Genomic DNA, 57,671 nt, shown 5'->3' with positions numbered 1-57,671 from the left:
AATCATTATTCAATATGCCATGGCAGAGAGAAGAGCAGGAGAACTTCCTCATGCATATATGCTAGTTTTTGCTAAGGATAGTCAAAAAATGTTTAAGATATCCAATATAAAAACCTTAATTGATAATATCAAAAAGCTCAGAAAACTCTTAAACCAACCTTTTACAACTAAAGAAGATATTACTACCTACAGAAAAACATCCAATGATATCTATAACGCTTTATTTCCAAAAGAAATAAGTACAGTACTCAAAGGTAAACAAGTAACCATTATCCCAGATCATATGATTGGTATGATCCCTTTTGAAGCCCTGGTAACTAATCTAGATAATAATACTTATCTCATCGAAGATTGCGAAATTGATTACGCTTTTTCACTTACCTTCCAACAGCAAAATGCTAAGATATCCAGAACAGCAGCGCAGGATTTTTTGGGTATTGCACCTGTAAACTTCAAACAAGAACTTACACCTTTAAAAAACAGTAATAAAGAGATTACGGCTGCGAATGCATTCTATAGTGGGGATTTATTAGTAGACCAAGAAGCTACCAAAGAAAACTTTATTAAAAAGATCAAGGATTATAAAATCTTACATCTTGCTACACATGCAGATGCATCGGACTCTATTGCTCCATGGATCGCTTTTAGAAATTCGAAACTCACGGATTTAGAACTTAATTCATTGCAAAGTGAGGCAGAGTTGGTAGTATTAAGTGCATGCAATACATCTTTAGGAAAAATAAGCCGTGGAGAAGGTATTCTGAGTCTTGCCAGAGGTTTTTTTAAATCGGGGGCTAATACGGTCATTCCATCTTTATGGAGTACCAATGATAAGGCGATTGCTACGATCACTGCTGATTTTTATAAAAACCTAAGCGAAGGACAAACCAAATCGGCAGCTTTACGGACTGCAAAACTAAATTATCTACATCACAACACAGATGCAGAAGCATCACCACACTATTGGGCATCGATGATCCTTATTGGAGATACAGGAACATTGTTGCCACAATCTAATGATTTATGGATGCTGTGGATCGGATTAGTTGCAGTACTACTTTTGTGTTTAGTATATTTCTTAGTTAAAAAAACAAGATAATTGTTAGTGCACCGAAAAATTCGATTTGTGTAAAAAATCTGTTAATTTTTCTATAAATAAGAAAGAACGATAGTAACAATTTCTTTTTCTAAAGAACGTCTTTGTAGACATAGCGCCTGAATGTCTATAAATGTTCGGGTTTTTATTATTCTAAAATTAAAATCATGAAGAAAAAAAAGTTAAACGGATTGTCATTAAAAAAAAATGTTATTTCTAGACTAGGTAGTCAAGGTATCAAAGGAGGTTTTTTTACTCATGATGATAATCGCACCGAACCGGTAGATTCTAGGTGTGATTGCGGTTCTGGTATCACTGTTATTGATAGAACAAAAGACTGCATACTAACTGACGATGGTGAATCATTTTTAACTTGTGATTCTTACGGTGTTCATTGTTTATGATGTAAATTAAAACAAGATGAAGAACAGCAATATTGCTGTTCTTCTCTTAGAAATAAAAGAAAAATCAAGTATCTATTAAATAAGGCAATATCACTTTAACTTCAGTACCTTTTCCTTCCGGAATTTGATCAACAGTAAAAGTTGTTTTTTTATTTAATGACTTCGCATAAATCTGCAAGCGTTCTTTAATAATTTTACCAGAAAAAGACTGATGTTTTGGATCAACTTTAGTTTTAAATTCTGAAGATTTTGTAATACCCACACCATTATCTACGATAAGACACTGGATCAAACCTTCCTTTTCATTTTTAGATAATACTATCTTAATAAGACCGTCATCGACACCTCGTAATCCATGCTGAATCGAATTTTCTATAAAAGGTTGAATAAACATAGGGGGAATAAAGGTTTCTTCTATATCTATATCTTCTGAAACTGAAATTGTATAGGTAAACTTTTGAGAAAAATTAGATTCTAATTCCAGATAATCTTCTATAGACTGTAACTCATCTTCGAAAAGAATGAACTCTTCTCTGGAATTTTTGAGAATCAACCGAATTAAACTACTTAATTTAGAGATATACTGTAAGGTATGCTCGGATTTTTTATTCACTAAATTACTTACTGTGTTTAGTGCATTAAATACAAAATGAGGATTTAACTGTGATCGTAACAATCGTTGTTTTAGATTGGTAGTTTCATACTTACTCTTCAGTTTACGTTGTCTAAACAACAATATTCCAACTCCGATAATCGACACTAATATCCCTAATAATGCTAAAGTTATAATATTTCTTTGCTTTATGATAACCTGTTGTTCCTCCGTTACGGCTTCTAATTGTTCAATGGATTCTTCCTTTTCTTTTACTTCATAGGCAATGTTGAGCTCTCTAAGTTTTTCATCTAATACTTGTTGATGGTACTTTCTAAAAAAAAGATCCTTTTGTTTTATCGTTTCAATAGCCTTTTCCTTTTGATTTAGATTCCTATATACCTCCACTAAGTAATCTAAAGCGTCATCGTGTAACCCTAACACTTCATCATCAATTTTAGGTATTTTGTATAAAGAATCCAAAACCTTAGTTAAAGCAGGTAATGCTTTTTTAGGACGACCCTCTTTTATAGATACAAAAGCATTATTAGTTTTTATAAACAAATCCATATACCCATAATTCTCATCTGGGTAATTTTCATGTAATACTTTATTTTTTTTGAAATAGTACAAAGTAGAATCTATTTGATTTTGATCTTTAAAATAGTTCCCAATATTGTTATACATACTTTTAATTCCTGCTTTGTTATCGCTCTCTAAATAGGTCTTCAACGCTTTTCTATAGTAATGTATTGCAGAATCTTTTTTACCCTGATCAAAGTATAAGAGCCCAATACGATTGTATGTTGCTCCAGCTTCTCTTGGAACAGCCATAAACGCGGTATCTTTTGCAATTTGTAATCTAAATTGCAACGCTTTCTTTTTTTCTCCAATTTTGATATAATTGCTTGCTAAATAAGCATATAAATAGGAATTGGTCTCTACTCGCGATGTCGGATACTTTTTTGAAATATCGATTGCCTTTAGTAAGTACTCTGTGGATTTTCTATAATTTCTATCTCTGTTTGTAAGAATATACGAGAGATAAAAATAGATATCTTTTAGATTTATTTCTTCAATGGGAGCTTCAATTCCAAGACTATTAAACCTTTCAACACCTTTTATACCATAATAGTAAGTAGAATCCAATTCACCTTTACCCAAAAAATATCGACTTTTTCTGCGGTAATAGCGTACCCAACCCGTGAGCTCAGAATCAGATTGCAACATCCGTTTAAACTCTATCTGTTTCTCTATTGTATTTGGATTAATTTCAAAACTGTCAATTTCTGATTGGGTATATATTCTTTGTTGAGCTATATTTTTCATAGAAAAAAGCAAAACAAGAATAAGAAAGCACCTTTTTTTAGACATTCTATTTAAATTAAAAAGAATTAGATTTGTGTGTACGTTATTTAATATCGATAGGCAAAAATATGATTAATTCGATTTCGGCAATAATAATTGAAGATGAAAAGGACGCTCAGGAATTTCTTGTTTCAATATTACAAAAAGACTTTCCTAATATTCAGATACAAGGGATATATGATAATGTAATAGATGCCGTTCATAATATACAAGTTAAAAACCCTGAATTGGTCTTTATGGATATTGAACTAATTGATGGTAATGCCTTTGATATTCTAGATAACTTACAGACACATGATTTCGAAATTGTGTTTATTTCTGCACATAGCGAACATATGGAGAGGTCCCTGGAATACCATACCCTAAATTACATTACCAAACCTTTTGAACCTGAAAGACTGCGCACCACCTTACATCGATATATAAAACTGAAAGAACGTTTGTTTTCTAAACAGAAATATACACTATTAAGGGAATTTATGTTGGACTCTAAACTGTTTTTAAATACTGGATCAGAGCATGTCGTTATTCATTTAAAAGACGTTCTAAAATGTGTTGCAGATGGTAACTACTGTTATTTTCATATGGTTCAAAAATCTTCCTATTTATCCTCTGAGTCCCTTAAATATTACGATAGCCTATTAGAAACTAAAGGTTTTTTTCGTGCAAATCGATCAACTCTGGTAAATATCAATCATATTCATTCGATTTATAAAAAAGAAGCTATTATACTTACTAATAAAGAACGAATTAGTGTATCTGTAAGAACCAGACCGCAACTTACCGAACTAATCAAAAACTTCGCTTAAACTCATATCAGCTACGCTTACATTTTTTAAACTTACTACTACACTTTTTTGATTTTAAAAAAACTTATTCGCTACTAATTTAGAGCAAGAATTAATAATTTTTAAAAACAAAACAATGATTAAAAACATCTTAAACTCAAAAGGGGTATCTTCAATCAACAAAACTGAACAAAAATCTATTAAAGGAGGTTCTAGAATTAACAAATGTGGTAGCTGTTATGAGATTTTATGGGAAGATCCAATTACTGGAAATCAATTATGCGGATTTCCTACAGGTGCTTGCTAATCCAGTAAAAAACTTCATTTCTCCTAATTATTAGGAGGAATGAAGTCGGTAAACAGAAAATATTATTCTTTTAAACCTATCGATTAAAACTCTTTTCCTCAAAAAATCATTACCGACTCTCTGATCTTCAAAAAAACTTATTTCCACATCAAAGCATTTGATTTTTTCCAAAAAAGCTATATTTGTGGTTGCGCAAACTCAGATCGTCACACACATGAAATCTTTACTTAGTATTGTAGTTGGTTTATTTTTTATAACCACTATGCAGGCACAGAGCATTTATGAAGCGGGTTATTTTGTAGATAATAACGGAAAACGTACCGAATGCTTAATCAAAAAACTTCCTTGGAGAACCAACCCAACAGAATTCCAATGGAAAAAAAACATTTCTTCTAGTTCTAAAACTGCTACCATCGAAAACATAAAAGAATTTGGGGTTGGAGAAGATTACGTTTACAAAAGGTACATTTTACAATTTGATCTTAACGGAGATACCGTAGGAAAGTCTACCAAATACAAAGATCCAGATCTTACCTATAAAAAGATTTTTTTAAGAACCATCTTAAAAAGTAAAACAACGCTGTATCAATACTCAAAAAACGACGTGCATCGTTTTTTCTATACCAATCCTGAGACAGTATACCCAGAACTGTTATTATACAAGGTTTTCTATACTCCTGATGAAAGCAAAAAACCAGGAAAAAAAGTAATTCCTCAGGAAAATAATACCTACCAAGAACAATTAGCTAAAAAAATAAAATGTGGAGATCAAGATCCTTCTAAATTAACCTATACGCAAGGAGATCTTAAACGATATTTTAAAAAATATAATGAATGCAAAGGCAATAAAATTGAATATATCATCCGTAAAAAAATTAACCAAACAAGAATTGGTGTGGTCGCTGCAGTTGATCTAACAGGATTTACTCATGGTTCTATTGCTGGTCCTGCAGGCGATGTAAATTATGATGATGTATTTGCTCCTCGTTATGGAGTCTTTATAGAAACCTTTATTCCGTTTTCTAAAGTAGATTTAAGTTTCTTTTTAGAATCTACCTATAAAGCATTTACAATGGATGGTAGGGATTTTGCTATTTCTAACAGTGAATTCGAATTAGATTATAAAAGTATTAACGTTGCTGTAGGACCAAGATTCCATATTTATTTGAGTCCTAAATTTGAGCTCTTCCTGGAAGGAGGACTTACTGTAGATTTTAATATCGGCACAGAAGCTACTCAATTTATGGAGAATGAATTAGAAAACACAACCACAGATTATTTTTATGGAGGTGGTATTGGATCTGGTCGTTTAAAGATTGGATTCAGACAATACTCTCCCAAAAACATTTCTAAAAGTACTGCAATACCAGATTCAGAGCTTACTACTTCTAGTCTTTATGTTTCTTTCAATATTTTTTAGGCACAAAAACAATCATAAAATAAAAAAACAAAAAAGGATTATACAATTAGTATAATCCTTTTTTACTTATATAAAATTTAATCTTCTAATTTGCTACTTCACTGATAAATTTAATACGATATAGTCGTAACTCTTCATCATCATAATCACCATCAAATTCTTCAATCGCAGTATCAATTTTATCGCTTTCAGCTTCGATAAAATACTCATGTATTTCTTCCTGCTGATCTTCGTCTAATATTTCATCTATCCAATAACTGATATTTAGTTTTGTACCACTGTAGACAATCGCTTCCATTTCTTTTATAAAATCTGGCATGTCCATTCCTTTAGCAGCAGCAATATCATCTAATGGCAATTTTCTATCTACATTCTGAATAATATATAGTTTGATACCGCTATTTGCTCCTGTACTCTTTACCACAAAATCATCAGGACGCATAATATCGTTTTCTTCCACATATTTAGCGATAAGCGCTATAAATTCTTTTCCGTATTTCTTAGCTTTTCCCTCTCCTACTCCATGTACATTTCCTAATTCTTCAATACTTATAGGGTATTTAAGTGCCATATCCTCTAAAGAAGGATCTTGAAATACCACAAATGGAGGCACTCCTAGTTTCTTTGCAACCTTTTTCCTAAGATCTTTTAGCATTCCAACCAATTGCTCGTCTGTTCCTCCTTTTCCTCCTGATTTCGCTGCGGTAATTATAGAATCATCCTTGGTTTCATCATACACGTGATCTTCTGTCATCATAAAACTAACAGGCGACTCGATAAATTCTCTTCCTTCTTTGGTGATACGTATCACTCCATACGTCTCTATGTCTTTTCGCAAATATCCAGAAACCAACACTTGTCGTATCAATGCCATCCAGTACTTATCTTCTTTTGATTTTCCAGTTCCAAAGAATGGCTGTTCATGGGTTTTATGAGAAATAATAAGAGCATTACTTTTCCCAATGAGTGTATTTACAAGATCTTTAGACTTATATATTTCTCCAGTTTTATTTACAACTTTTAATAATAGTTGTACCTCATCCTTTGCTTCGTGCTTCTTTTTAGGGTTACGAACATTATCGTCCATATCCGCTCCTTCTCCCGTTACCTCATCAAATTCTTCTCCGAAATAATGTAGAATAAATTTACGTCTGGAAATAGAAGTTTCTGCAAAAGCAACCACCTCCTGTAATAGAGCATGACCAATTTCCTGTTCGGCAACAGGTTTTCCACTCATAAATTTTTCTAGCTTTTCGATATCCTTATAGGCATAATAAGCTAAACAATGTCCTTCTCCTCCATCACGTCCAGCACGACCAGTTTCCTGATAATAACTTTCGATACTTTTAGGGATATCATGATGAATCACAAAACGAACATCTGGTTTATCAATCCCCATCCCAAAAGCAATCGTTGCTACCACTACATCCACATCTTCCATAAGGAACATATCTTGATGTTTTGCTCTAGTCTTGGCATCTAAACCTGCGTGATAAGGAACTGCTTTTACTCCATTCACTTCTAAGGTCTGAGCTAACTCTTCTACGCGCTTTCTGCTTAAGCAATATACAATACCACTTTTACCGCTATTTTGCTTTACAAAACGAATGATATCAGCATCGACGTTCTTAGTTTTTGGACGTATTTCGTAAAAAAGATTAGGCCTATTAAAAGAGGCTTTAAAGGTCTGCGCATTACTCATCCCAAGGTTCTTAAGAATGTCTTCTTGTACTTTGGGAGTAGCTGTGGCTGTTAATCCTATAATGGGGATATCCTCTCCTATTCTTTTGATAATATTTCTAAGATTTCTGTATTCTGGTCTGAAATCGTGTCCCCACTCGCTAATACAATGTGCTTCATCTACCGCCAAGAAAGAAATTTTTTGTTCCCTTAAGAAGTCTACATATTCTTCTTTGGTTAATGATTCTGGAGCAACATAAAGTAACTTAGTAACTCCGTTAACGATGTCACTCTTTACTCTTTTTACTTCAGATTTGTTTAAGGACGAATTTAACACATGCGCAATCCCTTCTTCGGAAGAAATACTACGAATGGCGTCTACTTGATTTTTCATTAATGCGATTAACGGAGATACTACAATTGCTGTTCCTTCGCACATTAAGGCAGGAAGTTGGTAGCAAAGGGATTTTCCACCACCTGTAGGCATGATTACAAAAGTATTCTCTTTGTTTAAAATACTTTCTATCACCTTTTCCTGCAATCCTCTAAATTGACTAAACCCAAAGTACTTTTTTAAAGCTCCTTGTAAGTCAGTTTTGTTCAAACTCATTAAATTGTCAAACTTTTATATACCAATTAAATTAAAAATAATTCTATCACATAAACCTTTTTCCCCAATTCAGATTTAGTGGATTGTTCTTTTTTAAAAAGTTACCAAAGATAAGCAAACTAAAATTTAGAAAGCTTTTTTTCAGCATTATTTAATATTCATAAGGTATTCTATACCTTTGCATAATTAAAGATACTAAAATCTTTATTTATAACACGCAAATTTTATAAATTTTGAACACCCTCGATACGATTATTTCCTTCGCGCAACAAACTATTAATGAAGAAGCTAGAGCCATTGCACATCTAGAACAACTTATCGACAAGGAATTTGCTGAAGCCGTGAATACCATTCATAATTCTAATGGACGAGTAATCATTACTGGGATCGGAAAAAGCGCCATAATTGCTTCAAAAATAGTAGCTACCATGAATTCTACGGGAACTCCCGCTGTATTTATGCACGCTGCAGATGCTATTCACGGAGATTTGGGTAATATCCTGAAAGATGATGTGGTTATTTGTATTTCTAAAAGTGGAAATACTCCTGAAATAAAGGTGCTAGTTCCCCTAATTAAAAACTTTAACAATACTTTAATTGGCATTACTTCAAACAAGGAGTCTTTCTTAGGAAAAGAAGCTGATTTTGTACTACACGCATATGTAGAAAAAGAAGCCTGTCCTAATAATCTAGCACCAACTACAAGTACCACCGCGCAATTAGTTATGGGAGATGCCGTAGCGGTATCTTTATTACACCTTAAGGGTTTCTCTAGCAAGGATTTTGCAAAATATCATCCAGGAGGCGCATTGGGCAAGAAATTATACCTAAGAGTACAAGATATCGTTTCTAAAAACGAAAAACCGGAAGTAGGTCCAGACTCTGATATCAATTCAGTAATCGTAGAAATGACCGAAAAGAGATTAGGTGCCACAGCCGTTACCGACAATAATAAGATCATAGGTATTATCACGGATGGAGATTTAAGAAGAATGTTGACCACAAATACTTCTTTTGCAGGATTAACTGCTAAGGATATTATGTCTCCTAATCCTAAGCGTATTGATATCGATGCGATGGCAGTAGACGCTCTTGATCGTTTAGAAGAATACGGAATATCACAATTATTAGCAGAAGAACAAGGCAACTATGCTGGCCTTTTACATATTCATGACCTAATGAGAGAAGGAATACTATAATGGGAAAGAAGATAACAAAAGATCCACAATCCATGTCTTTTCTGGATCATCTTGAAGAATTGAGATGGCATTTAATAAGAGCTACCGTAGCCGTTCTGATAGCAGCAATTGTAGCATTTATTGCTAAAGAATTTATTTTTGATGTGTTAATTTTTGGTCCAAAAAAACCAGATTTCCCTACCTACAAAGGGCTTTGCAATCTTTCTAAACTTTTAGGTTTAGATGAAAGTTTATGTTTCCAAGAGTTACCATTTAGTGTACAAAGTAGAAAAGTAGCCGGGCAGTTCTCGGTACATATCTGGACATCTATTACTGCTGGTTTTATAGCAGCTTTCCCATATGTATTATACGAATTTTGGAAGTTTATTGCTCCTGCATTATATGACAAAGAAAGAAAATACTCTAAGGGGTTCATCATTATCTGCTCTTGTCTATTTTTTCTAGGTGTACTTTTTGGATATTATATTATCACTCCATTATCAATTAACTTTTTAGGAGGGTATCAGGTGAGTGCAGAAGTATTAAATGAGTTTGATATTGATAGCTACATCGCCTTAGTAAGAGCTTCGGTGATTGCTTGTGGATTGATATTCGAACTGCCTGTTATTATGTTTTTTCTTACCAAAGTTGGGCTTGTCACTCCTCAATTTTTAAAGAAATACAGAAAATTCGCATTAGTAATTGTATTGATTTTATCCGCTGTAATCACTCCTCCTGATATTGCGAGTCAGGTGATTGTAGCAATTCCAATATTGATTTTATACGAAGTAAGTATTATTATTTCTAAAATAGTGGTCAAAAGACAAAACAAAAAATTAATTCCGCAAACCAAATGAGTACCATAGTAGACGATTTCAATGAATATAGAGAGAAAATGAACTCTCGAATTCTAGAAGATAACAATAAGATTATTAAAAGAATCTTCAATTTAGACACCAATGCTTACATGGAAGGTGCGTTGGATGTAAAAACAAAAGAGCTTTTAGGTTTAGTAGCATCTACTGTACTTAGATGTGATGACTGCATAAAATATCACTTAGAAACCTGTTATAAAGAAGGTTTAACCAAAGAAGAAGTGGTAGAATCTTTAAGTATTGCGACTTTAGTTGGAGGAACTATCGTTATACCGCATTTACGAAAAGCATATGAATTTTGGGATGCTTTGGAGGAGCAAAACTCATAACATTGCTCTTAGTCAATTTATTCGCTTATTTTAGCAACATCCAATATAGAAAGAAGTCATTCAGAATATGAAGTTAACAGCAGACAACTTAATAAAATCATATAAAGGAAGAAAAGTAGTAAAAGGGATTTCTCTGGAAGTAAATCAAGGAGAAATTGTAGGTTTATTAGGTCCTAATGGAGCTGGTAAAACAACTTCATTCTATATGATTGTAGGATTGGTAAAACCAAATGGAGGAAAAATATCACTTGATAGTACCGATATTACAAAGTTTCCGATGTATAAACGTGCTCAGAATGGGATTGGTTATCTAGCACAAGAAGCTTCTGTTTTTAGAAAATTGAGTATCGAGGATAATATCCTCAGTGTTTTACAGTTAACAAAACTTTCTAAAAAAGAACAGTTGTACAAAATGGAATCTCTGATTGAAGAATTTGGTTTAGGTCATATTCGTAAGAACAGAGGAGATTTATTAAGTGGTGGAGAACGAAGAAGAACAGAAATAGCTAGAGCCTTAGCGACAGATCCTAATTTTATTTTATTAGATGAACCTTTTGCTGGGGTAGATCCAGTTGCCGTAGAAGATATTCAACGAATTGTAGCCCAGTTAAAAAATAAAAATATTGGTATTCTGATTACAGATCATAACGTACAAGAAACTTTAGCAATTACTGACAGAACCTACCTTATGTTCGAAGGAAGTATTCTAAAAGCTGGAATTCCTGAAGAACTGGCTGAAGATGAAATGGTTCGTAAAGTTTATCTTGGTCAAAATTTCGAGCTTAGAAAAAAGAAAATAGATTTCGATTCCTAGTTACTTATAAGACTAATCTATAAGCCTTGGACTACATTTTTTGATTTCAAATTCCATATCTGAAACTAAAATGTGTTGCTTCCCTATTTTTAATTGAACTAATAATCCCTTAGAATTTATAGGATTATGCTGATCAAAAATAAAATAGTAGTTTACGTTATAAGGAATCGGTTTTTCCTTCCTTTAAAATCAAAGACATCAAAACATATAGCAATATGACTACAGGTATCGCGGTGAATTGAAGAAATGCCAACAACAAAATCGTTATTACTAAGAAAGCATATCTAATTTTATTCTCCTGAAAACCCCATGTTTTAAACTTTAAAGCAAACAATGGAATTTCGGCATTGAGTAAGTAACAACTCACCAATGTGAGACCTATTAAAAACCATTGATTCAAAATAACATCAGCAATACATTCCGCAGAGTTGAAACTAAGAATTAAAGGCAAACTAATAATTAACAAAGTGTTAGCAGGAGTTGGTAATCCAATAAATGAAGTCGTCTGTCTCGTATCGATATTAAACTTTGCTAATCGATATGCTGAAGCCAACGTAATAAGCAAGCCTATAATAGGTAAAAACTCTGCATAACCTTCTATAAAATCTTCATCATAAACCTGATATCTTAGCACCTGATCTGAAGAGACATTATATACTTTTGCCATCAATTGAAACATTACAATACCTGGTACTAATCCACTTGTTACCATATCGGCTAGTGAATCTAATTGTAATCCAAGTTCACTTTGTACTTTTAGTAACCTAGCCGCTAATCCATCGAAAAAATCAAATCCTATCCCAAGCACTACAAATAAAGCAGCCAGCTCTAAATCTCCCTGAACAGCAAAAATTGTAGCAATACAGCCACACAAAAGATTAAGAAGGGTAATGATATTAGGAATTTGCTTTTTCAGCTTCATATGGATAAATTTTGTGTAAAAATAGCAAACTATTTCCGTCTATTAACAAGGGCTACACAATATGAAATCGTAAATAAAGTTTATAATGTTGAAAAATAGTAAGATATTTGTCAAAAATTGCTAGAATTGAAAAGAATTATAATCGCATTGTTTAGTTTGTCTGTGTTTTTCTCTTCAGCTCAAACTCGTAAATATTCCAATGAATTTTTGAATATTGGTGTAGATGCTGGAGCGTTAGGTATGGCCAATGCTGTTGTTGCTACTTCTGGTGATGTGAATTCTGGATATTGGAATCCTGCTGGATTGATCAATTTAGAAGACAATCAGGTTTCCTTTATGCATGCGGCATACTTCGCTAATATTGCTAATTACGACTACTTAGCTTTTGGTATGCCTTTAGACGAAAAAAGTGCTATTGCATTTTCTTTAATTCGTTTTGGGGTTGATGATATTCTTGATACTACTAGCTTGGTTGATGCAGATGGTAACATTGATTATACAAGAATTAATTTATTCTCAGCGGCAGATTATGCCTTCACATTTTCATATTCGAGAAAACTACCCATAGAAGGTCTAAGTTATGGTGCTAATGCCAAGGTAATCCGACGTATTATTGGAGATTTTGCCTCTTCTTGGGGATTCGGTTTCGATGCTGCTTTACAATATCAAAAGAACAACTGGCAATTTGGAGTAATGGTTAGAGATATCACTACCACTTTTAATGCCTGGAGTGTTGAAGAATTTGCTATTGGCGATCTTAACGGAGATGGTATTCCTGATGAAGATCAAATCCCACAGATAAGAGATCAAGAATTACCAGAAACTACAGAAATAACGATTCCTAAACTTCAATTCGGAGCTGCCAGAAAATTTGATATAGGAACAAAATTCGGTCTAAACACAGAATTGGATATGAATGTACGTTTTGCTGAAACAAATGATATTATTTCATCTTCCGCAATTAGTGTTACTCCTGCTTTTGGTTTTGAATTAGATTATGCTAAAATCGTTTACCTTCGCGGAGGTGTAGGTAATTTCCAAAATATTGAGCAATTTGATGGATCCGATAACGTAGGTTTTCAACCAAATTTTGGAATTGGTTTTCAATATAAAGGCATACAGGTAGATTATGCACTCACAGACATCGGCGATCAAAGTGCTGCTATTTATTCTAATGTATTTTCTATAAAAGTAGATTGGAGTCTTTTTAGATAGCCTTTATACTATCATAACATTTTTTTAGCTTAGGGTTTCAGTTTTGTAACGAAATAAGTTTAATTTCGTTTCTAAGACATAACATCTTTTATGAAGAACATATTACTTGTCATTTTATCAGGCTTATTGCTTGCTATTGGTTGGCCTACTTATGGTTTCCCGTTATTTCTCTTTTTTGGTTTTGTTCCTTTATTAATTGTTGAATACAAAGTCAGATCAAATAAGTATCATAAATCTCAAGTATTTGGATTTGCTTTTCTATCGCTATTTATTTGGAATATGATTACCACATGGTGGATCTATAATTCTACTCCATTTGGAATGTGGTTTGCAGAAATTGTAAATACGCTTATAATGGCGTTGGTATTTCTTTTGTATCATATCGTGGCAAGAAGAGCCTCTTTCTTTATTGGAACTATCTTTCTCATTTGTATATGGATGAGTTTTGAATACCTTCATTTACAATGGCAGTTTTCCTGGCCTTGGCTTAACTTAGGAAATGGATTTGCTAGTTTTACTTCATGGATACAATGGTATGAGTATACTGGAACTTTTGGAGGTACCCTTTGGATTTGGATTGTAAACATAGGTCTTTACAAAAGCATATTACTTTTTCTAGAACATAAAGACAAGTCAATTTTATACAAAGCGGGTCTTAGAAATGGATTGATCATTATCATTCCAATAATAATTTCTTTTATTATTCTAAAAACCTATGAAGAAGATGGTAAAGAGGTAGAAGTTGTTATTCTACAACCAAACATAAACCCATACACCGAAAAATATAATACTAGCGATGATCGTGTGGGTGCATTGTTAACTTCTCTTTCTCAAAAAGAAATAACGGAAAACACAGATTTTATTATCGCACCAGAAACCGTTTTTGCTGATAATAATCGATTAAAAACATTTAAGAATTCTATTGCAAAAAAGACTGCTAGTGCAATTGTGCAAAATTATCCAAAAGCTAATTTTCTATCCGGAATTTCCTTATTAGATGTTTTTAGAGATCCAGCTCAAGTTCGTCCACAAACAAATGAACATAAAAGTGGTGTGTTTTATGATGACTATAATTCTGCATTTTTAGTAAGGCCTGATGGTACAGATGAGCTATATCATAAAAGTAAATTAGTAGTAGGTGTAGAGAATTTTCCATATCAAAGTGTTTTTAAACCAATTGTTGGTGATGCTATGATTGATTTAGGAGGTACTGTAGCTAAGAAAACTACCCAACCAGATAGAGAAGTCTTTTTTACAAAAGAAGGATTAGGCGCCGCTCCAATTATTTGTTATGAAAGCGTTTACGGAGAATTTGTTACAGGTTATGTAAGAAATAATGCGGATTTCTTAGCAATTATCACTAATGACGCTTGGTGGGGTGTTACACAAGGACATCAACAACATTTGGCTTATGCTAAATTAAGAGCAATAGAAACAAGAAGAAGTATTGCCCGAAGTGCAAACACTGGTATTTCTGCAATTATAAACCAAACTGGAAATATTGTCTCGTCTTTACCATATAACCAGCAAGGAGTATTAAAAGGTACTCTTACTACCAATAAAAAAATTACTTTCTATGTTAGAGCTGGCGACTATCTAGCAAGAGTTGCTATTTTTCTTATGATTTTTATTTTTCTATTCTCGGTAACAAGACGAAGAAAGAAAATTACGGCTCTATAAAGCAGAATCCAATATTTGTACTTAATTTGCAAATTTTCAAATCATAACCAAGCTTTATCAGGTGAATTACGTATCAGTAGAAAATATTGCAAAATCTTTTGGAGAACGAGTGCTATTTAACAACATATCGTTCGGTATTAATGAAGGGCAAAAAATTGGTTTTGTAGCTAAAAATGGAACTGGTAAAACATCCTTACTAAACATTGTAGCAGGAGATGAAGAACCAGATGAAGGTCAGGTAGTATATAGAAAAAACTTAAAAGTAGCGTTTCTACCTCAAGAGCCCAATTTAGATCCTAATCTTACTATAGAACAAACTATTTTTGCTTCAGATAATGACACCTTACGTGTTATTAATGCGTACGAGAAAGCATTACAAAATCCAGATGATACAGAAGCTTACCAAAAAGCTTTTGAACAAATGGATGCTTTAAATGCTTGGGATTTTGAAACACAATACAAGCAGATACTCTTTAAACTAAAACTCGAAAACCTACAGCAAAAAGTTAGTCAACTATCTGGTGGGCAGAAAAAGAGATTAGCTTTAGCGAATATCTTACTTAGCAAACCTGAGTTATTATATCTTGATGAACCTACAAACCATTTAGATCTAGAAATGATCGAATGGTTAGAAGAATACTTTGCCAAAGAGAATTTTACTCTTTTTATGGTTACTCATGATCGTTATTTTCTAGAAAATGTTTGTAATGAAATTGTAGAATTAGAAAACGGAAGATTATATAGCTACAAAGGTAATTATGCCTATTATCTACAGAACAAAGAAGCTAGAATAGCGAATGAAGAAATAGAAACCAATAAAGCTAAACAACTTTACAAAAAAGAATTAGATTGGATGAGACGCCAACCCAAAGCGCGTACTACCAAATCTAAATCCCGTATTGATGATTTTTATGAAATCAAAGAACGTGCTCATAAAAGAAGAAATGATCATGAGGTACAATTAGAAATCAATATGGAACGTCTGGGAAGCAAGATTCTGGAAATCCATAAAGTTTCCAAAAAATTCGACGATCTTGTTCTTCTAGATAAGTATGAATACGTTTTCAAAAAAGGTGAACGTGTTGGAATTATTGGTAAAAATGGAACTGGCAAATCTACCTTTCTTAATATGATTACTGGTGCCATTACTCCCGATCAAGGTAAAATAGTAATTGGCGAAACTGTAAAATTCGGGTACTATACACAAAGAGGTATTACTATAAAAGAAGGGCAAAAAGTAATTGATGTGATTAGAGAGTTTGGTGATTACATTCCTTTGAAAAAAGGACGTCAAATTTCTGCGCAACAATTGTTAGAGCGTTTTTTATTCGATCGTAAAAAGCAATATGATTTTGTAGAAAAACTAAGTGGTGGAGAAAGGAAAAGACTATATCTATGTACTGTTCTTATCCAAAATCCAAACTTCTTAATCCTTGACGAACCAACAAATGATCTTGATATCGTAACCTTAAACGTATTGGAGAATTTCCTTTTGGATTTTCCAGGATGTTTAATAGTGGTTTCTCACGATCGTTACTTTATGGATAAAATTGTGGATCATTTATTCGTATTTAGAGGCAAAGGAGTTATCGAAGATTTCCCCGGAAATTACTCTGACTATAGAGTTTATGAAAACAGTAGAGTTCCAGAAAAAGTTAAAACAGATGATCCAGCATCAAAACCAAAGACTTCTTGGAAAAAGGATAATAAAAGCGCTCTATCTTATAACGAGCAGAAAGAATATAGTCGTATAGAACGTGATCTCAAAAAACTGGAGTTACAAAAAAAGGAAATAGAAGAATTATTTTCTAGTGGTAATTTAGATGAAGATAAAATCAATGAGGAATCTGCTAAACTAAAAGATATTATTGATAGCATAGAAGAAAAAGAAATGCGTTGGCTAGAGTTATCCGAAAAAATGGAATAACACATCTTATTTATTGTAAGCATGCTATTCAAAATTAAATCTTACTTTCTTTTTTTAGTAAAATCTACAAATCAACATGGGGTTCATTCCCCCTTTGTTTACAGCTTGGTAACCAAATGTTTTTATAATCGGACTAAAAGAAAATCTTATGGAAAAATACAATCAATTATAAATAAAAACTCAAATGTTGGTATTAATCTAAATTCTGCCAAACTATTAAATCGTACTATTCCCTATTTAGATTATAAAAAAGTGCTTATCCTCAAGAAAAAAACAGATACCATTGCCCAAATTATATCAGAAAACAATGAGATATTTACGTATACTTCTTTTCAGAATGATATAGTGTTCGATTTGGTATTTTTGGACATTGATTACTTTACATCAAATATGGATGTATTAAATACCATAATAAAAAGCACACATAATGACTCTTTATTACTTATAAATTCCATCCGATATACCAAACAAAATTTCGACCTCTGGAACACCATAAAAAAGCATCCAAAAGTAACTGTAACTATAGATACCTATTCACTAGGATTTGTATTTTTTAGAACCGAACAAGCAAAAGAGCATTTTATCATTAGGAAATAGAAGGAATAGCATTATTTTTATGATAGTTCACTTTTAACATAGTCCTATCTGTGGATAAACATAATTCTTTCATGTACTGGTCATACGTTTTATTTTTTTCCAAAAGAAATTTATTAAAATAGTTATTTGCTACCTCCACTCCCATGGTTGTTTCGATATTTACTAGTTTTTTATACAATGAACCGATATTACTGATTGCACGTTTAGAAGGTATGTTTCTCTCAATTAAATAATTCAAAATCTCATTGTCTTCATTTCTTCTTACTTTGAAGGTTGTAGTCACCCATTTCCATTCTCTTTCCGAGGTTAAACATTGGCTAATCAGGTAAGTATTTGTTTTAGTATATAATTGTAGCCAAAATCTTTTTTGGATGATCTTGGGAATATCAATTTGCAAAATAGGATTTTGAGCATCAGAAAAGGTATCCGTTCTTTCGTTGTCATTCCATAACATAAAATCATGGTTTATATGAGTGACAAAATGATAAAGACTCTTTTTAGAACTTACAAATTCTTTGGACAGTACAATTTGGTTTTCAGTAGTATTCTTACTTGGTGGGTTGTGTAAAGACATATTGGTATATTTAGAGATTAATGCAAACAGACTTTCTATTTACATATTTCCAAATACTATATCCCCTATTTTAAGATGTTGATCTTATCTCTTAAAGATAGTACTAATCTACCATAAAAACAACACCCAAATAACTAAAAATTCCTTCATTTTTGAAGCCTCTTAAATTAAAAAGAACGGGATGGAATCATCATATCCCAGAAAACTCTGATAATTAAATCTATTTTATTGTAACAAATTTATTGATCGTACGTCATATAGGCTAAAATCGTATCTTACGCTATAATTAAAGCATCACATGGAAAACGTTATCGATATTAAAGGTATCATTAGAAATTTTCAACTAGGCCAAGAAACAGTGTATGTACTCAAAGGTATTGATCTAGAAGTTAAAAGAGGAGATTATATAGCGATTATGGGACCTTCTGGATCCGGAAAATCAACACTTATGAACCTTTTGGGGTGTTTGGACACCCCTACCGATGGTACGTATAACCTTAATGGAAATGATGTGAGTAAAATGACTGATGACGAATTAGCAGAAATTAGAAATAAGGAGATAGGTTTTGTATTTCAAACATTTAATTTATTACCGCGAACAACCGCTTTAGATAATGTTGCATTACCCATGATTTATGCAGGTACTTCTAAAAAGGATAGAAATGCCAGAGCAGAAGAAGTATTGACAGACGTAGGCCTAGCTGATCGAATGGATCACAAACCCAATCAATTATCTGGAGGGCAGCGACAAAGAGTTGCTGTAGGTAGAGCACTGGTAAATAAACCTTCTATTATACTGGCAGATGAACCAACAGGAAACCTAGATTCGAAAACCTCCTTGGAAATCATGCAATTATTTGATGATATTCATGCTGCTGGAAATACGGTAATCCTGGTTACTCACGAAGAAGAAGTTGCCGCTCATGCACATAGAGTCATTCGATTACGTGATGGCATGATCGAAAGCGATACCAGAAATAGATAGTTTGTAGTTTAAGATTGATATTGTCATAGATTAATTCGTATTTTGGTGTTTTACTAATTCGAATACTCTATGCAACCGATACATATTCTTTTTCTAATCGCCGGATATTTTGGTGTACTTCTTTTAATCTCATATTTCACAGGAAAGAATTCGGGAAACGACGCTTTTTTTAAAGCCAATCGTCAATCGCCATGGTATATAGTTGCTTTTGGAATGATTGGAGCATCACTAAGCGGTGTTACTTTTATTTCTGTACCAGGTTGGGTAGATGGAGCTCAATTTGGTTACATGCAAGTTGTTTTTGGATACTTAGTAGGCTATTTTGTGATTGCATATATTTTAATGCCTATTTATTATAAGATGAATGTAACTTCCATTTATCAATATCTTGAAGAACGATTCGGTGTTGTGAGCTACAAAACGGGTTCGTTTTTCTTTTTCATATCCAGAGTTCTTGGAGCTTCTTTTAGACTTTATCTGGTAGCTTTAGTACTTCAACAATATATTTTTGACGCTTGGAAAATCCCTTTCGAAATTACTGTACTCATCTCTATTTTATTAATATGGATTTATACTTTTAAAGGGGGAATCAAAACCATTGTTTGGACAGATACTTTACAAACACTGTTTATGTTAATCGCAGTAATAACCGCCATCTATTTCATAAATGATCAGATCGGTTGGTCTTTTACAGAGTTTCTATCCTCTGAAGAATTAAAAAATTATAATAAGATATTCTTTTATGATAGCTTTTTAGAAAAAAGTCATTTCCTTAAATCATTCATTGGAGGAATGTTTATTGCCATATGTATGACAGGTTTGGATCAGGATATGATGCAAAAAAATCTGACCTGTCGAAACTTAAAAGACGCTCAGAAAAATATGGCTTCTTTTAGTTTAGTGTTGATTGTAGTTAATTTTATTTTTCTTTTACTAGGTGCTTTATTATTCATTTACGCTGATCAATTTAATATTGTCACCCCAGTTGTAGATGGAAATGTAAAAACAGATTTATTGTTTCCAGAAATAGCAATTAATAGCGGATTAGGCATCGTATTAGCTGTTGCGTTTATACTTGGATTAGTCGCTGCGGCATACAGCAGTGCAGATAGCGCGCTAACTTCGCTAACAACTTCTTTCTGTATAGACTTTTTAAGCATAGAGAAAAAAGAAAAACAAGATCAAGTAGCGATCCGAAAAAAAACTCATATTGCCATGAGTGTCTTGTTAATCATCGTGATTATAGTTTTTAAACATGTATTAACCGATAATGTAATTAGCAATTTACTTACCGTAGCTACGTTTACTTATGGACCTTTATTAGGTTTATTTGCTTTTGGAATATTTACAAAACATAAAATCAAAGATAGGTACACTTGGATTGTAGCTTTAATATCTGTTTTAATTATTATAGGAGTTTGGAAAATACCTTCAGAACTCATTGGAGGGTATAAAATTGGTTATGAATTATTACCCTTAAATGGACTATTAACCTTTTTAGGCTTAGTACTGATTCGTAGAAAGTAATACTAAAGTACAGGCAACTTCAACATCGATACCTGCTTCCTGAAGCATATCATAAAACTCTCGATTTTCAGTTCCTGGGTTAAAAATCACTCTTTCTGGAGCAAGTCCAATAATATAATCATAATACTGCTTTTGTCTGGTAGGATTTAGGTATAGGGTTACCGTATGTATATTCTCAAATGCCATCAGAGATGTATGAATAGTAATTCCTGCTACCTCGCCAGATCGCAATCCAATTGCTACCACTGCCTGATCATAATTCACCAATCGATGTATTGCCAAATTAGAATATCTATCTGGTTTAAGCGAAGCTCCCAACACTAAGGTCTTTTTTCCCTTCATAAGCATGATTTTAGTCGCAAAATAACGTTAATTCATAGCTATTACAGTCCGCAAACGTTAAAAATAAACCCTAAAATGTTAAAAACAAAAAACAGGTGTAACATAAGACTTGTACTGCACGTCTTATAGATAAAGAAATATGATTTTTCATAAATTTAGTTAGTTAGTTACTTAATAATCAAATTTTATTCATAGTTGATGGTTAGTGTTACTATTTGATTATTATAAGAAGACCGCTCCTTATCCAGGAGCGGTCTTTGGTTATATAATTAATTGTTAAAAGAAATATTTTGTGTAACAGATTTTAGGTTACATCGTCATACAGATATACGTTTAATCAACGTAAAAAAGGGAAAACAAATGCACTGATATTATGCAATACCCAGTACATTGTTTTGCATACATCAATCAAAACACATTTAATATGAAAAAAAACAACCTACCTATTAGGCAAACCACCCGTAATGTATTCTTATTTATTTTATTAATAAGCTGTTCCTTGCTTACCGCTCAACCCAGCAACAGTATAGTTGTTGGTACTATTTCGGGAACAGTAATCGACAAAAACCTTAAACAACCAATTCCTTATGCAACAATAGTAGTAAATGACGGAGCTAATAAATTAGTTAGTGGAGGAATTACGAAAGAAGATGGAACTTTTCTTATTCCTGATATTCCTAATGGAAATTATACACTAAAAGTACAATTCATTGGATATACCAGTTATACACAACCTATAGAAATATCTAGAAAGAACAAAGATGTTAATGTAGGAGTTATCTCCTTAGAAGAGGAAGCACAAGCACTGGATGATGTTACCATAATTGCAGAACGTACAACGATCGAACAAAAAATAGATCGTAAGGTAGTAAACATAGGAAAAGACCTTACAACTACTGGTGGTACTGCTGCAGAAATTATGCAAAATATTCCATCAGTTAATGTAGATCAAGATGGGAATATCGCACTACGTGGAAACCCCAATGTACAGATACTAATTGACGGAAAACCAACAAACATTTCTCCTACTCAATTATTAAAACAAATTCCTTCTACATCGATTAAATCCGTAGAATTAATAACCAATCCATCGGCAAAATATAATCCCGAAGGTATGAGTGGTATCATTAATATAGTACTACGTAAAAATGCTAATATTGGTTTTAACGGGAACATCAACTTGGGTGTAAACTGGGATCAAAATGCGCGATTTAATAGCTCAATCGATCTGAATTACCGAAGTGGAAAAATAAACGTTTATGGAAATTACGGAGCCAATATTACAAAGAATCGACAACAAGGTTTCATTTTTAGAGGTGATCAAAACTATAGAACCGATTTTCGTTTTTTAGATAATAACAAATCTCATCTTTTCAAGGTAGGCTTTGACTACTATATTAATGACAAGAACACCATATCGTTATATACAAATCAAAATTTATTTGATGGAAATATTAATGGTACTACAGATATCGACTTTCTTGATAATCCAGAAAACAACATATTCCAAAACTTGATTAATGATAGTGATAACCTTGGTTCTACTTATAATTTTGATTTTAAACATGATTTTGAGAAAGAAGGGCATAATATCGAATTAGAAGTAGATTATAATGTTTTTGAAGGCGATAGTGATGATGATTTCAATTTTGCTGGCGGCGTTACTCCAGATTATAATGATGTATTAAATAACGAAAGAACAAATACCACTATCAACCTAGATTACGTAAATCCACTATCAGAAAAAGCAAAGCTAGAGTTAGGATATGAAGGACGTATAAGACGTACCGATAATGAGTACAGATCTACTCTATTTGATGATTCTAAATATCGTTATGATAGAGACATTCATGCTTTATATGCGACTTATGGTAAAAATTATGAGAAATGGTCATATCAACTAGGTGCGCGATTAGAAAGTTATCAGGTGGAAGCAATTTTTAACAATGTAAAAGTGTTTGAAGATGATATTTTTACCGTGTACCCTTCAGCCTATCTAACATATACACCTAGTGAAAAAAATTCATATCAACTAAGTTATAGTAGGCGTGTAGACCGACCAGGATTAAATCAGGTAAACCCGATAAGAGAATGGAGTACTCCTAGAATTACCTCTAGAGGAAATCCGGAATTAGACCCTCAGTTTACAAATTCTATCGAGTTTAACTACACTCGTAAATTGACAGGAGGATCTATAACTGCAGGTACATTTTATCGCCTTATCAATGATGAAATTAATCAAACGCTATTAGCAGATCCAACAGTTGAAGAAGGACAAATTCTTACGTTTGAGAATTTTGATAACAACTCTGCGTATGGAATCGAAATTTCTAGTAACTACCGACCGACAAAATGGTGGAATTTTAATGCTAGTTTTGATTTGTATGCGCAAACTCAAAAAGGTATTGTAGAAGATGTTGTAGAAGTAAATGGAGTAGATGAAATTGTACAAGTTTCTAGCGAGGTTGATGCAGTGGTATACAACTTCAGAATAAATAACAATTTTAAGGCAACTAAAAATTTGACCTTTCAGATATTTGGATTCTATCGTGGTGAGCAAGAAGGAATACAGTTTAAAACAAAACCATTTTATTTCGTAAACACTGGTGCACGATATAATTTCTTGGGTGGAAAAGGTACGGCTAGCATTAATTTCAACGATATCTTTAACACCATGCGTTTTAGATTCTCTGGAGACTTTCCTTTTGAACAAAATGGACAATTCCAAGGGGAAACACAAACCGTATTTTTAGGACTATCCTATCGTTTTGGTAGTGGAAAAAATCGAAAAGTGAGAAGAAAACGAAGAGATTCAAATGAAAAATCTGGCGGAGGAATACTCTAGAAATACTAATGATTTTGTTAATTCATTAAAGAATAGTCATGTTTTTTGTTAAATTCACATATCTTCAAAATAAAAGCCTGCTAAGTTAAATAATTGTAAAAATTATAATGTTTTTGTAACACTATGAAATATGTTACGTCTATTATAGTACCATTATGGTTATAATTTATTTGAATTAGCCTTTAAAGAAAAAAATAACCCGGTAAAACAAAAAATCGCGGAACCATGAGTTTCGCGATTTTATTTTATACGGTCGTTTGATCAGGTTACCATTTTATAACAGCACTACCCCATGTAAATCCACTTCCGAAAGCTGCTAAAACGACAACATCACCTTCTTTAATCTTTCCTTCTTCCCAGGCTTCTGTAAGTGCAATTGGGATCGAAGCAGCCGTTGTATTACCATATCGTTGAATATTATTATACACTTGATCATCAGATAATCTAAACTGCTTTTGTACAAACTGAGAAATTCTAAGATTCGCCTGATGCGGAATAAGCATATCTATATCCGATGGAGATAAGTTATTTTGTTGTAAGCCTTCGTTAATAACTTCAGAAAAACGTACTACTGCATTTTTAAAAACAAACTGTCCATTCATATATGGATAATACGTGATATTCTCCTGATCATTCTTTTCTATAATCTCAGGCACCCAATGTTCAGTACTTGGCCCTTCTAACGACAATTCTTTAGCATGCGCTCCTTCGCTATGTAAATGCGTAGATAAGACTCCACTACCATCTTCTTTTTCATTTCTAGATAAAACCATAGCTCCGGCACCATCACCAAAAATAACAGATACTGCTCTACCTCTTGTTGTCATATCCAAACCTCCACTATGATTCTCACTTCCAATAATCAGTACATTTTTGTACATTCCAGTTTTGATAAACTGGTCCGCCACGGATACAGCATATACAAAACCACTACATTGATTTCTAACATCCAAAGCTGGAATTGTATTCATATCCATCATATCCTGAACTCTAACGCCTCCTCCGGGGAAATACATATCAGGACTTAATGTGGCAAAAATGATAAAATCTATATCATCCTTCGTTAGGTTTGCTCTTTCTAAAGCAATTTTTGCTGCTTTTACTCCCATTATAGAAGTACTATTACCATCTCCCTTTTTTATATGACGTCTTTCTTTAATACCTGTACGCTCTTGAATCCAAGCATCATTTGTATCCATTATTTTCGACAGATCGTCATTAGTTACAACATTTTCAGGAACATAACTCCCTAATCCTGTTACTCTTGAAGTATACATATATTATAATATTGAGTGTGTATTGTGCGTAATAATTAATTATTACTATTCAGTTTAAAAAAACTGCAGGGCAAGATATGTATTCTTACGTTTTTGATAAAAGAAAGTACAAGCTTATTGTATGCATGCATAACAAATATTTTCTCTCATCGTATCATCAAAAAGGACTAAAGCTTTTTTGGAAAACGATAGTACTTATGTAAGTTTCAAAATAGTTTTCACAACTTTATGTATGCCATCACTAACCTCGATGACATATAAATCAGTGGGAAAAGAATGAAGAGATAAAGTGTTTCTCTGAGAAAGATTGTATTTTTCTTTTACGAGCTTTCTTTTTCTGTTATAGATCTTATAAAAAACGTTAGCATCATTCCTATGCAAATCGATATAAATAACATTTAATCCTTGATTAAGATACACGGAAAACGTAGTTTCTAAAGTATCTATTCTTTTGGTATTATATATCGACTGCACATTCATATCTCTATTCTTTTTCCCGATCTGATTTATAGTTTGTAATACCTAATTTGTGGTTAAAGCAAATAAGTATTGTCAGGTATAAAATTAGATAAACAGAAAATTTGTTAAGAGCGACTTCTTTGTGGAAATTTTCTTTTTTTCGATGAATGACACATAAACTCTACAAAAGTGTTTATACTAGTAAAATGTTTTCTTTTAAAAAAGCGAAAGGCACGCCAACCACAGCATGCCTTTCTAACAACCTAACCAATAAATAAACAAACCAAAGCCAGTCTTAGCAACTGACTAAAGGTACTTTTCAAAATTTTTCACACGAATTGTTGCTTTTAAATCGTGTAATAAGTTATACAACCCAAAGAATGTTCTGTTGATATATAGGAAATGCTTACTTCCTCTATTTCCATTCATTTTCCTAAGCTCTGTATCTTTAGAATATTTTTCACTTAACTCTGTTATCTTATCCCAAAACTCTTGATCTGCGAAGTCAAAAACTTCTTCATTAAATGGTTTTGTAAATAAACTTAACATCTCATAAAATAGCTCCGAGAAGAATTTCTTCTCTTCTTCAGAATCATCTTCTCGGAGTATTTCGAGTTCAAACATCTTTTGAGCAAAGAATTCTGGATTATTTATATTTTCTCTTTCAGCTAATTCAAAATAAGGAGTATAAAACTCCAACGGTACTTTCTTTACACATCCAAAATCTATTGCAATTAGATTTCCCTCTTTATCTACCAAGAAATTACCAGGATGTGGATCCGCATGTACAGCTTTCAGGATATGCATTTGATACATATAAAAATCCCAAAGAGCTTGTCCTATTCTATTGGCTTTTTCTTGATCCTCGTTATGTTTTGCAAACTCACTAAGATGCTCTCCATCCATCCAATCCATCGTAATAATTCGCTTACTAGATAAATCTTCGTAATACTTTGGGAACTTTAGATTTTCAATTTTAGCGCAGGCATTTGTAATCTCTTTACTTTGCTTTACTTCCAATACGTAATCAGTTTCCTCTAGTAATTTCCCTTCTAACTCCTGAAAATACTTATCAGAATCTTTCCCTTTTAAATTAAACATCCTGATGGCGATGGGTTTTACCATCGCCAAATCAGAACTTATGCTGTCTGCAACTCCAGGATATTGAATTTTCACAGCAAGTTTTTTCCCGTCTTTAGCGGCCTTATGTACCTGTCCGATACTGGCGGCATTAACAGATTGAGTTGCAAACGTATCATATAAATCTTCCGGATATTTTCCGTGATATTTCTTAAATGTCTTTCTTACTAAAGGAGCTGATAATGGCGGAACACTAAACTGTGATAGGGAAAATTTTTCAACATAAGCATTCGGCAATATGTTTTTCTCCATAGAAAGCATCTGCGCTACTTTCAATGCGCTACCTTTTAAATTTTTTAATCCGTCATAAATATCAGCGGCATTATCTTCATTTAGCTTATCTCTAGTAATGTTAGGGTTTATCGCTTTTTTACTATAATATTTCAGATAATTCCCTCCTACTTTTACACCAGTCTTTACCAATTCTGTGGTTCTACCTAGTTTGGAAGTGGGTATTTTATCAATTGTCTTCATATTCCTTTTCTCTATCTACAATCTTACTTTCAACTATTAATTCCACATGGCTTTTTCTTTCCAGAGGAATTTCCCCAAATCTAAAACACTGGTTAGTGGTGTATTATCAAATAAATCAAATATGGTATTCACTGATTTCTCGATAGCAATATCGGTTTTCTCGAAACCAGCAGATTCATCATCCATCCAAAACTTTAATAAGAATAAAAATTGCAACCAAGCTCCTTCTGAATACACAGAAACTGGATTTTTAGCTATTTTAAATAACTTTTCATCATTATCCGTTTCGATCAATTCCTTGGCGAAATGTTTGATATGCATTCTTAGTCCTTTTAACTGAGTTAAATTTTTAAGAGGCATATTATGGTATTGTAGCGCTAATAGCACGTAACTTCTGTTCAATGTCAACATTTCAAAAAACGTAAAAAAGAACGTCAGCATTTTATCCTTACTAGATAAATGAGCGTACTCTTTATTATTGTTCATCGCGTCTATTGTAGTACTAAAGAACGTATTCCAAATGCCTTTGTTTACACTATCCAAACTACCAAAGAACTCATAAAACTCTTCTTCTTTTATTTTTGACTCTTTACAAAATTTATACACCGACTTAGGGTATGTATCATGCTCTAAAACATAATTCATATACTTAGTTATGATGTACTGACTGTCTACGGTTTGTTTTTTACTGGATGATGCCATATCTATTAATTTACAGAGTAAAGATAGTCATTGTTTAACTTTTTTTAAAAAAACCTAAACAAAAAAATTGTTAAAGTTGTTTCATAAAAAATGAAACTTAAAGTTCTAATATTGAAGTAGACGCAATTCAATTATTATCCTTACGTATTATGGATAATTTGATCATAATGTCAGTTTGTCAGCAATATAGGATTGGTACTTTTTTTGTCTATGGAGAGACACAATAGTGATAATAAAAATTAAAACATAAAAGAATGGCAACAGGAAGTATTAATGTATCGGTTGAAAACATTTTTCCTTTGATTAAGAAATTCTTGTATTCAGATCACGAGATTTTTTTACGAGAATTAATATCTAATGCAACAGATGCAACATTAAAGTTAAAGCATCTAACCAATATTGGTGAAGCCAAAATTGAATATGGTGACCCAAGAATTGAAATAAAGATTGATAAAGAGAATAAACAACTACATATTATTGACCAGGGAATTGGTATGACTGCTGAAGAGGTAGAAAAATATATCAATCAGGTTGCTTTTTCTGGAGCGGAGGAGTTCTTAGAAAAATATAAGGATAGCGCCAAAGATTCTGGTATTATAGGTCATTTTGGATTAGGTTTTTACTCGGCTTTTATGGTAGCTGATAAAGTAGAAATCATTACAAAATCTTATAAAGATGAGCCTGCTGCTCACTGGACTTGTGATGGTTCTCCAACCTACTCTTTAGAAGCACATGATAAAACCGAAAGAGGAACTGAAATCATCTTACATATTGGCGAAGAAGAGTCTGAATTTCTTGAGGATAACAGAATAAGCGAACTTTTGGTGAAGTACAATAAGTTTATGCCTATTCCAATCAAATTTGGAACAAAAACTGAAACCTTACCAAAACCAGAGGATGCTAAAGAAGAAGATCCAGCACCTACTCAAGAGGTGGATAATATCATCAACAATCCAAATCCAGCTTGGACTAAACAACCAACAGATTTAAAGGATGAAGACTATAAAAGCTTTTACCGAGAATTGTATCCTATGCAATTCGAGGAGCCATTATTTAACATCCATTTAAATGTAGATTATCCTTTCAATCTAACAGGAATATTGTATTTCCCGAAGCTTGGACAGGATATGAATATGCAAAAAGATAGAATTCAGTTATATCAAAACCAGGTATTTGTAACAGACAATGTAGAAGGTATAGTACCTGAATTCCTTACTATGCTGCGCGGTGTGATTGATTCTCCAGATATTCCTTTAAATGTTTCTAGATCGTATTTACAGGCTGATGGGGCTGTAAAAAAGATTTCTAGTTATATCACCAGAAAAGTAGCAGATAAGTTAAACTCTTTATTTAAGAATGATAGAGAAGACTTTGAAAAGAAATGGAATGATATCAAAGTAGTGATCGAATACGGAATGTTATCAGAAGAAAAATTCTTCGAAAAAGCGGATAAATTTGCTTTATACCCAACCGTAGATGACACGTACCTAACCTTTGAAGAATTACAAGAGAAAATAAAAGATAATCAGACAGACAAAGACAACAAGCTAGTAGTCCTGTATGCTTCTGATAAAGATGCGCAACACGCTTATATTGCTGCTGCTAAAGACAAAGGATACGAAGTTCTATTACTAGACTCACCTATTGTTTCGCATCTAATTCAAAAACTAGAAACTAGTAAAGAAAATATTTCTTTTGTTCGTGTAGATGGTGATCACATCGATAATCTTATCAAAAAAGATGAAGAAACCATTTCTAAACTTTCTGATGAGGAAAAAGAAATCTTAAAAACAGATTTGGAAAAGGTTGTTCCTACTTCTACATATACAGTACAGCTAGAAGCAATGGATAGTAACGCTTCTCCATTTATGATTACCCAGCCAGAATTTATGCGTCGTATGAAAGAAATGCAGCAAACTGGTGGCGGAGGAATGAATATGTTTGGTAATATGCCAGAGATGTATAATCTGATCGTAAATACCAATCATGAATTGATCACTCAGATAAAAGATACCAAAACAGATAAAAAGAAGGAACGTCTTATCAAACAATCCTTAGACCTTGCTAGATTATCTCAAAATTTACTGAAAGGTGAAGAACTGACAGAATTTATCAAGCGTAGTTTTGAAATGATTAAATAAGTAAAAGCGTTTATCTTCTTTTAGCATGTAATTGAAACCGCTTCAGCAATTGAAGCGGTTTTTTTATTATCCAAATCTGGATATTTCATATTTTAGTATTTTTACAATATCATTTTCTTTATAAAGATTACAGAAACAAATGAATAACAGGTTTTTTCTTTTTTTAACAATACTTTCTATTGGTTTTCAAGGGATTGCGCAAGACATCATCTCTGGTTATATCCCTCTGGAAAATAATAAAGATGTAGAACAAAAAATTCACCTAAGTAAAGTAGATTTAAATGATACTGACAAAAGTTATTCATACACTAGAATAGCTTCTACTAACATTTCTGAACAAGGGTATTTTTCTTTTGATCAAAAATGGTTTTCCTCTAAAGACCATTTATACAAAATACAACTAGAACCTGTAGTAGCATCTACTACCAATAAACAAAACAAAGACTCTAAATTATTCATTTTATCTAAAAACGATTCTATACATTTTGAAAAAGGATCTTCTCCTTTTGAAACATATACCACGAATAACAAGGCTGACAAAGAATGGCAACAACTGAAGAAATTCGAATCTAAATTTGACACTTTACATGATGGCTTTGATACTGACCAGTATCTTCTAAGAACAAAGGGATATATTAAAGATTCACTTCAAATCTTGTTAGTAAAACTAATTAGCATCAAAAAGCTGGATGATAAGAAACTTCTAGATAAGGACATTATGGAAAACACTTCCTATTACACAAGTCTTTTAAAAGAACTAAAATCTAGTGAGATTGATCCTGCTTTATTTTTATACTTAGAGAATAAGCTTTCTTTAGTTTACAAAGAAGAAGCTGAACAAAAATATTCTGTTAGTATGCTACTAAACGGTATTGCTATATTAATAATTGGGAGCCTTATTTTCTTAGTGTTACGTAAAAGAAGAAAAGCACAAAATACCATTATTACCTCATCATTAAGCAAACAGGAAAACACTATTAAAGAGCTTATTCTTTCCGGAAAAACCAACAAGGAAATTGCAAATGAACTTTTTATTAGTGTAAATACGGTGAAAACTCATATTTCTAATATTTACAGCAAATTAAATATTACGAGCAGAAAAGAACTATTAATAAAAAACAAATAAGTCGAACCAATATTACTTTCTTCTGGAAACCATTCTATTTAAATTGATTCCTTACAATTGGGAATACGTTTATGATGTATATAAAAACATATAAAAAGAAAAACTCCTTCGATTAGAAGGAGTTTTTTACTATGAGTTATATTCCATTTCTTAGACCTCTAAATTATGGCAATAAACTAGCCACTGTATTTTTTTGAGTTATTTGAGTATTTTTATTTGTATCGATTACATTAGTTAATCTAGTAGTTTTTCTAATATCTGTAGTAAAACCATTTTTTTCTAATAAGCTCTTATAAAATTCAGTTTTAGTAGTATTCTTATTAGTAGCAACTTCTTTCTTTACTTCTTTAATTGCAATATCAAAGTTATTCGCTTTTACCAATGCTTTGAAAAAATCAGTTTTAGTACTTTTTACATTTTCGATAGATGTGTTAACTTCATTAGTAGCAACATCTTGTGCTGTGATAGTAAGAGTAGAAAATAAAACTGCGATGGTAAAGAAGATAGCTTTCATAGTATTGGGGGCTTAAGTTACTTTGATTAACTGATGTAAATTTAAGTCGAAAAAACCTCTCCATAAAATCTTTTAAAAACTTTTAGACAAAGTGGTTTTTTAAATCGATGAAATACACAAATTTTACGGTTTTACCGTACAAAATACACGTAATTTTTGTCATTTTGTAGGATTTTTAACGGTATAAAATTGATTAAACCACCTATAAAACAGCATTTAAACTATAATAATCGGTGTAAAACACATTTTAAGAAATAATTAATACGTAGTTACTAAATAAAAAGTTTATTCCTTAGATAAATGCAGAGGATTGTAATCTTTAAATAACCTACATCAAAAAGTTTGTTATTGAGATTGGCATTCTTTTGCTACTCTTGTTTCACATCTTATAAACCCTTTGTTTACAGGGATTTCTCATAAAATCATACCGGTACTAGTTCCTTTTTACGACCATCATTCTTTCGATTCATCCAATTTTTAGATTTCATTTGACTTTAAAAAAGAGAAACAATCAAATCAGATGCAGATCAATCGGTTTAAAAAATGGAACTTATTATTAGGTTGGTTAGTTTTTACAATTTCTTTAGGAGTATATATCAAAACTGTAGAACCTACCAATAGTTTTTGGGATGTGGGAGAGTATATAGCTACTTCTTCAAAATTACAAATTGGACATCCGCCTGGTGCTCCCCTATTTCAGATGATCGGTGCCTTTGCTTCTGTCTTTGCCACCAACCCAAAACAGATTGCCTATACTCTTAATCTTACATCCGCATTAGCCAGTGCATTTACCATATTGTTCATGTTTTGGTCAATAACAATGCTTCTAAGAGATTTAGCTTCCACCATAAATAGCAATACAAGAAACACACCCTTTACTATTTTAGGTAGTGCTATAGTGGGATCCTTAGGTTTTGCTTTTACAGATAGCTTTTGGTTCAATGCGGTAGAGGCCGAAGTGTATGCAATGGCCACACTAATACTATCCATTATGTTTTACTTAGGCTTATTATGGAAACGTGATATGCATACTCCAAAAGGAAATAAATGGATCATTCTAATTGCATTTGTTATAGGATTATCATTTGGAATACATTTTATGGGACTACTTTCTATTCCTGCGATAGGTATGCTATATTATTTTAAAAATTATAAAAGCATTACTATAAAGAATTTTATTATTGCTAATCTCATTGTAGTAGCGGTATTGCTTTTCATTTTCAAATTGTTTATTCCTTACACACTGACCTACATCAGTTTTGTAGAAATATTTTTTGTAAATACTATTGGACTTCCTTTTCATTCTGGAACCATATTATCTGTTATAAGCATCCTGGTACTTTTTTATTCAGGATTGAGATATACTCGAAAGAAAGCATATTCTTTATTAAATACTTCATTATTATGCTTGGCATTCATTTTAATTGGTTTTTCTAGCTGGTTAATGATTCCGGTGCGAGCTAATAGTGGCACTGTAATTAATGAAAATAATCCGAATAATGCTCGAGAACTACTAGCCTATTATAATCTAGAACAATACCCAAAAACATATCTTTTTTATGGTCCTCAATTTTCAGAGATCTATGGAAATCTCGACGAGAATGAACCCTATTTAGACGATAAGCCCAAATATGAAAAAGATATTGCTTCTGGAAAATACATTATCGTAAATGACTGGAAAAATGACAGACAAAACTTAGATAATACGCATAAGACTCTATTACCAAGAATGTGGAGTACAGAGCACATTAGTAATTATATGATCTTTAGTGGGCCATTAGAGTTCTCAATAAAAACAGAATTTCAAGATGAACAAGAACTGATAGAAACTGTTATCGATTTCAGAAAAAAATACGCTTCAGGAGAGTTAGATAATGACGACTATCATAAATTTTTAGAATCATTTGGTCAGTTTTTAGACATACAACCTCCTTCTTTTTGGGACAATGTATCTTATCTATTTCAATATCAGATCAATTATATGTATTGGAGATATTTTATGTGGAATTTTGTTGGTCGACAAGATGACGTACAAGGACGATTATCCGATTTACACGGTAATTGGCTAAGTGGTATTGATTTTATAGACAAGTTTCATCTTGGTTCTCAGGACAATTTACCTTCTGATGCTGCGAATAACAAAGCCAGAAACACCTACTATTTTCTACCTTTAATTTTAGGGTTGTTAGGAATTGTTTTTCAATTTCGAACTGATAAAAAAATGTTTTGGGTATTATTTATATTCTTTTTGTTTACTGGTTTATCCCTAAAAATTTATTTAAATGAAAGACCTTTTGAACCGAGAGAACGAGATTATGCCTTAGTAGGTTCTTTTTATGTATTTGCGATATGGATTGCATTTGGAGTTTTTGCTCTTTTTGATCTACTCAAAAACTATGTACACTCCAAGCATGCTTCCTATGTAGCAATTATCATTTCATTGTTAGGCGCTCCAGCAATTTTAATCGCTCAGAACTGGGATGACCATGATCGTTCCGATAGGTATACCGCCAAGGGTTCTGCACAAACGTATTTATCATCTTGCCAGAAAGACGCGATTCTATTCTCTATTGGAGACAATGATAGCTTCCCTTTATGGTATTTACAAGAAATAGAAGGATACCGTACCGATATTCGTATTTTAATTACAAACCTTTTGGCTACCGATTGGTACGTTGATCAGATGAAAAAAGCCGCTTATGAAGGGAAACCTGTTCCTTCGGGATTAGAGCATTCATTTTATGCCTATGGAAACAACGATGTAATTTATTTCAAAGAGGTTACTAAAGATACGATGCATATTAAAAACTGGATGCGATGGATAACCTCTAACGACCCGAGAACGAAAGGTGAACTTATGAATGGGAAAACGGTATCTACCTTTCCCACTAAAAACATTAGGATTCCTGTTGATAAAGAAAAAGTTCTTAAAAATGGTATCGTTTCTAAGGAAGATGCAGATAAGATTGTTCCTTATATCGATATTCATTTAAAAGGTGGTTATATTCCAAAACATAGATTAGTGATGTTAGATATCATAGCCAATAACGATTGGGAACGCCCTATATATTTCACAGGAGGTAGTTTTGGTGATGATGATTATATATGGATGAAAGATTATCTACAACTAGACGGTATGACCTATAAACTAGTACCTATAAAAACTAAAGTAAATCCTTCGAATCCATATCAATTAGGTAGAGTGAATACAGAAGTTATGTATAAAAATGTGATGAACTGGGATTGGGGAAACGGAGATAGTGCAGGGATTTATCATGATACCGAAACCAGACGCAATGGCATTTCATACAGAACAAATCTAAGCAGACTGGCAGAGCAGTTAATTAGGGAAAATCAAACCGAGAAAGCTGAAGAAATCTTAGATCTTGGGCTAGAAAAATTTCCTTTAGAATTCTACGAATACTATACACCACTTCATGATTTTATTCATAATTATTATCAGATTGACAAGACAGAAAAAGCAAGATCATTATGGAAACAGGTAGCAACCAAATACCAAGAACAATTAATCTATTTTTCTGGTTTATCTTATGAAAAACAGTATGAACATTTCGAAAACATCATGGATAACGTAACCTATTACAGAGATCTTATAGATACATTAGTTACGAACAAAGATGATGACCTTATCGATCAGGAAATTGATACTTTTAATCAGTATATCAATCTTTTTCCACGATTTTTTGCAAAACAGGAGCTACCTAAACCCGATTCGGAACCAGAAAACAGTGAGGATTTATTAAAAGAATTAGGATTAGAACAGGAAGTGGAGTAAATCCAGAATGTATTTGATTTAAGGTAATAAAAAAACCTCCTGACCCAAGTTTTCAGGAGGTTTTGATATATTCCTAAGAAGATAATAAGTCCCGTTCTTCTAAGAAATGAATCCAACTAACCCTTTACAGGTTTTGTTGTTTCCTTTTTACCAATATGCTTTGCATAGAATCCCATCATAGCTTTATACATCGCTATAGAATTTTCTTCTTTTGCAAAACCATGGCCTTCATCATATTTTACCATATATGGAACATCAAATCCTTTATCACGTAATGCTTTTACGATCTGATCAGACTCATCTATATTTACTCTAGGATCGTTAGCTCCTTGTACCACAAACAGAGGTTTTTTGATCTTATCGATTTGATACACCGGGGATACTTCTTCCATAATTGCTTTTTCTTCAGCTACATCCTCATCATACCAGATTTCTTTGATAATTTTTAAATATGGTTTCCAATATGGTGGAATTGTTTTCATGAATGTAAATAAGTTAGATACTCCTACATAATCTACTCCACAAGCATATAAATCTGGTGTTTTTGTTAATCCTCGTAGTACTGCGTATCCACCATGACTACCACCGTAAATAGCAACTTTATCTTTATCTACCCATCCTTGATCAATAACGTATTGCAATCCATCTTCTACATCATCCATCGCTTTTCTACCGATCTGTTTGAATCCTGTTTCTAAAAACTCTCTACCATATCCTCCAGAAATTCTAAAGTTCACTTGCAATGTTGCATATCCTCTACTTGCGAATAATTGTGATTCTGGATTGAATCCCCAAGAATCTCTAATACCTTGTGGTCCTCCATGAGGATTAACTACCAATGGTACTTTTTTTCCTTGGATAGCTTCTTTAGGCAATGTAATATATCCATGAATTGTTAAACCGTCTCTACTCTTAAAAGTAATTGGACGCATTTCTGCCATATCGTTCTCCTTTAGCTGAGGCATTAAATTATACAATAGCTTAAAGGTATCTTTCTTAGCATCATAAGAGTAATACACTCCATATAACTTATCACTTTGTAAGAAGATCAAATACTTATCTTCATCATCTGTCTTTCCTGCTATTGAATATTGGTGATCAGGAAATTTTTTAGTGATTTTTGAGTGTAATTTTTTATAATAATCGCTTACTGGTACTACCACTCTCTTTTCTCCCTGATAAGAGAAATAATCTAATTCATATCCTCTTTTTCTAGATAAAGAAAGATTAGAGACATCATATTTATCATTAGAGAATAACTTCTTGATTACTTTGTCTTTTTTTAAGTCGTATAAATAAATTTGTGACTTGTCTGTTTCTAAGTTAGATACCACATACGCATCATGAGGGTTATCTGTAGAATAATCATAGTTTAGGATAGAAAAGGTATCTTTCCAATTCATTTGCTTAAGCACCTCATATTTCCCATCTTCTTTAGCGTAATAGAAATCTACATTTACTCCATCTCTTATTTTTCCATATCCTCGTAGATTACCATCTTTATCAAAACTATATCCTGCTATTGGGTTTGCAGCATCTTCATTGGTAAATAATTGCTTAATCTCTCCTGTAACAATATTAATTTTATAAGGCTCAAAGATTTGTTTATTATTTTTATTCATAGAGATAATCATATGATCTTTATCCTCTTTTAAACCTTCTAATATATTTACCTGAACACCTTCATACGGAGTTAATTCTTTCTGATCGGTTCCATCTATGTTTGCTGCAAAAAGATGGTAATCTTCATTTCCACCTTTATCCATAACATATACTAATCGCTCATTGTTTGCCCAACCGTATCCTCGTATTAATTCTTCTTTTTCTTCTATAACACGTGTTACTTTATCAGTTGCGATATCCTTTACGTATACATGATTTTTACTGTTATCATCTTTCTCTCGATAAGAAAGATACTTTCCATTTGGAGAAAACTGAAAACTTCTAGCTTTTGGTTTTGCAAAATAATCCTCTACAGAATACTTATAATTGCCTTGATCCAAATTTGCCATTTTTTCTAATTCCGAATCTGAAGAAACCAATGATGGGTTTCCAGGTATCGTTTTCTCTGATTTTTCCATTTCTAATGGTAGTTCCATTCCGCCTTGATAAAAAGTTCCTTTTAATTTACTATTCTCCAGAGATGCTATATATTTAATCCCTGCTTGTTTGAAGATCAAAGTTAATTGATTGTTTTCAAAAACTGTGGAATCCATTGGAATTCCAGAAGCTCCTTGCGAAGGACTATCCATCGTAGAAGAAAGTGCTCCTTCTTTCTCTTCTATATGAAATACTAAAGGTACTTCCGTTCCTTGTACAGATAATTTACCTTTCCAAGTTCCTATTGCATCCTGACTGTATATTTGAGTAAATGCCATACAAAGCATGACCATACAGATACTCAAAAAATTCTTTGATAATTGTTTCATGTGATTTTTATTAGATTGATGATAATTATTTAGATATACGGAATTAGTAATCGACAAGGCAATTTTGTTACATTATTTAAAAAAATTAACAAAATTTAATTTCAAAATACCTAGACGGTAAATCATAATATCTGTTACAATTTTCATAAAGATTATAGTACTAGATGCGCTTTTACTATTTTAGATTATAAACACAAATAACCTTACTATGAAAAGAATAATATTGGCTCTGATAACCCTTTGTCTATTGTCATGTGATCAGAAAAAAAAGGAAGAAAAAGTAGTTCCTGAAGTAAAAGAAGAAATAGAACAAATTCCTGTAGAAGCTGATGGAGGAATTGGAGATGGAGCTTTATCTATCACTGACCATTTTATTAAGAGTATCGAAAAAGCTCATAAAAAAGAAAAATTCCTAAAACACAAAGCCATAAGTTTTGATATCAAAATTCTATTTAATGGTAAGGAACACTTGGAAGGAAAGATTACGATGCTTACCAACTCTTCAAAAATTAGAATCGACAAAAAAGATAATAGTACCCTAGTGTATGATGGTGAAAAAGTATTCTTGTATCCCGCAGATGCTAATGATCAAGGAGCACGATTTGATATGTTTACCTGGACTTACTTTTTTGGGTTCCCTTATAAATTCAGTGATCCTGGCACGAAATGGGAAATGCAAGAAGATCGTAAGCTAGGAGACAAAACCCATAGTACTGCCAAACTTACTTTTGAAGATGGTATTGGAGATGCTCCTGATGATTGGTACGTAATCTACGCAGATCCAGATGCTAAGTTACTACAAGCAGCAGCTTATATTGTAACCTTTGGAAGTGATGGAGATATTTCTAAGGCCGAAGCAGATCCTCATGCGATACAATATAAAGATTTTAAACCTGTAGATGGTATTCTATTTGCTACTTCATGGGAGTTTTATGGTTGGACTGCTGAGAAAGGAATGACAGACAAATTGGGAGAAGCTACCATTTCTAACATTACTTTTATTGAAGATGAAGGAAATTTATTTGATGATCCTGGAAACTCTAAGATTATTGAATAACCGTTTCAATACATAAAAAAAACACCGCTCACATGGCGGTGTTTTTCCACTTACATAATCCAGTTAACACAGTCAGTCTACAATCCGGATATCACAAATTGTTCCCAAGACCCTATAGCTGTTCTATTACAGGTCATTGGTTTTGTTCCGTTTTCAGAACTTATATATTTTCCATTATTGCCTTTTAACGCATAGGTATTTCCACCAACATTTTCCAAGGTAAATTGTTCCCAAGCACCAACTTGAGACCTATTACAAGTAATTGGTTTTCCTCCATTTTCGCTACTCACATATTTACCATTATTACCTTTTAGTGCAACTTTTCCTCCGCTTAGAGTAATAACTTCAAACTTTTCCCAAGATCCTATAGTTGTTCTATTACAATTCATAGGATTACTTCCGTTTTCACTACTTACATACTGATTATTGTTTCCTTTTAATGTAATGATTCCGGAAGCAGTACTTGGAGGGTACATCTTATTAATTCCATCTACATCACTATTAGACAATCCATTTCTTTGCGCATTATATGTACTTCCATTAAGTCTTGTAATAGTTGGTTGTCCATTCTTAGAAAATGCGTAAGAACCATACATCATAATACTTCCTAAATCTAAACTAGAAGTATATTCATTTCCATCTTGTCCTTGTTCTGTATATGTTCTGAAATTAAATTCTCTTCCATCTTGTATATTTTCAAAAAGAATTTGAATGTACTGATCTCTATCTTTTCTACTTTGTTCATGCCATAATCCAATAGCGTGACCAATTTCATGAATTGTATTTCCGGTAGAGCAACCATTAGCTAATGTAATCTCTTGTCGACCTCCAATTCGGCCAACGTAAGAAGAACAACCTGATCCATTTCTAAAGTATACATAATTGGTCTCGTTAGTACGTTTTACAAACCTTAGTGCGGTTTTAGACTCCCAATGGGCAATTGCATTCGTAATACGAGCTTGATTAGGCATTCCACTTTGGATAGCATAATACACTGTATTGTTAGGCCATCTACCTCCTACTCTACCAACACCTTTGTCTGTTTCTGATGGTAAAACCTTGATATCTCCTTCTAAAATGTAATGCTTATTTACACTTTCTACCTCTACTTCTTCTCCTTCTAACAAAATCTGAATTAATTCTCCAGTTTCTTCGGGATATGCTTGTTCGAGTATGAAATCTTCAAATGGATTTTGTTGATCGATTGATTCTAATTCCTGAGATTCACAGGAAATAATAAATATGCTTGTGGAAATAAGAAACAATCCCGCAAATAATGAGAAATATTTTTTCATGGTTGAGTTTGTGTTAGGTATAAAAGTTTATACAATGGTATGGATTCCTTTTAATTTTTTTTACTGTAAAATACTAAGTGCTTTCTAACCGTATAAAACCGATCCATATAAAAAAGTATTCGTTTTTACGTATAACATTTATCTTATTATCATTGTGCGAATAATTGAACCTAATCTGTATGCATGACACGTTAAAATCTATCTCACTAATCTTATTTTTTTGTATCTTTAGATAGCACACAGATTAGCATATATAAATTAAAATTCTTTCTCATGACTCCTTTATTTAAAAAACTTCAACTTCCTCCTTCTCTTGATGAAATTTTAATATTAAACGAGCCAGAAGGTTTCTGCAAAGAATTAGATTGTTTGAAAGATGTTACAGTAAAGGAATCTTTAATTCAAGTATCCGAAGTTGATTTTGCTTTAGTATTTGTCACTGAAAAAAAACAGATTGAAAATCGTATAGAAACTGTATATCCAAAATTAGTTGGTGATGCGGTATTGTGGTTTGCATACCCTAAAAAAAGTTCCAAAAAATACAGTTCTGAAATCACAAGAGATCATGGATGGGGTGTTTTAGGGGATTACAATTTGGAAGCCGTTAGACAGGTGGCTATTGACGAAGATTGGAGTGCTTTAAGATTTAGAAAAGTTGGTTTTATCAAAAAAATGACAAGGAGTAAAGATTTCGCATTGAGTAGTGCTGGAAAAGAAAAAACTACAGGTTTTTAATGAGTTGGCATTTATTTCTTTTATCCGGTATTTTTATTCTTGCAGGTATTTTTCATTTCGTAAAACCTAAAGCTTTTATGAGAGTCATGCCTTTGTATATTCCCTATCACAGACAACTTGTTTACTTAAGCGGTTTAACCGAAATCGCAGCAGGAATTGGGTTATTATTTATAACAACAAAATCTGCAGCAGCATGGGGAATTGTTACAATGCTTATTTTGTTTTTTCCTGTACATATTCATATGCTGATGAATCAAAAAGCAGGTCTTGGATTGCCTAAAACAATTCTTGTTTTACGATTATTACTTCAATTTGGTTTAATATATTGGGCGTATTTATATACCTAAAACATATTTAATTTGGATCTTTTTACCCATCAAAACCAACATATCCCAATTACACTACCTGATGGTGAGGCGCATTACTATCCGAGCTTTTTTGACAAAAATGAAGCAGATAGTTTATTTGAAATACTCAGCACCACTATACAATGGCAACAAGATGATATCAAAGTTTTTGGCAAAGTATATCCACAACCTCGTCTTACTGCTTTATATGCCAATAATAACAACACATATTCGTATTCCAATATCACCATGCAACCTCATCAATTTACAAACGAGCTACTGATTATTAAAAAAAAGGTCGAACAGATAACCTCTGAACATTTTACTACCTGTTTACTTAATTTATATCGAGATGGCCAAGACAGTAATGGTTGGCATTCTGATAACGAAAAAGAATTAGGAAAAGAACCAACAATAGCCTCGGTTAGTTTAGGGGAAGAAAGATGGTTTCATTTTAAACACAAAACAAAAGATCTAAAGCAAAAAATATTACTCCAACATGGAAGTTTGCTAATAATGAAAGGAAAAACACAAGAAAACTGGTTACATCAAATTCCGAAATCCAAGAAAATACAAAAACCTAGAATTAATCTTACGTTTCGGATTATCCAATAAATTTGGATTTATAAAAATCGGCTACACTTCGTTTTATAGAATGATCATATAGAATTATACAAATCTCTATGATAATCCATCGACTTAATATTATAATTGTTGTTCTTCAATAAGATGAAGGTCATCACAAAAAACATCGCATGCATTATAGCCAAAAACGGAAAATTAGCATCCAGTAAGAAAAGTGATATAAAAGAAAACAATAATAACGCACATATCAGGACTTCTTTAGTAAAAATTCCAAGTACCAAAAACATCCCTAATATAAACTCTTCAAAAGGAACCAATGGAGCAAAGGATTCAATCAGCGGATGCGTAAACCACTCTGTATATTCGAAATAAGTATTTATTTCTTTTAGAAATTCTGAATATATAAAAACGTTATAAACGGAATGAACTACCAAATAGAGACCAAAAAGCACCCTTGATATCATATATAGATATACTTTAAACTTCATATGCATTTGTGTGAAAAATTGGGCAACAAAAATATATCTCAAGTGCAAAAAACAACTTGTAAAATTTAGCAAACAACTTGTACAATTAAAACATAACCCCTTAAATATCAATGCAATTGAATAATTTAAACTAAAAATACAAGTACAAAATCACTATATTGTTTGATTTTATTTTTGTAACTTTAAAACAAAAGAAAGCACTGATAATGAATCGATATACCTTACATGAAACTTTTGTTGTACATCAATATGCATTTGATAAATGGGAAGCAGAACCACATAATCACAACTATTTTGAGATTATTTTTGTAGAAAAAGGAAGTGGGTATCATACTATAAATGGTATAAGATTTCGTTATAAGAAAAATGATATTTTTCTATTAGCTCCTGAAGACACACATCATTTCGAAATTGAAAAACATTCTGGATTTACTCATTTCAAATTTACCGAGCTTTTATTTTCCAGTAAAGTCAACTTACCCGATAGGAAATACTGGCTACAAAGAATTGAGCAACTCTTGCATCATCCTAATATCATCCCAGGTGATGTGATCACTCATGAAGAAGACAGAAATATCATATGGGATATTCATAATGTAGTGATGGAGGAGTTTAAAAATGAAAAGATTTATTATCAAGAAATTATCTCTAATGCGATCAGTACAATTTTAAGTATTATCGTTCGTAATATTTCTGCTAAATATAGCAGTCATGAAAGAAACGTATCCATAACAGATTCTAGAATTGATCAAATCTTAAGCCATATCAGACAAAACGTATATGACAATGATTTAACAAAGATCAGTTATATGGCGGATAAATTTAATATGTCTCAAAGTTCTATCAGCACCTATTTTAAGAAAGCTACCGGAGAATCTATTCACCAATATGTTACCAAATACAAAATGAAACTGGTAGAGTACCGATTACAAAATACAGAATTTACCATTGCAGAGATCGCATACCAATTAGGATATACTGATGAAAGTCATCTTACAAAGACTTTTAAGAAATATTTTTCTATGTCTCCTAAACAGTATCGAAAAGACTTAACAACAGTAAGTGAGTAAGAGTTTACCCAAAAATATCATTTAACATTTTGGCTAATCGAATTCCACCTTTTTGTAATTGTGATCTTACTATTGGAAAATAGTTGTACATATATTTGTACCCTAATTTTTCGCCCACATTAGCCGATCCATATACTTGTTTTGCCAAGTTTTGGGATTCATAAATCCAATCGAGCACATCTCCTTTTTCGATGGCTGATATTTGGGACAAAGACAATTCATCTGCATTATCTGCAAGTTCGGTATAACTCATACCATAGTAATCAATCATCTCGCTATCCCAAACTCTATGGAGATTAGAACCATCTCTAAACCAACGAACTTGAATATCATTCCCTCCTTTATCCTCACCTTTACCAACATGCAACGGTTGGTGCAAATCACCTACGAAATGAACTAACAATTTAAGATGAAATTCCTTTTCTTTTTCGGAAGTATTTTCATCCTTTAATATTGCTACACATTTTTCAATTCCTTTTATTAAATCTCCATACTTACTTGGAGTCTCTTCTCCGTATTTCTTACCAAAAGGGAAATTAACATAATGCCATGGACTATATCCTTTGTACTGATCATCACTTTTTATTTCATCCGCATAAACCGAAACAAATGCCAGACCATGTCCTTTCAGTAATTTATCGATGTTTCTCTTAGCTTTTTTGGTAAGATATTTTTCTGCAATTTGTCCCGTAACCCTATGTCCAGTTTTTCCCCAATCGTCAGTATATGCTTGGATATTGTATGAAATAAGTAATATAAATAAAAATGTAATGTATCGAACAATCATGTATTGAATTTTGCCACAAAGATAAAAAAGGGTATGTTAGTGAATCGTTAAATGTCTCGTTTAACTAAGAATATTTTATCAAAAGAATCTATATCCAAAATATGGCAACATTTTTGTCGTTTCATAAATATAGTGTTGTAAACCCCTTGATATATGAAAGTACGATTTTCAATTTTTCTAATAGCTTTAACTACTATTTGTTTAGCGCAAGAGAAAGAAGAAAAAGAATATAATTCTGCTATTGTTAGAGTCAATCGTTTTATCGAAGGTACTTTAGCTACACCATACTCAGATGACAAGGTTCCATTAGTGATTTTTATAATGGATGCGGGTGCTATTAATAGAGAGGGAAATGATAGAATGTCTAAAAATGATGCGTTCAAATTATTAGCTACTCAATTGGCAAAACAAGGTGTAGCTTCGTATCGATATGATAAACGGCTTTTTAAAATTGATGCTTTCGGCATACGGGAAAACGAAATATCAATAGATCATTTTATAGAAGATGCTGCTGCGGTAGTATCCTATTTTCAGAAAAATGGAAATTATACCAAAATCATTATAGCTGGGCATGGACAAGGATCTCTAATAGGTATGATTGCAGCAAAAAATAATGTGGATGGTTTTATTTCTATTGCAGGAAATGCACAATCTATTGATCAAATTGTTGTGCAGCAACTAGAAAAACAAGCTCCTGGTCTAGATAAAAGTGCGGCTGTAGCTTTTTCTGACCTTAAGGAAAAAGGAAGAGCAATGAATTACGATCCAGCTCTAGAATCCATCTTTGGGTATCAACTACAACCATTTATGAAGTCTTGGTTAAAATACACTCCTTCTGAAGAAATCAAAAATTTAGACATTCCTATACTCATTCTGCAAGGTGACAAAGACCTTCAGGTAGAAGTTTCTGAAGCGGAAAAATTAAAAGAAGCTGTTCCTAATGCCGAATATGTTCTTATAGAAAATATGAACCATATTCTCCGTGAAATAAAGGGAAGTAGGTTAGAAAATCATAAATCTTACAACGAATATTGGCTAGAAATTATGCCTGAAGTGACAACAGCTATTGCAAGTTTCGCAAAAAAATAGCTACCTTTAGAAAAAAGAATCGCTAACCTAATCCTTCAGAATTGAATTCACCTAGTATTGTTTTTTCTGACATTGACGGTACGCTGTTAAATGCAGAAAGAGAGCTTTCAGATTTTACTATTTCAGAAATAAAAAGAATTAAAGACAAGGTTCCTGTAATACTGATTTCCTCAAGAATGCCGAGTGCCATGACTCATTTGCAAAAAGAGTTAGACATTACTCACTTGCCCTTAATTTGCTATAATGGCGGTCTTATATTGGTTGACAACAAACCTATTCATTCAACATTTATAGCCCCTGAAATCATTCATGAATTACACAATTTTAATAATGAAAATTCTTTTCATATAAGCCTATACCATAACGATGATTGGTTTGTTCCATCTATGGATTTTTGGGCAAATAGAGAAGCTCAAAACACCAAAGTAAATCCTGTAGTAAAACCAACCAAAGAAGTTATTGACAATTGGAAGGCAGAAAATAAAGGTGCTCATAAAATCATGTGTATGGGCGAGGAAAAGTACATTGATGAAGCTTATCATTTTTTAGAAAGCAACTACAGTAATTCCTTACATCTTTATAGATCCAAACCTACTTATATAGAAATTGCTCATAAAAGTATTTCAAAATTAACAGCGATTGAATTGTTATTGGATACTCATTTCAAAATTTCTCTATCAGACGCTGTAGCTTTTGGTGATAATTATAACGATATTGCTATGATCAAAGCTGTTGGCACTGGAGTCGCAGTCGCAAATGCCAAGCCTGAGACGCTAAAAATTGCTGATGTAGTTACTTTATCCGGAAAAGAAGATGGAGTAGCAACCTATATTAAAAACCATATCTAATACTTGTGCTAAGAAAAATTAAATCAATTAGAGCGTTTGTTCTTTGCTATTTGCTATTCGTAATTGCTATTGGTTGTAAATCTGTGGAGCCAACAGTAAAACTGGATGTTACCCCAGTTATTGCTTCATTGGATTTAGTAAATATCATTGAAGATAAAATTCAAGTTGAGTTAAAGATTAGTAATATAGAAACCGATACTATTAGTTATTATTTACCAAAAATTGTTCCTGGTACTTATCAAAATAATAATTACGGAAAATATGTAGAACAATTCAAAGCTTTTGATATTGATGATAATGAACTTGATGTCGAAAAACTTGGTGATAATAGATGGAAAATTAGCAATTCTAATTCCTTAAGAAAGATTACCTATCTGGTAAATGACACTTTTGATATTGAAGAAACTCATCAAGTTTTTTCTCCTACAGGAACGAATATTTCTCCGAATGAAAATTTTATCCTTAATCTCTATGCATTCATTGGATATTTTGATAAAATGAAAGAGAAAAAATATAATCTCTTCATTAAACACCCTGTTGATATGGAAGCCTCAACTTCTTTATCAGAATATTTACCAAAAGATCCTCCGAGAGGGGCAACCTACGATACGGATCTTTTTATTTTTAAAAGATATGCAGATTTGGCAGATTCTCCTATTATGTATACTGTTCCAGATCGAGTAACTTTTAACATTAATGAAATAGAGGTTTTATTAAGCGTATACTCTCCCAACAGAGTTCACCGAGCGGCACAGCTAATGCCTCAAATGGAAAGAATGATACGAGCCCAAAAGAACTTTCTTGGCTATATCAACACCACAAAAAAATATAGTGTTTTACTGTATCTTTCTACTGCTAAAAATGGAGACGCCAAAGGTTTTGGTGCTTTAGAACATAATACTTCTACTGTAGTCGTGTTACCAGAGTCTATTCCTTTAGAAAAATTAGATGAATCATTAACCGATGTTGTTTCTCATGAGTTTTTTCATATTGTAACACCGTTAAGTATTCATTCTGAAGAAATACATGATTTTGATTACAACACTCCTAAAATGTCCAAGCATTTATGGCTATATGAAGGAACTACGGAATATTTCTCTTTATTATTTCAAATAAATCAGGCTCTTATCGGTAAAGAAGTATTTTTCGAAAGAATACTTGAAAAAATTAATAACTCTAAAAACTTTGATGATACTCACTCTTTTGCCGAAATGAGTAAAAACATATTACAAAGCCCTTACTTAGAAAATTATCGGAACGTATATGAAAAAGGTGCACTCATCTCTATGTGTATTGATATAATAATGCGTGAAAAAAGTTCCGGAGCTTATGGCATTTTAGATTTGATTAAAGGATTATCAGGCAGGTTTGGTAGTGAAAAACCTTTTAAAGATGATGAGTTAATTGATATTATTAAAGAAGTGTCATATCCAGAAGTTGCTGATTTTTTAAATGCTCACGTGATCAATAACATACCTATCGATTATGGGTTTTATCTTAAAAAAGTTGGTTTAATTTATAATTCAGTAGAAATCCCTTCAGGTTATTTCATTCATGAACAAGAGCCTTTTATTAAAGGATCTGAAAGCACAAAAAAAGTTATGTTCACCGAAGGTGTAGAACGAAGTAACTTTCTTAGAAAAGTAGGCATTAAAAAGAATGATATCTTACTAGGAATTAATACAAAAGAATATTCGATTAAAAATATCTATGATCTGTTTAGCGATTCTAACAAGTGGAAAGTTGGAGATGACATTTTATTTACTATAGAACGGAATAATCAAGTACTTAAATTTAATTCTAAAGTAATTACGCCAACAATAGAGAAAGTGATTCTAAAGGAGAATCCAAATGCAACCTCCCAACAAATTTCTACCTTAAAAAGTTGGATTAACGACTAGAGTGATACTATATCTTTGTGTTAATTTCAAAAATTGTATTTTGCAACACATCTCATAAAATGAACTCACTCTATGGAAAATATTCCTTTTTTCACTAACGACACTATTGTTTTTGGAATCTTACTATTATGCCTTGGTTTGGTATTTTACACATCCTCGATTAAAACGGGCTTTTGGCAAAAGTTTTACAAATACATCCCTGCTTTACTCCTTTGCTATTTCTTACCTGCAATTTTTACTTCTTTTAATATCATAGCTCCTAAATGGGAAGAACTTGATGCAAATGGAGAGGTCATCAAAAAATCAACAAATGTATACAACGTTGCTAAAAATTATTTATTACCAGCTTCGTTAGTTCTCATGACACTAAGCATTGATTTAAAAGGAATATTTAATTTAGGTCCTAAAGCTCTCATCATGTTTTTTACTGGTACCGTAGGTGTTATTATTGGTGGTCCCTTAGCGATTTTAATAATCTCTACATTTTCTCCTGAAACTGTTGGTGGCGCTGGATTTGATGCCGTATGGAGAGGTCTATCTACACTAGCTGGTAGTTGGATTGGTGGTGGTGCTAACCAAGCTGCCATGCTAGAAATCTATGAATATAATCCTGACAAATATGGTGGCATGGTACTGGTCGATATTGTCGTAGCACAGATATGGATGGCATTGTTACTTATCGGAATAGGCAAGAGTAAAAAAATTGATCGATGGCTAAAAGCAGATAGTAGTGCTATAGAATCATTAAAAGAAAAAGTTTCTACCTATGCAGAAAGTATCAAACGAAATCCAACTTTATCGGATTATATGATTATGCTTTCCATCGCTTTTACTGCGGTAGGTTTGTCTCATTGGGGAGCAGGAGGAATTTCGAAGTTTTTATCTAGCAATTTTGAAATTTTTAATGATAAAACATCCGCTTTATCTTCTTTCACATCTCCTTTTTTCTGGATGATCACAATAGCAACAGCAATTGGAATTTTACTTTCTTATACTAAAGCCAAAAAATATGAAGGAGCTGGAGCAAGCAAAATTGGAAGTATCTTTATTTATATTCTCGTTGCTACTATAGGTATGAAAATGGATTTGACTCAAATATTTAAAAATCCCGGATTAATTGGAATCGGTTTGGTCTGGATGTTTATCCATGTAGTATTATTAATTATTGTAGCTAAAATTATTAAAGCCCCTTATTTTTTCCTCGCTGTAGGTAGTAAGGCAAACATTGGTGGTGCAGCTTCTGCGCCAGTCGTTGCCGCTGCTTTTCACCCTTCACTTGCTACTGTTGGTGTATTATTAGCAGTTTTTGGATATGTAGTAGGAACTTATGGAGCAATTCTATGTACAATATTGATGCAAATTGCTTCGGGAAGTTAGTTTTTCAATTGAATTTATAGCATCTTTGTACGCCATTTTTAAAATTAAAAAAAACTTAATGCAACGAATTTCTGTTATTTTGCTTTTAAGCATTTTATTTTTCTCTTGTAGCACCCCTAAAAAAGAAGGAAACGTTTCAATCTCTGGTACCGTAAAAGGACTAAAAAAAGGAACTTTATATCTACAAAAGATACAAGATACGATTTTAGTAAACCTAGATTCTTTAGTTATTGAAGGGGATCCACAATTCGCGTTTCAAACTAATGTTGAAGAACCAGAAATTCATTATTTATTTTTAGACAAACACGACGGGAGTCAGTACAATGATAGAATTGATTTCTTCGCAGAACCTGGCCAAATTACCATTAATACTTCTTTAAATGGTTTTGAAAAGGACGCTATCATCGCAGGTGGTAAAAACCAAACCAAATTGGTAGAATACAACAAAATGAATAAGAGATTTAAGGATAGGAATCTTAGAATCATTAAAGAAGATTATGAAGCCAAAAAGCAAAATGACGAAGAGAAACTAGCTGAAAATGATATTGCTTATAAAAACTTATTACGACAAAAGTATCTTTACACTATCAATTTTGCAATTAATAATCGAAAGTTAGAGGTAGCTCCTTACGTTACACTTCATGAAGTTTTTGATGCTAATATAAAGTATCTAGATACTGTGGTAAATTCTTTATCTCCAAAAGTAAAAAAATCGCTTTATGGAAAACAACTTACCGAATATTTAGATGAGCGAAAAGCTAAAGAAGCCCAAAGAACTGAGAAATCGTCAAACTAACCTTAGCTCTTTTAGTTTTCTGCACTAGAATTACAATTATACCTTAGGTATTTAACTTTATTACCACAATTGATTTAGAGCTTTTTTAGTTACCTTAACTAACTAACAATTAACTCTTTAAATCATGTTAAAAAAGATTTTAAATCTAAACGGGGCTCAAAAACTAGGTAAAAAAGAGCAAGAATCAATTTTAGGAGGAGGTTTACGTCCAGGTGGAAGCAGATGCTGTGATCCTGCATTAGCTTGTTGTACAACAACCGATTTAGTTAATAATCCAGTATGTGGTGCGACCTATATTCCTGGATGTTATTTTCATCCAGCTAATCCTACTTCTCCTATTCCTCCTTATTACACTTGCTGTATTTAAGGTTTAGAAGAACCTATTTTGGTAAAAAGGCTCCAGACTTTTAGCTAAGTTTGGAGTCTTTGTTATTCTACAACAATACATAAAATCTTCCAGAAAAACTCTTTTAATCCTTTGTAACTCTCTATTAATCATATACATAAATCCTAACTTCATTAGAAATCAGGATTTGCACTTAAAGAGCCGATAGAGGGACTCCCTTCGACTTTGCTCAGGACAGGCTTCTCGTCCCTTAAAAATTTCGCAAACAAAAAAATCCTAACTTCATAAAGAAATTAGGATTTGCACTTAAAGAGCCGATAGAGGGACTCGAACCCACGACCTGCTGATTACAAATCAGCTGCTCTAGCCAGCTGAGCTATATCGGCAAAGCGGTTGCAAATATAATTTCTGTAATCAAATTTGCAAATACTTTTTTAAAAAAATTATAACGAATTTACTTTTTCAGCTAAAGACTTCGCTGTTTTTTCTAAATCTTCTCGAATTGATTTAAAATGCTGAGCAGGATTTTCTATGGATCTATCACTAACTCTCGTCATCAATGTATCAAAAGAGTTGATAGCTTCATCTATGATCTCCTCACCTGCTTTTTTATCCTTATCAGGATTACTTTCCTCCCAGATATAAACTTCTTCTATAATATCTCCTAATACGTAGTTAATATCTTTTTTGAGATTTCTTTTATTTGCCATTATTATAAATTTTGTACAAAATTAGTCTTTTCGACCATTAATCAAATGGTTTTTATTCTAAATATAGGTTTGCAAAAATTTTGCTTCTTTAGACACTACTTCTATTTCTTTTATTTCCGCAGGCACCAAAATCGTTTCCCCAACATTTATTTTCATCTTTTGTTCATTCTGAATAATCTCTGCACTACCAGCAACACACATATAAATCACAAAAGAATCTAATGTCTCATGCGTTATTACTTTTTTCTGATCTATATCTATAAGGTTCGTTATAAAGTATGGACACGCTACCAATGAGGTTATTTCATTTTTTTTAGAAGAATACGGAACCTTAGATTCCCTATCAGTAGAAAAATCTATAGCCTCTAATGCGTCTTCCTGATGTAGCTCTCTATAATTCCCAGCAGCATCTGTACGATCCCAATCATAAATACGATAGGTGATATCAGATGTTTGTTGAATTTCTGCTAACAATACTCCTTTCCCTATTGCATGGATTAAACCAGCATATACAAAAAAAGTATCTCCTGTAGTAACAGGTTCATAATGCAGTAATTCTTTGATCGTTTTATCTGCTACACTCTTTTCATATTCTTCCGGACTTACTTGCTTGTCAAAACCTATAATTAAATTAGAACCTTGATCGGCTTGGAGCACATACCACATTTCGGTTTTACCAAATGAATCATGTTTTACCTTGGCCAATTCATCATCGGGATGCAATTGCACAGAAAGATCTTCTTTTGCATCAATAAACTTGATCAATAACGGAAATTTAGTACCAAAACGATTAAAGTTCTTTTCGCCTAATATCCTTTTTGAATAGACTTCTAATAATTCTTTTAGTGTTTTTCCCTTAAAATGTCCATTAGATACTACAGAATAATTATCTTCAACATCACTTACCTCCCAACTTTCGCCAATATGGTCACCTTGTTCTTGTTTACCAAGAATTGTATTTAATTTAGAACCTCCCCATATTTTCTCTTTTAATATAGGCTCAAATTTCAATATGTAAAGTGAGTCTTTATCCATTTGTAATAGCTTTTACTATCCTCAACGCTTCTTTCATATGTTTTGATGCGCTAGAACTATTAAACTTTAGTTTAATGATACCGTTTTGGTCAATTACATAAGTTTCCCTTCCTGGCAGCAATCCGAACAAACTAGATTTAACTCCAAAAAGTTTTCTTAATTCACCTTTCCTATCTGACAAAAAAATAAAGGGTAATTTATATCTATTTTTAAATCTTTCGTGTGATTTTACACTATCAGAACTAATACCGATTACTTCGACTCCTTCTTGTTTGAAATCTTCATAACTATCTCTGAAGTCACAAGCTTCTTTAATACATCCGGGAGTAAAGTTCTTCGGATAGAAATAGATTACACATGGTGTTTTTCCTATAATTTCATTACTACGGAAATATTCTCCATCATCTTTACTAACCGTAAATTCAGGTATTTTATCCCCTAATTGCAAACCCATAGGTTACTATTTGCCATTATATATTACATAATTACGTGGGGTTTCGAAAAGTGTTACTTCGATATCGTATTTTAAATTTAGCTTTTTACGAAGTCGATTCCAAATTACGACGGCAATATTTTCTGCAGTAGGATTTAAATTTTTAAATTCTTCTACTTCTTCGTTAAGATTTTTATGATCCATATAATCCTCTACTTCCGTTTTGATATGATCTTTTAATACTTTAAGATCGATCAAATAACCGGTTTCGGGATCTATGTCACCAATAACAGCCACTATTAATTCATAATTGTGACCATGAAAATGGGGATTACTACACTTTCCAAAAATCTGATTATTTTTTTCCTCGCTCCAATCTTTTCTATACAGTCGATGCGCTGCATTAAAATGAGCTTTTCTACAGGCTTTTATCCTCATAACCTTATATATTCATAAAACTTATCAAAAATGATCTTAAACCACGCTGTATAGCTTTCTGGATTGGTTGCTATGTCTTTTTTAATATCGACAATTGACATCCATTTCCAATCTGCTACTTCTTCTGGGTTAATTACAGGATCATTTTCATAATGTCCTATCAATACGTGATCTAATTCATGCTCCGTAAGACCATTATCAAATGGAGCTTTATAAATAAACGAAATTGTTTCCTTTAAAGGAGTAACAAATCCCATTTCTTCTTGCAATCTTCGGGTTCCAGCCTCGATATTGTTTTCTCCTTCTCTTTGGTGACTACAGCAAGTGTTTGTCCATAGTCCTGGTGAATGATATTTGTGATGTGCTCTTTGTTGAAGCATTATTTCCTTTTTATCGTTCAGAATAAAAACAGAAAATGCTCTGTGTAATAATGCTTTTTCATGCGCTTCGAGCTTAGACATCAATCCTATTTGCTCATCATTTTCATTCACTAAAATGACTTTTTCTTCTTCCATTTCTTAGTATTGGTTCAAAACTACAAAATCATAAAAGCAATTCATAATCTATCTTTTTTTTGACAAAAAATAAACTATTGTTTAAGATTTAAAATAAAAAAACACCTTAACTAGTAAGGTGTTTTTTGTAAACGAAAAATCAATTATTGATTATATAGGGCTATTATATATTACTTAACAATAATAAATTCACTTCGTCTACTAAGTTGATATTCTGCTTTAGTACAGTTAGAATCGTTTCCACAATCATTTACAAGTTGTGTCTCTCCATATCCTTTACTAGTTAATCTATCAGCAGAAATTCCTTTAGATACCATATATTTTACTGTGGATTTAGCTCTTTGATCGGATAACCACATATTATAAGCATCGTCTCCATGACTATCTGTATGTGATCTCACGTCGATTTTCATATCAGGATATTGATTCATTACTTCAATCACTTTAGCCAATTCTACCGCCGCATCGGCACGTATATAAGATTGATCAAAATCAAAATAAATTGGATTTAATGATAATACTTTAGCCAAGTCATCTCCAACATTAGCTGTCTTCACTTTCTTCTCTAGTAATAGTGGAACATCCAACGTTTCTGTTTTTCCTGGTGTTTCTACTAACTTTTCAATCGTTGTGTATTCCTCTTTTTCTGCTCTCACAAAGTACTTGGAACTACATTTTACAACATGAGAATATGCTGCATCATCTCCGACAATGAAACTTTCTAATAAATTATTACTACTATCGTAGATAGAAACTTTTGTACCTGTTAATAATTCTTCAGTATCCTTATCCTTTACAACGCCTGCTATAGTAATCTCACAGAAACTCTTAAGATCCTCTAGCTGTAGAAAACTATAAATATCGTCTTTTCCTCTTCCTCCATCTCTATTAGATGAAAAATATCCTCTTTTAGACTCATCATCTACAATAAATGCAAAATCATCATCTGGACCATTTACTGGCTTCCCTATATTAACAACCAGCTTCTCCTCATCTGTTTGCGGATTTAATCTGGTAACATACACATCTAAACCTCCTAATCCAATATGACCATCTGAGGCGAAGTATAAATCATTATTTGAACTAATGAAAGGAAATGTTTCTTTACCTTCTGTATTGATTCGATTTCCTAAATTTTTAGGTTCTCCTAAACTTCCATCTGCATTGATTGCTACCTGGTAAATATCAGATTGTCCTTCTCCACCAGGCATATCCGATGAAAAATACAATGTTTTTTCATCAACACTTAACGCGGGATGAGCAGTAGAATACTCGTCACTGTTAATGGATAAATTTTGAGGTGTAGTCCAACCTCCCTGGGTATTCTTGTAAGAACGATAAATTTTTAAACGATTTGTTCCTTTCTTATCATTTCCATATCGTCTACCGTCATAATTATTTCTTGTAAAATACACTGTATTTCCATCTTTTGAAAAAATAGGTGTAGACTCATGAAACTTGGTATTAAGTTTACTATCAAACTTTTCTATCTCTGACAACTCTCCATTAGTAGGATTGTATTCTGCTCTATATAAATCCAAGAAAGGCTCCTCATTCCATTGATGCACACTTTTCTTAAACAATAGCGTATCTCTGGAAGAACTAAATACAATAAATCGTCCAAAAAATGCAGAACCAAAGTCTGTAAACGAAGAATTTACAGATGAATTTTCTATTTCAAATCTTCCAGACTGAAAATCAATTCGTTTCAAATAATTGGGTTCATCTTGAAATAATTGAGCTCTTTGATCATCAGAACTTGTTTCTGCAAACTTTTTCATATATACATCAGCATCATCGTATCGTCCTACTGATTTTAAAGTCTGCGCATATCTGAAATAATATTCTGGCTCAACTTCGCTAGGATAATTTTTCACTAACTCTTCATACCATTTTGAAGCTTCTTCAAATTGACTATTGAAATAATAGCTATTTCCAAGGTTTTTGTAAAGATCAGCACTTTTATATCCTTTTTTAACAACTTTTAAATAGGTTTCCTGTGCGTCTATATATTCATATTTATCATATTGACTTTGTGCAGATTTCAACTTTCTATCCTGGGCTTGAGTAGCACTCAAAAATGAAACTCCGAAAAAAACAACTAATAACTTGTGTAATATTCCCTTCATTTTATTTTGGTTGTATTTTAGTAAAAAATCGTTCTAAAACTTTACTACAGTTCTGAAGATTGATCTAATTAAGGTTTTAAAAGAAACGAGGTGTTAGCATTCTATTATATTTTCTAAACAATTCAAAACGTAGCATTACTTCATAACTTCCATCATTAAATTGTGTTCTTCCTAATTCGGTCGATTCTTTATCATATGCAAATCCAATCATTAAAGAATCTGAAATCTGGAAACCAGCCATGGCACTAAAAGCTGCACTCCATCTATAAGCTGCTCCTAATGTTAATTTATCATATAACAAGAAATTAGCTGATATATCTACCTGTAAAGGAGCTCCAAATACTAATTTAGATAATAATGCTGGTTTAAACTTAACAGTATCACTAAGATCGAAAACATATCCTGTTATCAAATAATAGTTAATACGTTCTTCTGCAATAAATGTTGATGAATCATTACTATTTACTGTAGCATCTTCATCGAAATGATTTGTCTCTAATAAATTAGGAGCACTCAATCCAGCATAAAACTTATCTGTATGATAATAGATTCCAACACCCACATTTGGACTAAATTTATTATCGATATTATTCTCAAAATTCGGATCATTAATTTCGAACTGTGACAATCTTTGGAAATCTACATTTAGTAAATGCCCTCCCGCTTTTAATCCAAAACTTAATTTTCCTGTATCCGAAGTAGGAATCGTATAGGAGAAATCAATATCAAAGTAGGTTTCATCTGTAGGTCCGATTTCATCATTTACGATAGAGAACCCTAACCCAACTCGATTATTATCTCCTATTGGAGTGTTTAACGTTAAGGTTTGTGTTCTTGGGGCTCCATCCAATCCAACCCATTGACTACGATGCAACCCCATAATACTCATAACACCTCGGCTACCAGCATATGCAGGATTTACGCTTATCGTATTATACATATACTGGGTATATTGTGCATCTTGCTGAGCCGTAGCATAGTTCGAAACCAAACCAAATGCAATCAGCATAAATATTGTTAATAGTCTATTCATAAGTATCAATATTTGATTTAGGGAATAACAAATATACTATTCCAAATATAAATTTATCTGTTAATATACAAGTAACCTGCTTTATACGTATTTTCTCCTCTTGAATTTATGTATTCTAAAACATAGTAATATGTTCCTACAGGTAGTTTATTATTCTGAGCTATGGTAACTCTTCCGTTACTAATTCCTGTAAATAATTCCACTCCTGGTTGCATATATCCATCTTCTTCGAAAACTTGAACACCCCATCTGTTGTAAATCCTTAACGTATTATCTGGGAAGCTATCTAATCCTACAATGATAAACTCATCATTTATACCATCACCATTTGGACTAATACCCGTATAGATTGTAATTGGATCATCAGGATCTGTAAACACTCCTTCGATAATTGTAACAGTTTCATCCTCTGCATCTCCATCACCATCGGTATCAACATCTGTTGTATTGGTAGGATCATCAGAAACATCAACCACATCATCTCCATTTGGATCTTGACCTGTTACTGTAGCCTGATTGATCAC

At 32.5% G+C, this 57,671-nt stretch carries 51 protein-coding genes and 1 tRNA gene (1 of these 52 running past the window's edge); 30 read left to right on the top strand and 22 right to left on the bottom strand.

The genetic code is table 11. The features are described from left to right. Both ACWNT5_RS19860 and ACWNT5_RS19855 read left to right on the top strand, forming a co-directional pair. Positions 1-1,099 carry the 3' portion of a CHAT domain-containing protein gene (locus ACWNT5_RS19860; protein ID WP_456518373.1) on the top strand. 1,625 nt of this gene lie to the left of the window's left edge, so only the last 1,099 of its 2,724 coding nucleotides appear in the window; the start codon falls outside the window, past its left edge; the stop codon is at positions 1,097-1,099. A gap of 164 nt (positions 1,100-1,263) precedes the next feature. After that, positions 1,264-1,500, top strand: a complete 237-nt coding sequence (locus ACWNT5_RS19855; RefSeq protein WP_456518372.1) for a hypothetical protein — start codon at positions 1,264-1,266, stop codon at positions 1,498-1,500. Positions 1,501-1,564: 64 nt separating this feature from the next. Here the strand turns inward: ACWNT5_RS19855 and ACWNT5_RS19850 are convergent, their stop codons facing one another. Then, on the bottom strand, positions 1,565-3,421 hold the full coding sequence (locus ACWNT5_RS19850) for a tetratricopeptide repeat-containing sensor histidine kinase (protein ID WP_456518371.1): 1,857 nt from the start codon (positions 3,419-3,421) through the stop codon (positions 1,565-1,567). A 107-nt stretch (positions 3,422-3,528) separates the two neighbouring features. Between ACWNT5_RS19850 and ACWNT5_RS19845 the strand changes: the two genes are divergently transcribed. From ACWNT5_RS19845 to ACWNT5_RS19835, 3 genes are all read left to right on the top strand, one after another. Next, complete coding sequence (locus tag ACWNT5_RS19845) at positions 3,529-4,269, top strand: LytR/AlgR family response regulator transcription factor (RefSeq protein WP_456518370.1); 741 nt, start codon at positions 3,529-3,531, stop codon at positions 4,267-4,269. 115 nt (positions 4,270-4,384) lie between these two features. Continuing rightward, positions 4,385-4,555 (top strand): hypothetical protein, encoded by a 171-nt coding sequence (locus ACWNT5_RS19840; protein ID WP_456518369.1) that lies wholly within the window; start codon positions 4,385-4,387, stop codon positions 4,553-4,555. 214 nt (positions 4,556-4,769) lie between these two features. Continuing rightward, on the top strand, positions 4,770-5,975 hold the full coding sequence (locus ACWNT5_RS19835; RefSeq protein WP_299609319.1) for a hypothetical protein: 1,206 nt from the start codon (positions 4,770-4,772) through the stop codon (positions 5,973-5,975). An 85-nt stretch (positions 5,976-6,060) separates the two neighbouring features. Here ACWNT5_RS19835 and recQ read toward each other — a convergent pair whose 3' ends face one another. Then, positions 6,061-8,265, bottom strand: coding sequence for a DNA helicase RecQ (gene recQ / locus ACWNT5_RS19830; RefSeq protein WP_299899936.1), 2,205 nt, complete (start codon positions 8,263-8,265; stop codon positions 6,061-6,063). 233 nt (positions 8,266-8,498) lie between these two features. Here recQ and ACWNT5_RS19825 point away from each other — a divergent pair, with 233 nt between their 5' ends. The 4 genes from ACWNT5_RS19825 (at position 8,499) to lptB (ending at position 11,461) form a co-directional block, all read left to right on the top strand. After that, positions 8,499-9,464: a KpsF/GutQ family sugar-phosphate isomerase gene (locus tag ACWNT5_RS19825; protein WP_299609315.1), complete on the top strand. Its 966-nt coding sequence runs from the start codon at positions 8,499-8,501 to the stop codon at positions 9,462-9,464. After that, positions 9,464-10,300 carry a twin-arginine translocase subunit TatC gene (gene tatC, locus ACWNT5_RS19820; RefSeq protein ID WP_299609312.1) on the top strand — a complete coding sequence of 279 codons (837 nt, stop codon included), beginning with the start codon at positions 9,464-9,466 and terminating at the stop codon, positions 10,298-10,300. The genes ACWNT5_RS19825 and tatC overlap by 1 nt, the downstream gene beginning before the upstream one ends. Next, positions 10,297-10,647 (top strand): carboxymuconolactone decarboxylase family protein, encoded by a 351-nt coding sequence (locus ACWNT5_RS19815; RefSeq protein ID WP_299609310.1) that lies wholly within the window; start codon positions 10,297-10,299, stop codon positions 10,645-10,647. Before tatC ends, ACWNT5_RS19815 begins: the two co-directional genes overlap by 4 nt. A gap of 67 nt (positions 10,648-10,714) precedes the next feature. Further along, a complete protein-coding gene (gene lptB / locus ACWNT5_RS19810) occupies positions 10,715-11,461 on the top strand; it encodes an LPS export ABC transporter ATP-binding protein (RefSeq protein ID WP_456518368.1) in 747 nt (248 codons plus the stop codon). 157 nt (positions 11,462-11,618) lie between these two features. Here lptB and ACWNT5_RS19805 read toward each other — a convergent pair whose 3' ends face one another. Then, positions 11,619-12,383, bottom strand: a complete 765-nt coding sequence (locus tag ACWNT5_RS19805) for a CDP-alcohol phosphatidyltransferase family protein (protein WP_456518367.1) — start codon at positions 12,381-12,383, stop codon at positions 11,619-11,621. 126 nt (positions 12,384-12,509) lie between these two features. Between ACWNT5_RS19805 and ACWNT5_RS19800 the strand changes: the two genes are divergently transcribed. From ACWNT5_RS19800 to ACWNT5_RS19785, 4 genes are all read left to right on the top strand, one after another. After that, positions 12,510-13,598, top strand: a complete 1,089-nt coding sequence (locus tag ACWNT5_RS19800; RefSeq protein ID WP_299609296.1) for a putative type IX sorting system protein PorV2 — start codon at positions 12,510-12,512, stop codon at positions 13,596-13,598. 90 nt (positions 13,599-13,688) lie between these two features. Beyond that, positions 13,689-15,278, top strand: a complete 1,590-nt coding sequence (gene lnt / locus ACWNT5_RS19795; protein ID WP_456518366.1) for an apolipoprotein N-acyltransferase — start codon at positions 13,689-13,691, stop codon at positions 15,276-15,278. 61 nt (positions 15,279-15,339) lie between these two features. After that, on the top strand, positions 15,340-17,205 hold the full coding sequence (locus ACWNT5_RS19790) for an ABC-F family ATP-binding cassette domain-containing protein (RefSeq protein WP_456518365.1): 1,866 nt from the start codon (positions 15,340-15,342) through the stop codon (positions 17,203-17,205). 252 nt (positions 17,206-17,457) lie between these two features. Then, entirely contained in the window at positions 17,458-17,802 is a 345-nt protein-coding gene (locus ACWNT5_RS19785) for a hypothetical protein (protein WP_299899956.1), read from the top strand. Here ACWNT5_RS19785 and ACWNT5_RS19780 read toward each other — a convergent pair. After that, positions 17,792-18,376, bottom strand: coding sequence for a hypothetical protein (locus tag ACWNT5_RS19780; protein WP_456518364.1), 585 nt, complete (start codon positions 18,374-18,376; stop codon positions 17,792-17,794). The genes ACWNT5_RS19785 and ACWNT5_RS19780 overlap by 11 nt on opposite strands. A 298-nt stretch (positions 18,377-18,674) precedes the next feature. On the opposite strand from ACWNT5_RS19780, the gene ACWNT5_RS19775 reads away from it, so the two are divergent. Further along, a complete protein-coding gene (locus tag ACWNT5_RS19775) occupies positions 18,675-19,361 on the top strand; it encodes an ABC transporter ATP-binding protein (RefSeq protein WP_299609276.1) in 687 nt (228 codons plus the stop codon). A gap of 69 nt (positions 19,362-19,430) precedes the next feature. Continuing rightward, positions 19,431-20,888: a sodium:solute symporter gene (locus tag ACWNT5_RS19770; protein WP_456518363.1), complete on the top strand. Its 1,458-nt coding sequence runs from the start codon at positions 19,431-19,433 to the stop codon at positions 20,886-20,888. On the opposite strand, the gene ACWNT5_RS19765 is transcribed toward ACWNT5_RS19770, so the two are convergent. Next, on the bottom strand, positions 20,865-21,230 hold the full coding sequence (locus ACWNT5_RS19765; protein ID WP_456518362.1) for a CoA-binding protein: 366 nt from the start codon (positions 21,228-21,230) through the stop codon (positions 20,865-20,867). The two genes, ACWNT5_RS19770 and ACWNT5_RS19765, sit on opposite strands and share 24 nt — an antisense overlap. 424 nt (positions 21,231-21,654) lie before the next feature. On the opposite strand from ACWNT5_RS19765, the gene ACWNT5_RS19760 reads away from it, so the two are divergent. Continuing rightward, positions 21,655-24,075, top strand: a complete 2,421-nt coding sequence (locus ACWNT5_RS19760; RefSeq protein ID WP_456518361.1) for a TonB-dependent receptor domain-containing protein — start codon at positions 21,655-21,657, stop codon at positions 24,073-24,075. A 266-nt stretch (positions 24,076-24,341) separates the two neighbouring features. On the opposite strand, the gene ACWNT5_RS19755 is transcribed toward ACWNT5_RS19760, so the two are convergent. From ACWNT5_RS19755 to ACWNT5_RS19745, 3 genes are all read right to left on the bottom strand, one after another. Next, positions 24,342-25,352 carry a 3-oxoacyl-ACP synthase III family protein gene (locus tag ACWNT5_RS19755; RefSeq protein WP_299609266.1) on the bottom strand — a complete coding sequence of 337 codons (1,011 nt, stop codon included), beginning with the start codon at positions 25,350-25,352 and terminating at the stop codon, positions 24,342-24,344. Between the two features lie 765 nt (positions 25,353-26,117). Next, entirely contained in the window at positions 26,118-27,425 is a 1,308-nt protein-coding gene (locus ACWNT5_RS19750; protein WP_299899967.1) for an ABC1 kinase family protein, read from the bottom strand. Between the two features lie 36 nt (positions 27,426-27,461). Then, positions 27,462-28,127 carry a TetR family transcriptional regulator C-terminal domain-containing protein gene (locus ACWNT5_RS19745; protein ID WP_299609262.1) on the bottom strand — a complete coding sequence of 222 codons (666 nt, stop codon included), beginning with the start codon at positions 28,125-28,127 and terminating at the stop codon, positions 27,462-27,464. Between the two features lie 254 nt (positions 28,128-28,381). Here ACWNT5_RS19745 and htpG point away from each other — a divergent pair, with 254 nt between their 5' ends. Then, positions 28,382-30,268: a molecular chaperone HtpG gene (htpG, locus tag ACWNT5_RS19740; RefSeq protein WP_456518360.1), complete on the top strand. Its 1,887-nt coding sequence runs from the start codon at positions 28,382-28,384 to the stop codon at positions 30,266-30,268. Between the two features lie 139 nt (positions 30,269-30,407). Then, a complete protein-coding gene (locus tag ACWNT5_RS19735) occupies positions 30,408-31,394 on the top strand; it encodes a response regulator transcription factor (protein ID WP_456518359.1) in 987 nt (328 codons plus the stop codon). A 163-nt stretch (positions 31,395-31,557) separates the two neighbouring features. On the opposite strand, the gene ACWNT5_RS19730 is transcribed toward ACWNT5_RS19735, so the two are convergent. Beyond that, positions 31,558-31,908 carry a hypothetical protein gene (locus ACWNT5_RS19730; protein WP_299899976.1) on the bottom strand — a complete coding sequence of 117 codons (351 nt, stop codon included), beginning with the start codon at positions 31,906-31,908 and terminating at the stop codon, positions 31,558-31,560. A gap of 520 nt (positions 31,909-32,428) precedes the next feature. Here ACWNT5_RS19730 and ACWNT5_RS19725 point away from each other — a divergent pair. Further along, the gene (locus tag ACWNT5_RS19725; RefSeq protein ID WP_456518358.1) at positions 32,429-35,704 is read left to right on the top strand and encodes a protein O-mannosyl-transferase family; all 3,276 of its coding nucleotides are present in this window, start codon (positions 32,429-32,431) and stop codon (positions 35,702-35,704) included. A 116-nt stretch (positions 35,705-35,820) separates the two neighbouring features. Here the strand turns inward: ACWNT5_RS19725 and ACWNT5_RS19720 are convergent, their stop codons facing one another. Beyond that, the gene (locus ACWNT5_RS19720) at positions 35,821-38,091 is read right to left on the bottom strand and encodes a S9 family peptidase (RefSeq protein WP_456518434.1); all 2,271 of its coding nucleotides are present in this window, start codon (positions 38,089-38,091) and stop codon (positions 35,821-35,823) included. Positions 38,092-38,341: 250 nt separating this feature from the next. Here ACWNT5_RS19720 and ACWNT5_RS19715 point away from each other — a divergent pair, with 250 nt between their 5' ends. Next, positions 38,342-39,190, top strand: a complete 849-nt coding sequence (locus tag ACWNT5_RS19715) for a DUF6503 family protein (RefSeq protein WP_456518357.1) — start codon at positions 38,342-38,344, stop codon at positions 39,188-39,190. Positions 39,191-39,267: 77 nt separating this feature from the next. Here ACWNT5_RS19715 and ACWNT5_RS19710 read toward each other — a convergent pair whose 3' ends face one another. Beyond that, entirely contained in the window at positions 39,268-40,485 is a 1,218-nt protein-coding gene (locus ACWNT5_RS19710; protein ID WP_456518356.1) for a M12 family metallopeptidase, read from the bottom strand. A gap of 273 nt (positions 40,486-40,758) precedes the next feature. Between ACWNT5_RS19710 and ACWNT5_RS19705 the strand changes: the two genes are divergently transcribed. Genes ACWNT5_RS19705 through ACWNT5_RS19695 form a run of 3 tightly spaced genes read left to right on the top strand, consistent with a single transcriptional unit; the run spans position 40,759 to position 42,182 of the window. Further along, entirely contained in the window at positions 40,759-41,220 is a 462-nt protein-coding gene (locus ACWNT5_RS19705; protein WP_299609244.1) for a hypothetical protein, read from the top strand. Then, positions 41,220-41,567, top strand: a complete 348-nt coding sequence (locus tag ACWNT5_RS19700) for a DoxX family protein (protein WP_456518355.1) — start codon at positions 41,220-41,222, stop codon at positions 41,565-41,567. Before ACWNT5_RS19705 ends, ACWNT5_RS19700 begins: the two co-directional genes overlap by 1 nt. 12 nt (positions 41,568-41,579) lie before the next feature. Continuing rightward, entirely contained in the window at positions 41,580-42,182 is a 603-nt protein-coding gene (locus ACWNT5_RS19695; protein WP_456518354.1) for an alpha-ketoglutarate-dependent dioxygenase AlkB family protein, read from the top strand. A 44-nt stretch (positions 42,183-42,226) separates the two neighbouring features. On the opposite strand, the gene ACWNT5_RS19690 is transcribed toward ACWNT5_RS19695, so the two are convergent. Beyond that, complete coding sequence (locus ACWNT5_RS19690; RefSeq protein WP_456518353.1) at positions 42,227-42,640, bottom strand: MauE/DoxX family redox-associated membrane protein; 414 nt, start codon at positions 42,638-42,640, stop codon at positions 42,227-42,229. A gap of 206 nt (positions 42,641-42,846) precedes the next feature. Between ACWNT5_RS19690 and ACWNT5_RS19685 the strand changes: the two genes are divergently transcribed. Then, positions 42,847-43,710: a helix-turn-helix domain-containing protein gene (locus tag ACWNT5_RS19685; protein ID WP_456518352.1), complete on the top strand. Its 864-nt coding sequence runs from the start codon at positions 42,847-42,849 to the stop codon at positions 43,708-43,710. 4 nt (positions 43,711-43,714) lie between these two features. Here the strand turns inward: ACWNT5_RS19685 and ACWNT5_RS19680 are convergent, their stop codons facing one another. Next, complete coding sequence (locus tag ACWNT5_RS19680) at positions 43,715-44,497, bottom strand: S1/P1 nuclease (RefSeq protein WP_456518351.1); 783 nt, start codon at positions 44,495-44,497, stop codon at positions 43,715-43,717. A 153-nt stretch (positions 44,498-44,650) separates the two neighbouring features. Between ACWNT5_RS19680 and ACWNT5_RS19675 the strand changes: the two genes are divergently transcribed. From ACWNT5_RS19675 to ACWNT5_RS19650, 6 genes are all read left to right on the top strand, one after another. Continuing rightward, positions 44,651-45,586 carry an alpha/beta hydrolase gene (locus ACWNT5_RS19675; RefSeq protein WP_456518350.1) on the top strand — a complete coding sequence of 312 codons (936 nt, stop codon included), beginning with the start codon at positions 44,651-44,653 and terminating at the stop codon, positions 45,584-45,586. A 41-nt stretch (positions 45,587-45,627) separates the two neighbouring features. Then, positions 45,628-46,434, top strand: coding sequence for a Cof-type HAD-IIB family hydrolase (locus tag ACWNT5_RS19670; protein WP_456518349.1), 807 nt, complete (start codon positions 45,628-45,630; stop codon positions 46,432-46,434). A 5-nt stretch (positions 46,435-46,439) separates the two neighbouring features. Continuing rightward, positions 46,440-48,335 (top strand): M61 family metallopeptidase, encoded by a 1,896-nt coding sequence (locus tag ACWNT5_RS19665; RefSeq protein ID WP_456518348.1) that lies wholly within the window; start codon positions 46,440-46,442, stop codon positions 48,333-48,335. A 72-nt stretch (positions 48,336-48,407) separates the two neighbouring features. Next, positions 48,408-49,712, top strand: a complete 1,305-nt coding sequence (locus ACWNT5_RS19660; RefSeq protein ID WP_456518347.1) for a DUF819 family protein — start codon at positions 48,408-48,410, stop codon at positions 49,710-49,712. Positions 49,713-49,770: 58 nt separating this feature from the next. Then, the gene (locus tag ACWNT5_RS19655; protein ID WP_456518346.1) at positions 49,771-50,508 is read left to right on the top strand and encodes a DUF4369 domain-containing protein; all 738 of its coding nucleotides are present in this window, start codon (positions 49,771-49,773) and stop codon (positions 50,506-50,508) included. A 124-nt stretch (positions 50,509-50,632) separates the two neighbouring features. Continuing rightward, on the top strand, positions 50,633-50,875 hold the full coding sequence (locus tag ACWNT5_RS19650; protein ID WP_299609216.1) for a hypothetical protein: 243 nt from the start codon (positions 50,633-50,635) through the stop codon (positions 50,873-50,875). 291 nt (positions 50,876-51,166) lie between these two features. On the opposite strand, the gene ACWNT5_RS19645 is transcribed toward ACWNT5_RS19650, so the two are convergent. The 9 genes from ACWNT5_RS19645 to ACWNT5_RS19605 form a co-directional block, all read right to left on the bottom strand. Continuing rightward, a tRNA-Thr gene (locus ACWNT5_RS19645) sits at positions 51,167-51,240 on the bottom strand. A gap of 57 nt (positions 51,241-51,297) precedes the next feature. Further along, entirely contained in the window at positions 51,298-51,564 is a 267-nt protein-coding gene (locus tag ACWNT5_RS19640) for a hypothetical protein (RefSeq protein ID WP_343914743.1), read from the bottom strand. 57 nt (positions 51,565-51,621) lie between these two features. Then, positions 51,622-52,599: a type I phosphomannose isomerase catalytic subunit gene (locus ACWNT5_RS19635; protein ID WP_456518345.1), complete on the bottom strand. Its 978-nt coding sequence runs from the start codon at positions 52,597-52,599 to the stop codon at positions 51,622-51,624. Further along, entirely contained in the window at positions 52,592-53,053 is a 462-nt protein-coding gene (locus tag ACWNT5_RS19630) for a peroxiredoxin (RefSeq protein WP_456518344.1), read from the bottom strand. Before ACWNT5_RS19630 ends, ACWNT5_RS19635 begins: the two co-directional genes overlap by 8 nt. A gap of 6 nt (positions 53,054-53,059) precedes the next feature. Then, on the bottom strand, positions 53,060-53,470 hold the full coding sequence (locus tag ACWNT5_RS19625) for a 6-pyruvoyl trahydropterin synthase family protein (protein WP_299609207.1): 411 nt from the start codon (positions 53,468-53,470) through the stop codon (positions 53,060-53,062). Further along, positions 53,467-53,985: an isopentenyl-diphosphate Delta-isomerase gene (gene idi / locus ACWNT5_RS19620; protein WP_456518343.1), complete on the bottom strand. Its 519-nt coding sequence runs from the start codon at positions 53,983-53,985 to the stop codon at positions 53,467-53,469. The genes ACWNT5_RS19625 and idi overlap by 4 nt, the downstream gene beginning before the upstream one ends. Positions 53,986-54,155: 170 nt before the next feature. Beyond that, positions 54,156-56,114, bottom strand: coding sequence for an OmpA family protein (locus ACWNT5_RS19615; RefSeq protein ID WP_456518342.1), 1,959 nt, complete (start codon positions 56,112-56,114; stop codon positions 54,156-54,158). A 76-nt stretch (positions 56,115-56,190) separates the two neighbouring features. Further along, positions 56,191-57,147: a PorP/SprF family type IX secretion system membrane protein gene (locus ACWNT5_RS19610; RefSeq protein WP_299900048.1), complete on the bottom strand. Its 957-nt coding sequence runs from the start codon at positions 57,145-57,147 to the stop codon at positions 56,191-56,193. 53 nt (positions 57,148-57,200) lie between these two features. Further along, on the bottom strand, positions 57,201-57,671 hold a 471-nt coding region (locus ACWNT5_RS19605; protein WP_456518341.1), incomplete at its 5' end, for a gliding motility-associated C-terminal domain-containing protein.

This window comes from Aquimarina sp. 433, assembly GCF_054054605.1.
Note: the sequence above shows the minus strand (reverse complement) of the source record. Positions and strands in the feature narration are given on the sequence as shown.

Excerpts from the sequence above, each read along its gene's own strand:
- ACWNT5_RS19765 (WP_456518362.1), bottom strand. The coding sequence starts at position 21,230 with ATGAAGGGAAAAAAGACCTTAGTGTTGGGAGCTTCGCTTAAACCAGAT.
- ACWNT5_RS19735 (WP_456518359.1), top strand. The coding sequence starts at position 30,408 with ATGAATAACAGGTTTTTTCTTTTTTTAACAATACTTTCTATTGGTTTT.
- tatC (WP_299609312.1), top strand. The coding sequence starts at position 9,464 with ATGGGAAAGAAGATAACAAAAGATCCACAATCCATGTCTTTTCTGGAT.
- ACWNT5_RS19650 (WP_299609216.1), top strand. The coding sequence starts at position 50,633 with ATGTTAAAAAAGATTTTAAATCTAAACGGGGCTCAAAAACTAGGTAAA.
- ACWNT5_RS19610 (WP_299900048.1), bottom strand. The coding sequence starts at position 57,147 with ATGAATAGACTATTAACAATATTTATGCTGATTGCATTTGGTTTGGTT.
- ACWNT5_RS19615 (WP_456518342.1), bottom strand. The coding sequence starts at position 56,114 with ATGAAGGGAATATTACACAAGTTATTAGTTGTTTTTTTCGGAGTTTCA.
- ACWNT5_RS19635 (WP_456518345.1), bottom strand. The coding sequence starts at position 52,599 with ATGGATAAAGACTCACTTTACATATTGAAATTTGAGCCTATATTAAAA.
- ACWNT5_RS19835 (WP_299609319.1), top strand. The coding sequence starts at position 4,770 with ATGAAATCTTTACTTAGTATTGTAGTTGGTTTATTTTTTATAACCACT.
- ACWNT5_RS19630 (WP_456518344.1), bottom strand. The coding sequence starts at position 53,053 with ATGGGTTTGCAATTAGGGGATAAAATACCTGAATTTACGGTTAGTAAA.
- ACWNT5_RS19855 (WP_456518372.1), top strand. The coding sequence starts at position 1,264 with ATGAAGAAAAAAAAGTTAAACGGATTGTCATTAAAAAAAAATGTTATT.
- ACWNT5_RS19710 (WP_456518356.1), bottom strand. The coding sequence starts at position 40,485 with ATGAAAAAATATTTCTCATTATTTGCGGGATTGTTTCTTATTTCCACA.
- ACWNT5_RS19720 (WP_456518434.1), bottom strand. The coding sequence starts at position 38,091 with ATGCTTTGTATGGCATTTACTCAAATATACAGTCAGGATGCAATAGGA.
- ACWNT5_RS19755 (WP_299609266.1), bottom strand. The coding sequence starts at position 25,352 with ATGTATACTTCAAGAGTAACAGGATTAGGGAGTTATGTTCCTGAAAAT.
- ACWNT5_RS19700 (WP_456518355.1), top strand. The coding sequence starts at position 41,220 with ATGAGTTGGCATTTATTTCTTTTATCCGGTATTTTTATTCTTGCAGGT.
- ACWNT5_RS19775 (WP_299609276.1), top strand. The coding sequence starts at position 18,675 with ATGGAAAACGTTATCGATATTAAAGGTATCATTAGAAATTTTCAACTA.
- htpG (WP_456518360.1), top strand. The coding sequence starts at position 28,382 with ATGGCAACAGGAAGTATTAATGTATCGGTTGAAAACATTTTTCCTTTG.
- ACWNT5_RS19640 (WP_343914743.1), bottom strand. The coding sequence starts at position 51,564 with ATGGCAAATAAAAGAAATCTCAAAAAAGATATTAACTACGTATTAGGA.
- recQ (WP_299899936.1), bottom strand. The coding sequence starts at position 8,265 with ATGAGTTTGAACAAAACTGACTTACAAGGAGCTTTAAAAAAGTACTTT.
- ACWNT5_RS19760 (WP_456518361.1), top strand. The coding sequence starts at position 21,655 with ATGAAAAAAAACAACCTACCTATTAGGCAAACCACCCGTAATGTATTC.
- ACWNT5_RS19815 (WP_299609310.1), top strand. The coding sequence starts at position 10,297 with ATGAGTACCATAGTAGACGATTTCAATGAATATAGAGAGAAAATGAAC.
- ACWNT5_RS19745 (WP_299609262.1), bottom strand. The coding sequence starts at position 28,127 with ATGGCATCATCCAGTAAAAAACAAACCGTAGACAGTCAGTACATCATA.
- ACWNT5_RS19655 (WP_456518346.1), top strand. The coding sequence starts at position 49,771 with ATGCAACGAATTTCTGTTATTTTGCTTTTAAGCATTTTATTTTTCTCT.
- ACWNT5_RS19680 (WP_456518351.1), bottom strand. The coding sequence starts at position 44,497 with ATGATTGTTCGATACATTACATTTTTATTTATATTACTTATTTCATAC.
- ACWNT5_RS19660 (WP_456518347.1), top strand. The coding sequence starts at position 48,408 with ATGGAAAATATTCCTTTTTTCACTAACGACACTATTGTTTTTGGAATC.
- ACWNT5_RS19705 (WP_299609244.1), top strand. The coding sequence starts at position 40,759 with ATGACTCCTTTATTTAAAAAACTTCAACTTCCTCCTTCTCTTGATGAA.
- ACWNT5_RS19845 (WP_456518370.1), top strand. The coding sequence starts at position 3,529 with ATGATTAATTCGATTTCGGCAATAATAATTGAAGATGAAAAGGACGCT.
- ACWNT5_RS19725 (WP_456518358.1), top strand. The coding sequence starts at position 32,429 with ATGCAGATCAATCGGTTTAAAAAATGGAACTTATTATTAGGTTGGTTA.
- ACWNT5_RS19770 (WP_456518363.1), top strand. The coding sequence starts at position 19,431 with ATGCAACCGATACATATTCTTTTTCTAATCGCCGGATATTTTGGTGTA.
- lptB (WP_456518368.1), top strand. The coding sequence starts at position 10,715 with ATGAAGTTAACAGCAGACAACTTAATAAAATCATATAAAGGAAGAAAA.
- lnt (WP_456518366.1), top strand. The coding sequence starts at position 13,689 with ATGAAGAACATATTACTTGTCATTTTATCAGGCTTATTGCTTGCTATT.
- ACWNT5_RS19850 (WP_456518371.1), bottom strand. The coding sequence starts at position 3,421 with ATGAAAAATATAGCTCAACAAAGAATATATACCCAATCAGAAATTGAC.
- ACWNT5_RS19690 (WP_456518353.1), bottom strand. The coding sequence starts at position 42,640 with ATGAAGTTTAAAGTATATCTATATATGATATCAAGGGTGCTTTTTGGT.
- ACWNT5_RS19625 (WP_299609207.1), bottom strand. The coding sequence starts at position 53,470 with ATGAGGATAAAAGCCTGTAGAAAAGCTCATTTTAATGCAGCGCATCGA.
- ACWNT5_RS19675 (WP_456518350.1), top strand. The coding sequence starts at position 44,651 with ATGAAAGTACGATTTTCAATTTTTCTAATAGCTTTAACTACTATTTGT.
- ACWNT5_RS19715 (WP_456518357.1), top strand. The coding sequence starts at position 38,342 with ATGAAAAGAATAATATTGGCTCTGATAACCCTTTGTCTATTGTCATGT.
- ACWNT5_RS19730 (WP_299899976.1), bottom strand. The coding sequence starts at position 31,908 with ATGAAAGCTATCTTCTTTACCATCGCAGTTTTATTTTCTACTCTTACT.
- ACWNT5_RS19840 (WP_456518369.1), top strand. The coding sequence starts at position 4,385 with ATGATTAAAAACATCTTAAACTCAAAAGGGGTATCTTCAATCAACAAA.
- ACWNT5_RS19750 (WP_299899967.1), bottom strand. The coding sequence starts at position 27,425 with ATGAAGACAATTGATAAAATACCCACTTCCAAACTAGGTAGAACCACA.
- ACWNT5_RS19685 (WP_456518352.1), top strand. The coding sequence starts at position 42,847 with ATGAATCGATATACCTTACATGAAACTTTTGTTGTACATCAATATGCA.
- idi (WP_456518343.1), bottom strand. The coding sequence starts at position 53,985 with ATGGAAGAAGAAAAAGTCATTTTAGTGAATGAAAATGATGAGCAAATA.
- ACWNT5_RS19805 (WP_456518367.1), bottom strand. The coding sequence starts at position 12,383 with ATGAAGCTGAAAAAGCAAATTCCTAATATCATTACCCTTCTTAATCTT.
- ACWNT5_RS19780 (WP_456518364.1), bottom strand. The coding sequence starts at position 18,376 with ATGTCTTTACACAACCCACCAAGTAAGAATACTACTGAAAACCAAATT.